The organism is Domibacillus sp. F004, assembly GCF_057814295.1.
The window spans coordinates 260249-317919 of the sequence record NZ_JBVATB010000002.1; the positions used below are offsets into that span (position 1 = coordinate 260249).

At 43.2% G+C, this 57671-nt stretch carries 56 protein-coding genes and 1 pseudogene (1 of these 57 cut by a window edge); 48 read left to right on the top strand and 9 right to left on the bottom strand.

Annotated elements, in window-relative coordinates:
- A partial coding sequence (locus tag ACZYRN_RS06790; protein WP_488910773.1) for a hypothetical protein occupies window positions 1-189 on the top strand: 189 nt, incomplete at its 5' end.
- A 36-nt stretch (window positions 190-225) separates the two neighbouring features.
- Here ACZYRN_RS06790 and tnpB read toward each other — a convergent pair.
- Together tnpB and ACZYRN_RS06800 are read right to left on the bottom strand one after the other, a co-directional pair.
- On the bottom strand, window positions 226-759 hold the full coding sequence (tnpB, locus tag ACZYRN_RS06795) for an IS66 family insertion sequence element accessory protein TnpB (RefSeq protein ID WP_488910774.1): 534 nt from the start codon (window positions 757-759) through the stop codon (window positions 226-228).
- Window positions 756-950, bottom strand: coding sequence for a hypothetical protein (locus ACZYRN_RS06800; RefSeq protein WP_488910775.1), 195 nt, complete (start codon window positions 948-950; stop codon window positions 756-758). Before ACZYRN_RS06800 ends, tnpB begins: the two co-directional genes overlap by 4 nt.
- A 59-nt stretch (window positions 951-1009) precedes the next feature.
- Between ACZYRN_RS06800 and ACZYRN_RS06805 the strand changes: the two genes are divergently transcribed.
- From ACZYRN_RS06805 to ACZYRN_RS06825, 5 genes are all read left to right on the top strand, one after another.
- A complete protein-coding gene (locus ACZYRN_RS06805; RefSeq protein WP_488910776.1) occupies window positions 1010-1219 on the top strand; it encodes a hypothetical protein in 210 nt (69 codons plus the stop codon).
- Between the two features lie 149 nt (window positions 1220-1368).
- A complete protein-coding gene (locus ACZYRN_RS06810) occupies window positions 1369-2259 on the top strand; it encodes a HipA domain-containing protein (RefSeq protein WP_488910777.1) in 891 nt (296 codons plus the stop codon).
- Window positions 2252-3004 (top strand): HIRAN domain-containing protein, encoded by a 753-nt coding sequence (locus ACZYRN_RS06815; RefSeq protein WP_488910778.1) that lies wholly within the window; start codon window positions 2252-2254, stop codon window positions 3002-3004. Before ACZYRN_RS06810 ends, ACZYRN_RS06815 begins: the two co-directional genes overlap by 8 nt.
- 282 nt (window positions 3005-3286) lie before the next feature.
- Window positions 3287-3526 (top strand): hypothetical protein, encoded by a 240-nt coding sequence (locus ACZYRN_RS06820; protein WP_488910779.1) that lies wholly within the window; start codon window positions 3287-3289, stop codon window positions 3524-3526.
- A gap of 22 nt (window positions 3527-3548) precedes the next feature.
- On the top strand, window positions 3549-3749 hold the full coding sequence (locus ACZYRN_RS06825) for a YjfB family protein (protein ID WP_488910780.1): 201 nt from the start codon (window positions 3549-3551) through the stop codon (window positions 3747-3749).
- Window positions 3750-3861: 112 nt separating this feature from the next.
- Here the strand turns inward: ACZYRN_RS06825 and ACZYRN_RS06830 are convergent, their stop codons facing one another.
- Window positions 3862-4089, bottom strand: a complete 228-nt coding sequence (locus ACZYRN_RS06830; protein ID WP_488910781.1) for a hypothetical protein — start codon at window positions 4087-4089, stop codon at window positions 3862-3864.
- Window positions 4090-4093: 4 nt separating this feature from the next.
- The gene (locus ACZYRN_RS06835; protein WP_488910782.1) at window positions 4094-4414 is read right to left on the bottom strand and encodes a YbjQ family protein; all 321 of its coding nucleotides are present in this window, start codon (window positions 4412-4414) and stop codon (window positions 4094-4096) included.
- Between the two features lie 306 nt (window positions 4415-4720).
- Between ACZYRN_RS06835 and ACZYRN_RS06840 the strand changes: the two genes are divergently transcribed.
- From ACZYRN_RS06840 to ACZYRN_RS06855, 4 genes are all read left to right on the top strand, one after another.
- Window positions 4721-6259: an alpha/beta fold hydrolase gene (locus ACZYRN_RS06840; RefSeq protein ID WP_488910783.1), complete on the top strand. Its 1539-nt coding sequence runs from the start codon at window positions 4721-4723 to the stop codon at window positions 6257-6259.
- A 138-nt stretch (window positions 6260-6397) separates the two neighbouring features.
- Complete coding sequence (locus ACZYRN_RS06845; RefSeq protein WP_488910784.1) at window positions 6398-7276, top strand: HNH endonuclease; 879 nt, start codon at window positions 6398-6400, stop codon at window positions 7274-7276.
- A 51-nt stretch (window positions 7277-7327) separates the two neighbouring features.
- Window positions 7328-8503 carry an S-layer homology domain-containing protein gene (locus tag ACZYRN_RS06850; RefSeq protein ID WP_488910785.1) on the top strand — a complete coding sequence of 392 codons (1176 nt, stop codon included), beginning with the start codon at window positions 7328-7330 and terminating at the stop codon, window positions 8501-8503.
- A 120-nt stretch (window positions 8504-8623) separates the two neighbouring features.
- Window positions 8624-9790, top strand: a complete 1167-nt coding sequence (locus ACZYRN_RS06855; RefSeq protein ID WP_488910786.1) for an S-layer homology domain-containing protein — start codon at window positions 8624-8626, stop codon at window positions 9788-9790.
- A 62-nt stretch (window positions 9791-9852) separates the two neighbouring features.
- Here ACZYRN_RS06855 and ACZYRN_RS06860 read toward each other — a convergent pair whose 3' ends face one another.
- Together ACZYRN_RS06860 and ACZYRN_RS06865 are read right to left on the bottom strand one after the other, a co-directional pair.
- The gene (locus ACZYRN_RS06860) at window positions 9853-9984 is read right to left on the bottom strand and encodes a hypothetical protein (RefSeq protein ID WP_488910787.1); all 132 of its coding nucleotides are present in this window, start codon (window positions 9982-9984) and stop codon (window positions 9853-9855) included.
- A gap of 165 nt (window positions 9985-10149) precedes the next feature.
- Window positions 10150-11487: a gluconate:H+ symporter gene (locus ACZYRN_RS06865; protein ID WP_488910788.1), complete on the bottom strand. Its 1338-nt coding sequence runs from the start codon at window positions 11485-11487 to the stop codon at window positions 10150-10152.
- A 334-nt stretch (window positions 11488-11821) separates the two neighbouring features.
- Here ACZYRN_RS06865 and ACZYRN_RS06870 point away from each other — a divergent pair, with 334 nt between their 5' ends.
- A complete protein-coding gene (locus ACZYRN_RS06870) occupies window positions 11822-13915 on the top strand; it encodes a methyl-accepting chemotaxis protein (RefSeq protein WP_488910789.1) in 2094 nt (697 codons plus the stop codon).
- A gap of 119 nt (window positions 13916-14034) precedes the next feature.
- Here ACZYRN_RS06870 and ACZYRN_RS06875 read toward each other — a convergent pair whose 3' ends face one another.
- Window positions 14035-14505: a low molecular weight protein-tyrosine-phosphatase gene (locus tag ACZYRN_RS06875; protein ID WP_488910790.1), complete on the bottom strand. Its 471-nt coding sequence runs from the start codon at window positions 14503-14505 to the stop codon at window positions 14035-14037.
- 146 nt (window positions 14506-14651) lie between these two features.
- Between ACZYRN_RS06875 and fdhF the strand changes: the two genes are divergently transcribed.
- The 9 genes and pseudogenes from fdhF (at window position 14652) to fliT (ending at window position 25346) form a co-directional block, all read left to right on the top strand.
- Window positions 14652-17609 (top strand): formate dehydrogenase subunit alpha, encoded by a 2958-nt coding sequence (gene fdhF, locus ACZYRN_RS06880; RefSeq protein WP_488910791.1) that lies wholly within the window; start codon window positions 14652-14654, stop codon window positions 17607-17609.
- Window positions 17602-18150 (top strand): annotated as a pseudogene (locus ACZYRN_RS06885) (helical membrane plugin domain-containing protein); the annotation flags it as partial. The gene fdhF and the pseudogene ACZYRN_RS06885, both read left to right, overlap by 8 nt.
- Window positions 18151-18370: 220 nt before the next feature.
- A complete protein-coding gene (recQ, locus tag ACZYRN_RS06890) occupies window positions 18371-20503 on the top strand; it encodes a DNA helicase RecQ (RefSeq protein ID WP_488910792.1) in 2133 nt (710 codons plus the stop codon).
- A 21-nt stretch (window positions 20504-20524) separates the two neighbouring features.
- The gene (locus ACZYRN_RS06895) at window positions 20525-21463 is read left to right on the top strand and encodes a PD-(D/E)XK nuclease family protein (RefSeq protein WP_488910793.1); all 939 of its coding nucleotides are present in this window, start codon (window positions 20525-20527) and stop codon (window positions 21461-21463) included.
- Window positions 21464-21540: 77 nt separating this feature from the next.
- The gene (locus ACZYRN_RS06900; protein ID WP_488910794.1) at window positions 21541-22047 is read left to right on the top strand and encodes a TspO/MBR family protein; all 507 of its coding nucleotides are present in this window, start codon (window positions 21541-21543) and stop codon (window positions 22045-22047) included.
- A gap of 278 nt (window positions 22048-22325) precedes the next feature.
- Window positions 22326-22676: a flagellar protein FlaG gene (flaG, locus tag ACZYRN_RS06905; protein ID WP_488910795.1), complete on the top strand. Its 351-nt coding sequence runs from the start codon at window positions 22326-22328 to the stop codon at window positions 22674-22676.
- A 16-nt stretch (window positions 22677-22692) separates the two neighbouring features.
- The gene (locus tag ACZYRN_RS06910; RefSeq protein ID WP_488910796.1) at window positions 22693-24573 is read left to right on the top strand and encodes a flagellar hook-associated protein 2; all 1881 of its coding nucleotides are present in this window, start codon (window positions 22693-22695) and stop codon (window positions 24571-24573) included.
- Window positions 24574-24606: 33 nt separating this feature from the next.
- On the top strand, window positions 24607-25002 hold the full coding sequence (gene fliS / locus ACZYRN_RS06915; RefSeq protein WP_488911125.1) for a flagellar export chaperone FliS: 396 nt from the start codon (window positions 24607-24609) through the stop codon (window positions 25000-25002).
- The gene (gene fliT / locus ACZYRN_RS06920; RefSeq protein ID WP_488910797.1) at window positions 24939-25346 is read left to right on the top strand and encodes a flagellar protein FliT; all 408 of its coding nucleotides are present in this window, start codon (window positions 24939-24941) and stop codon (window positions 25344-25346) included. Before fliS (ACZYRN_RS06915) ends, fliT begins: the two co-directional genes overlap by 64 nt.
- Window positions 25347-25380: 34 nt before the next feature.
- On the opposite strand, the gene ACZYRN_RS06925 is transcribed toward fliT, so the two are convergent.
- Complete coding sequence (locus ACZYRN_RS06925; RefSeq protein WP_488910798.1) at window positions 25381-26178, bottom strand: flagellin; 798 nt, start codon at window positions 26176-26178, stop codon at window positions 25381-25383.
- Between the two features lie 106 nt (window positions 26179-26284).
- On the opposite strand from ACZYRN_RS06925, the gene fliS (ACZYRN_RS06930) reads away from it, so the two are divergent.
- The 26 genes from fliS (ACZYRN_RS06930) (at window position 26285) to ACZYRN_RS07055 (ending at window position 55774) form a co-directional block, all read left to right on the top strand.
- Complete coding sequence (gene fliS / locus ACZYRN_RS06930; RefSeq protein WP_488910799.1) at window positions 26285-26653, top strand: flagellar export chaperone FliS; 369 nt, start codon at window positions 26285-26287, stop codon at window positions 26651-26653.
- Between the two features lie 112 nt (window positions 26654-26765).
- Window positions 26766-27317, top strand: a complete 552-nt coding sequence (gene hpf, locus ACZYRN_RS06935; protein ID WP_488910800.1) for a ribosome hibernation-promoting factor, HPF/YfiA family — start codon at window positions 26766-26768, stop codon at window positions 27315-27317.
- Between the two features lie 101 nt (window positions 27318-27418).
- Entirely contained in the window at window positions 27419-28480 is a 1062-nt protein-coding gene (locus ACZYRN_RS06940) for an SEC-C metal-binding domain-containing protein (RefSeq protein WP_488910801.1), read from the top strand.
- 96 nt (window positions 28481-28576) lie between these two features.
- Window positions 28577-31087: a preprotein translocase subunit SecA gene (gene secA / locus ACZYRN_RS06945; RefSeq protein ID WP_488910802.1), complete on the top strand. Its 2511-nt coding sequence runs from the start codon at window positions 28577-28579 to the stop codon at window positions 31085-31087.
- Between the two features lie 91 nt (window positions 31088-31178).
- A protein-coding gene (gene prfB / locus ACZYRN_RS06950; protein ID WP_488910803.1) for a peptide chain release factor 2 occupies window positions 31179-32277 on the top strand; the annotation gives its coding sequence in 2 pieces (ribosomal slippage) (window positions 31179-31250 and window positions 31252-32277; 1098 coding nt in all).
- A gap of 180 nt (window positions 32278-32457) precedes the next feature.
- Window positions 32458-32922, top strand: coding sequence for a cytochrome c551 (gene cccB / locus ACZYRN_RS06955; RefSeq protein ID WP_488910804.1), 465 nt, complete (start codon window positions 32458-32460; stop codon window positions 32920-32922).
- A 109-nt stretch (window positions 32923-33031) separates the two neighbouring features.
- Window positions 33032-34564, top strand: a complete 1533-nt coding sequence (locus ACZYRN_RS06960) for a spore germination protein (RefSeq protein WP_488910805.1) — start codon at window positions 33032-33034, stop codon at window positions 34562-34564.
- Window positions 34561-35649 (top strand): GerAB/ArcD/ProY family transporter, encoded by a 1089-nt coding sequence (locus tag ACZYRN_RS06965; RefSeq protein ID WP_488910806.1) that lies wholly within the window; start codon window positions 34561-34563, stop codon window positions 35647-35649. The genes ACZYRN_RS06960 and ACZYRN_RS06965 overlap by 4 nt, the downstream gene beginning before the upstream one ends.
- The gene (locus ACZYRN_RS06970) at window positions 35646-36743 is read left to right on the top strand and encodes a Ger(x)C family spore germination protein (RefSeq protein WP_488910807.1); all 1098 of its coding nucleotides are present in this window, start codon (window positions 35646-35648) and stop codon (window positions 36741-36743) included. Before ACZYRN_RS06965 ends, ACZYRN_RS06970 begins: the two co-directional genes overlap by 4 nt.
- 217 nt (window positions 36744-36960) lie before the next feature.
- Entirely contained in the window at window positions 36961-38052 is a 1092-nt protein-coding gene (locus tag ACZYRN_RS06975; RefSeq protein ID WP_488910808.1) for a GerAB/ArcD/ProY family transporter, read from the top strand.
- On the top strand, window positions 38049-39149 hold the full coding sequence (locus ACZYRN_RS06980) for a Ger(x)C family spore germination protein (RefSeq protein ID WP_488910809.1): 1101 nt from the start codon (window positions 38049-38051) through the stop codon (window positions 39147-39149). Before ACZYRN_RS06975 ends, ACZYRN_RS06980 begins: the two co-directional genes overlap by 4 nt.
- Window positions 39150-39390: 241 nt before the next feature.
- Window positions 39391-40077 (top strand): cell division ATP-binding protein FtsE, encoded by a 687-nt coding sequence (ftsE, locus tag ACZYRN_RS06985; protein WP_488910810.1) that lies wholly within the window; start codon window positions 39391-39393, stop codon window positions 40075-40077.
- Window positions 40067-40951, top strand: coding sequence for a permease-like cell division protein FtsX (gene ftsX / locus ACZYRN_RS06990; protein WP_488910811.1), 885 nt, complete (start codon window positions 40067-40069; stop codon window positions 40949-40951). The genes ftsE and ftsX overlap by 11 nt, the downstream gene beginning before the upstream one ends.
- A 35-nt stretch (window positions 40952-40986) precedes the next feature.
- Window positions 40987-42306, top strand: coding sequence for a murein hydrolase activator EnvC family protein (locus ACZYRN_RS06995; protein WP_488910812.1), 1320 nt, complete (start codon window positions 40987-40989; stop codon window positions 42304-42306).
- Between the two features lie 175 nt (window positions 42307-42481).
- A complete protein-coding gene (locus tag ACZYRN_RS07000) occupies window positions 42482-43912 on the top strand; it encodes an FMN-binding glutamate synthase family protein (protein WP_488911126.1) in 1431 nt (476 codons plus the stop codon).
- A 90-nt stretch (window positions 43913-44002) separates the two neighbouring features.
- Entirely contained in the window at window positions 44003-44110 is a 108-nt protein-coding gene (locus ACZYRN_RS07005) for a YjcZ family sporulation protein (RefSeq protein WP_488910813.1), read from the top strand.
- Window positions 44111-44216: 106 nt separating this feature from the next.
- The gene (locus tag ACZYRN_RS07010) at window positions 44217-44786 is read left to right on the top strand and encodes a hypothetical protein (RefSeq protein WP_488910814.1); all 570 of its coding nucleotides are present in this window, start codon (window positions 44217-44219) and stop codon (window positions 44784-44786) included.
- A complete protein-coding gene (locus tag ACZYRN_RS07015) occupies window positions 44783-45325 on the top strand; it encodes a redoxin domain-containing protein (protein ID WP_488910815.1) in 543 nt (180 codons plus the stop codon). Before ACZYRN_RS07010 ends, ACZYRN_RS07015 begins: the two co-directional genes overlap by 4 nt.
- A 74-nt stretch (window positions 45326-45399) precedes the next feature.
- Window positions 45400-46530: a trans-sulfuration enzyme family protein gene (locus ACZYRN_RS07020; protein ID WP_488910816.1), complete on the top strand. Its 1131-nt coding sequence runs from the start codon at window positions 45400-45402 to the stop codon at window positions 46528-46530.
- An 88-nt stretch (window positions 46531-46618) separates the two neighbouring features.
- Entirely contained in the window at window positions 46619-47812 is a 1194-nt protein-coding gene (locus ACZYRN_RS07025; RefSeq protein WP_488910817.1) for a PDZ domain-containing protein, read from the top strand.
- Between the two features lie 245 nt (window positions 47813-48057).
- Window positions 48058-48696: a YfbR-like 5'-deoxynucleotidase gene (locus tag ACZYRN_RS07030; RefSeq protein WP_488910818.1), complete on the top strand. Its 639-nt coding sequence runs from the start codon at window positions 48058-48060 to the stop codon at window positions 48694-48696.
- A 64-nt stretch (window positions 48697-48760) separates the two neighbouring features.
- The gene (locus ACZYRN_RS07035) at window positions 48761-48997 is read left to right on the top strand and encodes a CsbA family protein (protein WP_034286601.1); all 237 of its coding nucleotides are present in this window, start codon (window positions 48761-48763) and stop codon (window positions 48995-48997) included.
- Window positions 48998-49255: 258 nt separating this feature from the next.
- Window positions 49256-51289 (top strand): excinuclease ABC subunit UvrB, encoded by a 2034-nt coding sequence (gene uvrB / locus ACZYRN_RS07040; RefSeq protein ID WP_488910819.1) that lies wholly within the window; start codon window positions 49256-49258, stop codon window positions 51287-51289.
- A 12-nt stretch (window positions 51290-51301) separates the two neighbouring features.
- Entirely contained in the window at window positions 51302-54154 is a 2853-nt protein-coding gene (uvrA, locus tag ACZYRN_RS07045) for an excinuclease ABC subunit UvrA (RefSeq protein WP_488910820.1), read from the top strand.
- Window positions 54155-54224: 70 nt separating this feature from the next.
- Window positions 54225-55400 carry a DUF4097 family beta strand repeat-containing protein gene (locus tag ACZYRN_RS07050; protein WP_488910821.1) on the top strand — a complete coding sequence of 392 codons (1176 nt, stop codon included), beginning with the start codon at window positions 54225-54227 and terminating at the stop codon, window positions 55398-55400.
- Between the two features lie 26 nt (window positions 55401-55426).
- Entirely contained in the window at window positions 55427-55774 is a 348-nt protein-coding gene (locus tag ACZYRN_RS07055) for a phage holin family protein (protein WP_488910822.1), read from the top strand.
- A gap of 90 nt (window positions 55775-55864) precedes the next feature.
- On the opposite strand, the gene ACZYRN_RS07060 is transcribed toward ACZYRN_RS07055, so the two are convergent.
- Window positions 55865-56395, bottom strand: coding sequence for an N-acetylmuramoyl-L-alanine amidase family protein (locus tag ACZYRN_RS07060; protein WP_488910823.1), 531 nt, complete (start codon window positions 56393-56395; stop codon window positions 55865-55867).
- A gap of 142 nt (window positions 56396-56537) precedes the next feature.
- Between ACZYRN_RS07060 and hprK the strand changes: the two genes are divergently transcribed.
- Window positions 56538-57476, top strand: a complete 939-nt coding sequence (gene hprK / locus ACZYRN_RS07065) for an HPr(Ser) kinase/phosphatase (protein WP_488910824.1) — start codon at window positions 56538-56540, stop codon at window positions 57474-57476.
- 11 nt (window positions 57477-57487) lie between these two features.
- Window positions 57488-57671, top strand: partial view of a prolipoprotein diacylglyceryl transferase gene (gene lgt, locus ACZYRN_RS07070; RefSeq protein WP_488910825.1) — the beginning only. The gene runs 644 nt beyond the window's last position; the window shows 184 of its 828 coding nt (coding positions 1-184); it begins with the start codon at window positions 57488-57490; its stop codon lies beyond the right edge, outside the window.

The following is a 57671-nucleotide window of genomic DNA, read 5'->3' on the forward strand; positions in this document are numbered from 1 at the left end:
GATGGAAGTACAAAAGATGTGACATCTGGAACGGATGGAACGAAGTATGTAAGTAGTTCAACAGGATTAGCCACAGTAGATGGGAATGGATTGATTTCCATCCCATCAACAGCGACAAGTGGAGCAGGTGTGAGAATTACAGTGACAAATGGTGGTTTGAGTAAGAGTGTACTCATTACAATTCTATAACAATTCAAAAAATACAAATGACCCAATAGTTCAGTTCTATATATAATAATTGGGTTCTGTTCGCTGTGACGACCCGAAAAATCTTGTTTCACAAAATGTTTGACAGAATGGCTGCTTGAAGTTTTTGTGTCTATTTATTGAAGGGCGTCTAGCTTGGTAATGAGCTAGAGTATAACTGGATGAATTGCTGGAACTTCCTAAAGCTTCATCAACCACAACGTAACTGGAAACGGTAGGCGTGAAGATGTGAAAATGATGAAGATGAAACAATAGATAATCAGCAGCCAAGCTCCTGTCCCGAAAGAGTGGAGAAGGTTCAACTTCATCTTTGGGCCATTGAAGCTTTCCGCTATCTAAACGCTTATAAAGCATGGCGAATCCATCTCCATCAAAATACAAACATTTATATCGATCTTTACTCCACCCTGAAAATAAGAAAATGGAATCGCCATATGGATCAAGTTCGAAAGAATCTTGAATCAGTGTTGCCAGCCCATCAATTCCTTTTCTCATATCTGTTTTACCGCAAATGATGTAAATATTTTTTACACTTGTATAGTCGTGTTTCATAGATTTTTTAACTCCCTCATGACCGTTTGGATAATGTGCTCATCTACGCCGTTGAAGAAGGAAAGTTCAGCGTTTGCCGTCTTAATCGTGCGAGTAGGATTTGAGGAAAGCACTGCTGGATTTGTGGAAGAAGTATATTCGTCTTCGGTATGTAATGTAACGGGGACAATGGTTAGTTTTTGTTGTGGCAAATGAAAGGCACCTCCTTAAATTACTACGTTTATCGTAGCAGGAGGTGCTGCTCTTTTATATGCGTTATTTGAATACGGGCTTACAGTATTTCGGGTTGTACGGATCTGATTTATATAGAGGGTATACAGAGAAGACGGATCGAAAAGTGAAGTTTTATAAAGGACTGACAGAGTATCGTTTTGTGGCGGTGTATCCGGTTTTGTTAAAGAGTGGTGGGTTTGGTGTTCTCATGACTTTACTGGAAGGCGCAGGGCTGGAAGTTACATAAATGATGAACTATTCGGTTTCTGACAGTTAGCATAAGTCAGAAACTATTTTTTTAGGATAAAGGAACATATGATCTTTTTTTATGTTATGATTACAGGGAAACTATCGGTTTAGTTTATTAAAAATCCGGCAGATAGAGGTGGTATCCAATTGTTAAGAGATGTATCTGACTGGACATTTGTGAGCTATGGAGAGCGAAGCACATTGAGTAAGGAAGAGTTGAGTTCACCTGATGGGGGAAAGTATTTAATAAAATATCCACGTGATTTTCAGAATCGAGTCAATTGGGAAGACGTGAATGAAATTGTGGCAGCGAAAGTGGCGGAGCTCCTATCCATAAAGACAATCAAGGCTGAGATTGCGTATCGGCATGGAGAAAGGGGTTGTCTTATGCAACATTTTGTTTATCAATTTGAAGCGGATTTTGGAGAGCCAGGAGCAACGTTTTTAGCATCCGAATTTGATTCAGATTATGATGGATTGCAGAATAGTGAGTTAAGCAGCAAGAAATTGTCATTCAAGTGTTTTCAATTAATAAAAAACTTTTCATATTTTCCTCTTGTTCAACAAGAATTTGTTACGATGCAACTTTTTGATACTTTAATTGGTAATCAAGATCGTCACCCTTTTAATTGGCAGATTCTTTTTAAGAATGGCTATCCTTTTTTCGGCCCCCTTTTTGATAATGGTGCCTCTTTAGGATGGCAGTTATCGGAGGAACAAATAAGCGATTTATGTTTGTTAGACGCAAAAATGAATAAATATTTTAAGAACACTAAATTGAAAGCCGGTATTCTCGAAGATACTCAGGCCCGCCTAAAAGTTCAAGACGTACTTAGTGTTTGCAAAAGATTATTTCCTATGGAGACTAAACATTCGACTTTTTTGCTTGAGGAGATGAATTTGGAAGAATATAATCAATTTATAGACGAATTGCCGCTTATTTCAGAAGTAAGAAAACAATTTTTGAAACGGTTTATTGAATTTCGTCGTGAAAAGGTATTGGCTTTCCTTGAGAAGGAGGAAAATAAACATGATTAAATCATTATTGGTTGTCTGGCAAAACAAGCAGACACTTTCTTATTATCATATTGGAACATTAACATTTGATGGCTCTATGTATACATTTCTTTATACGCATCACAAGGATGCACTGCGTAAAATTCAAGATGCTCTACGAAACGGGTATTATTTGCATCCTGCTTTTCCAGATATGAAGAAAACCTATACGTCAAAACGATTGTTTCCTACATTTGACCGACGCGTTCCGTCTGAAGATCGGGAAGATTACAAGAGAATTTTGTTAGATCTTGGATTGGACGATTCAGCTGATCGTATGGATTTATTGAAAGCGACTCGTGGGAAGTTGTCTGGCGATCAATATTCGTTTGAACAGCCGATTCGCCTGCTGGATAATCGAACGTTACGATCGGAGTTTTACATCAATGGTATGCGCCATCAGGATTTACCAGGGAAATGGCATCATATAATTAAAAAAGGTGAACGACTTCGTTTAGTTCCGGAACCGGAGAATGATCACGATACACAAGCTATTCGTATTGAAAGTGCTCATGGCCTTCATTTAGGGTATGTTCCGGCTTTTTATGTTGAAGCCATTCATTCATTGAGCGCTCATCATGCGGAGCCGGTATTAAAGGTAAAAGATATTCGTCCGTTGTCTTCGCCGCAGTGGTGGGTTCAAATTGACTTTTCGGGCGAGCTTGTGAACAATCACGAAGGGCTTTTGCAAAAAGTAGATCCAACCGGTATTATCATAGCGGCTTAAATAAGAAGATGAATTAAAATGAGAAGCGGAAACCGTTTAATAAAAGGCGTTTAAGTAAAGAAGTAACTATCCTGCATTCTTGGTCGGAAGGCAGAGGGGGTTACTTCTTTTTATTGAGGAGGTAAGACTGGAAGTTACACGAATGAAGAGCTACTGATCCGAGGAGTTTTTTGGTGAATAGTTATAAATTCGTATATAATATAAGAAAGTACTAGTTAGTATGCTAGAGTCTCAATTTCCGCTTTTATATGATCAAAAGCTTGTTAACTAGGAGGAGACAAGATGAATAAAGACACCCACGATCAGAAAAGATTCCTGGAAAAACAGCTTCAATGGAGCAAAGAACAAGCGCTTATTTTAGATGAAATTGATGTGCACCTTCATGAGATGAAAGAAATAGCGGAGTATGTGGTTAACCATGAGTTGACTCTAGATGAAGTGAAGAAGCTAAATGGTCAGTTAGATACATTGAAAGATGTGATCCATTCGCTGGAACAGCAGTTGCAGCCGGTTATCCATTAAAAATCGAAAGGTGGTATTATCCATGGACATTGCACTTATGTCAATGGCGTTAAGCCAGGGCAATATTCAGCAGCAAGCGTCTCTATCAGTTATGAAGAAAGCGATGGATCAAGCAGAAGGAAATGCGGCTTTTCTTAATAAGATGATGGGGGAGGCAAATGTGCAGGCACTGCAGCATGCGGCTCAACCGCACTTAGGCGGGAACATCGATCTAAAAGGATAACTGTTGCCTATACACGTGCTATTTTTTCTTTTTCGCCTTTCCGAAAAAACCAAGTGTTGCAGCAAGGGGAAACGACAAAAAGGCTGATAAGACAGCCTTTTTGTTGTTTTGATTATTCTTCTTCTTTGTAAAACCGTTCCCCGGTTTCTGGATGAAAATAGACGACGAGTTTTTTCTTTGTGGTCGGGTCAATGGAGACTTCTTTCGTTCTCACAAACCCGGGAGGAACGTTTTGTCCGTGTTTCTTTTTAAAGCGCCGGTCCCATATGAGCCAGGAGCCTATAATTAAGACAATGAGGATCAGCAATTGTGCACCGTAAAAGCCAATAATCCATTCCATTTGTTTATTCCTGTTCCGCGATGACAGCTGTTCCGTAGGCGACGATTTCGCTCATGCTTTGACCGATTTCACCGGAGTCAAATCGCATCATGACGATCGCATTGGCGCCCATGGCTTTCGCATTTTGCACCATCCGGTCCATCGCCTGCTTTCGTGCATCTTCCAGCATTTCTGTATATTGATTAATTTCTCCGCCGACAAGCCCTTTTAATGAAGCGACAATGTCTTTTCCAATGCCCCGCGCCCGCACGGTTAAACCGAAAACCGGTCCTTTTACTTCGGTGATTTTGTAGTTGGCAATGTTTTCTGTTGTGACAATGATCATATGAACGTGCACCCCATTTAAGAAATTTTTTTTGTCTCCTTATTTCTTATTCTCTATCATCTTGCCTATACCTGTTATTTGCCAGACATATGTAGCGGGAAAGTGCTTTCTATTCGGTTTTTTTATTATTTCTAGGTGGTTGTTTTCAATGAATTCTAAATTTATAGGCTAGATGATGGATATACTGCCATCGTTCGTCAAAATGTCCCACTTTCCGTTTTCTACAAAAGTAAGTATAATATGGATATGTAGTTGTATTTGACTGGAAAATACGTTCGCCAAAGGGACGTATAGAAGGAGGGTGCCGTGCCATTTCTTCAATTTAACCGTGACCGGTTGTTTTATAGACTAGATTCTTCTATAGAAAAAAAGAAGGAAACGATTGTGATGATCCATACGAATGTAACGGATCATACGTTATTTGATGCGGTTGTTCCTTTTCTGAAAGAGCGGTATAATGTGCTACGCTATGATTTACGAGGGTTTGGCCAGAGTGATGGCCGTAATAGGCTGTTCACGTACGAACATTATATAAACGATTTATTGTTTCTGATAAGAGAGCTCAATTTGACGAATGTGCATTTAGTAGGGTTTGGATTAGGCGCATTGATTGCGGCCCGTTTTACAGCGCTTTACAGTGAATGGGTGCAAAAAGTAGTGCTCATTGCGATGCCGTGTAATCCGCCGCATTTAATTGAAAAGGTGAGAATGCATCGAAGAGAAATAAGCCAATTCGGCACGGTTGTTCCGGTTGATTATATTATCGAGATGTCGACGGTTTTACCGAAAGAGGATGAACGTGTCGTAAAGCTGCGTGAGACGATAGCCAAGACACCTGTGTCTACTTATGCGTGGTTAATGGATTTGTCGGTTAGTGCGACGCCGCTTACGGATTTGCGCCAAATTCACAAGCCGGTGCTGACGTTATCGGGGGATAAAGATCTTGTTTTCCCGCCTCACTTTTTAGAAGCGAGCACGATGCATTTGCCTAACTTTCGGCATATGACGATTACCCATTCTTCCACGTTTACGGTGATCGATCAACCGGAAGTAACTGCCCAATTGATTCTTCATTTTTTACGAGAATCAGAAGTGGAGATAAAAGGAGCGGATGACTTTTTAACCTCCATGTATGAAGACATTCGGCTGTATACGAAACAAGTATATGACACGGGAATTGAACAAGTAGAGGAGTCTCATCATAATGAGATTCACATTGACTTTTTATCTTCTTTTCATGTGCAAATTAATGGGAAAGCGGTGATGAACGGCTGGAATAAGCGGTTTGCGAAACAGCTGTTTCTGTATTTGATTTTTCATCCATCCACGACGAGGGAAGCGATGTGTGACGCGATATGGCCGGATATACCGATTCAGCAGGCGCGAAAAAACTTGCGTGTCTATTTATCTTATTTAAAAGGTTTAATTCAAGTCGATGCCAATAAAGAGCCCATTTTATTAATGGACCGGGAGCATGTGTACGTCAAGGCGAACCTGTCAGGTGATGGGATGGAATTGAACGAAGCACTGCAGCGTGCTCATCATGAATCCGATCTGCTTAAGCGGTTTAAAGCATGCAAGAAAGTGCTGGATCTCGTGCAAAACGTCATGCCGATACGTCCGGTTCTGTATGATGACTGGTTTCTTGAAATTCATGATCGAATAGAGCAGCAAATTACAGACGTTATCATTTGGATGGCAGACTGGCTGTTTGAACAAGAAAAAGAGGCAGCGGTCCAACACATTCAAACGTATTTGCCGCTCGTTCAAGATGAGCTGGCTTTACAGGATAAATTAGAAGAGTTTCACATTCGGTCTGCCCATGAAAAGAGTATAAGAAAATAGGAGAGCTGTCCAAAAGAAGAAACCATTCTGGATAGCTCTTTTTTTGCATGAAAAAAGGTCTATGAAATAAAGAATATAAGGAATAGTTATGTTACTATTTTAGTTGTATTGTATCCAGGATAAGAAGGCGGTGGAAATATGGGAATTGGAAGAGTCGCAGGTAAAGGCATCGGGCTCGTAGGAGGAACGGTGCTTGGCGGTGCTGTGAAACTAGCAGGAAAAGCGGTGAAGCAAGACTGGCTGGAGGAAGCCGGAGACAATGTGAGGAATGCTTCGGTTTCAGCGCTTGAGACAGCGGGACAGTTCGTTGATGGAGGTGTTGGACTAACGACGGGTGCGATTCGAAAAGATGAGGGTCAAAAAGAACGGGCGATAAAAGATGTAAAAGAATCGGCGGGTCGTACGGTAAAAGGGATTGCGGGAACAGTGAAGTATTCGGCGGTCAATGCGGCCAATGTGGTGAAAGGTGCTGCAGCAGGCGATAAAGAGCAGGCCATCCTGGGCTTAAAGAATCTCGGAAAAGTGGTCGTGACGGCGACGGTCGCCATCGGTGTCATTGATCTTTTAGATGGAGCAGATATAGCAGAAGCAGAAACGATTGAAACACGGAACGATCATTTGATTGGGGCCGAGCATTCAGACACGGGTGTACCGTTCGTGGAAAAAACGGTTGAATTACCGAGTGGGGAAGTGCGTGAAGGTACATTTCCGGTCTTTTCTCCTGTATTTGAAGTGCAAATAGCAGAAGAATCCTATTTGCAAAGTGATGCGGCCCATTTTGGTGCTGCCAATGATACTTTATATGCAGAGATCGCTTCAAATCCGGTATTGGCCGTACAAATGGGCTTTAGTCCAGCTGACGTAAACATGCTTGCAGCAGGGGAAACGCCGGAAGGATATACATGGCATCATAATGAAGAACCGGGCGTGCTGCAGCTGGTAGAAGAAAACATTCACCATGAAACAGGACATACGGGCGGCCGTGAACTGTGGGGTGGCGGAGAAGAACACCGGTAAAGTGAAATGTTATGTAAGGGTATTTGAAAGAGAGAAAGAGAGGCAGTAAGAATGAAAAAATTTTTATTTATATTAATGACAGCAGGTCTTTTATTTGGTTTAGCGGCACCCGGGACAGAAGCAGCGGCGTATAAGGATGTCCCGCCTGGGCACTGGGCGGCGAAAGAAATTTCCTATTTAAGCGACCTTGGTATTTTAAAGGGCGGTTCAAACGGCAAGTTTAATAAAGATGCATCGGTCACGAAAGCACAGGCAGCGGCCATTTTAGTGCGGGCAAAAAAACTATCGTTAGCGAATGTCCCAAATCCAAAGTTTTCAGATGTACCGGTGACGCATCCGTTCTATAAAGAAATTGCGGCCGCTGTGAATGCGGGCTGGTTTTCAAAAGGAACATCGTTTCAGCCAGACAATCAGCTGAAGCGTGTGGAAATGGCGAAAATTACCCAGCTGGCTTTTGGCATTAAAGGATCGGTTCCCGTGGAGTGGGAAGACATGAGCCGTACGTATTCCGGTCATACATATATTACGCCGCTCGTTACCAACGGAATTACGTCGGGCTATACAGCGACGAAGTTTAATCCGATGGCGAAAGTGACGCGTGCCCAGTTTGCGGTCTTTACAGCGCGGGCGATGAATCCAGCATACCGGATGAAAGTGGTGACATATCCAAAAAAAGCGGCGGAAGCAACTTATTACCCGCAGTTTATTGACACAACGGGTGTAAATGATTTTACGTATTTGAATGCGTTTTATCGGGAAGAAGGACAGTCTTTCGTTGACTATAGAAAGGAAATAATGGAGCTGGCACGAGAAGATTATAGTCTTGGAGAGTACTATAGTTATGATGTTTCCTATAAAGTCACGCGTGCGGATGCCAATTTTATTAGTGTTGTCTTTGAAAGTTACGAATACACGGGTGGAGCGCACGGATACGAGCAGCTTTTTTCTTATAACTATGATGTGAAGAATGACACGCTTATGTCGCTTGATGACCTAGCTACAAAATACAATTATGAATGGTCAGTCATTAACCGAATTAATGCCCAGGCCTATGCTCTTCATCATCGCGGTTATATTTCGTGGGATGGACTTGAACGTTTAGATGAACATCAATATCAATTTTATATGACCGCAAATGGATTTACGATGTATTTTAATCCGTATGAATACGGCCCGTATGCGGACAGCATTCGAGAATTTACAATGCCTTATTCATTAATTCGTTAACAAAGTGCCGGAAGCGACATTGGCTTTAAACGCCCTGGTCAATAAAAGAAGTCATATTGGGTTCATTTTGCCGTATATAATCAAAGGATGTTTTGACTAACCGAAAAAGAGGTGTAAACGTTGAAAAAGGTTTCGTTTCTTTTCATGGTTCTTGTTCTTTTACTAGGGTTGACAGCACCGCCGCAAACGGAAGCAGCGACGTATAGGGATGTGCCGCCTGGGCACTGGGCGGCGAAAGAGATTTCCTATTTGAGTGATCTGGGCATATTAAAGGGCGGTTCAAACGGCAAGTTCAATAAAGATGCGCCCGTAACGAAGGCGCAGGCAGCAGCGATTTTAGCAAGGGCGAAGAAGTTATCTTTAGCGGGTGCCCCAAATCCCGGGTTTTCAGATGTGCCAGTGACGCATCCGTTTTATAAAGAAATTGCGGCCGCTGTAAATGCGGGCTGGTTTTCAAAAGGTGCTTCTTTTCAGCCAAACAATCAGCTGAAGCGTATTGAGATGGCGAAGATTACCCAGCTGGCATTTGGGGTGAGGGGATCGGTTCCTGTGGAGTGGGAAGATATGAGCCCCGCGTATCCTGGTTATCCGTATGTCACACCGCTTCTTGCGAATGGAATTACGTCCGGTTATACAGCGACGAAATTTAATCCGACGGCGAAAGTGACACGTGCCCAGTTTGCCGTCTTTATAGCGCGGGCGATGAATCCAACGTTTCGGATGAAAGTCGTAACATATCCAAAAAAAGCCGCGGCTGATCTATTCTATCCGCAGTTTGTGGACACAACACGTGCCCATGATTTTACGTATTTGAATGCGTTTTATCGGGAAGAAGGACAGTCTCTCGTCAATAAGCGAAATGAAATAATGGAACTGGCACGGGAAGATGATCAATATGGTGAATATTACAGCTATGGCGCCTCTTATAAAGTGACACGTGCTGATTTGCGTTTTATCAGTGTCGTGTTTGACAGCTATGAATACACAGGCGGAGCGCATGGCTATGGACAGCTGTTCTCCTATAATTATGATGTAAGCAGCAACCGCTTCATTTCACTTGATGATCTCGCTACAAAAGCGAATTACGAGCGGGCGGTTATCAATCGAATCAATGCGATGAATGCTGCCTACTATCCATACTTTGGCGGTCCGGAAAGCTTGGATGAACTGCAGCATCAATTTTATATGACGTCTGCCGGATTTGTGATGTATTTAAATCCGTATGAATATGCCCCATACGCAGCAGGTATTCGGGAGTACGAGATGCCGTATTCCATGATTCGTTAAATTCGTTAAATAGAAAAGAGCCCCGCTAGTTTTATGCCGGGGCTCTTTCCTATCGGGCTTTTTTATGCTCTGTTCTTTGCGCCCATTCCTTTAAATTGACTCATTAATTTTGTACGGGATTTTTCGTTTCTAAGCAGATAAGCGGCGCCTGCGCCCAGTGCCAGTGTAGTCATCATTGTCTTATTGTTTCTCATCGGTTGCACGCTCCTTTTCTAGTTTTGATTCCTTCTTACTGTACCCTTTTCGTTTGAAGAATAAACAAGGAAAGGATTATCAAAGGAAAGCAGTGCCTGTTGAAAAACACATATCATAAAATGAGCCGCCCTCTACTGTTTTAGAGGACGGCTCGTTTTTATTTATTAGATAAACAAGCTAAGGATCAAGACAACACCAAGACCGACAATCGAGTTCGTAAACAAGAGAAGGCCCCACGTTTTGAATGTTTCTTTAATGGATAAGTTAAAGTATTCTTTAAACAACCAGAAAGAGGCATCATTTACGTGCGTGATGGTGTTACTTCCGGCTGCTGTTGCTAATACCATTAAGACAGGGTTTACATCGAACGTGTCGATGAGGGGACCAACAATACCGGCTGCTGTAATGGCTGATACAACCCCTGTGCCTGTTGCGATACGGAGCATCGCTGTAATGACCCAGGCCATAATTAATGGCGAAACGCTTGTGCTTTGCATCAACGTTGCGATGGTGTCGCCAACACCAGAGTCTAAAATAATTTGTTTGAAAGCACCACCGGCACCAACGATAAAGACAATCATGGCAATACTTTCAATGGCTCCTGAGAACGAACCCATAATTTCCGGCATTGTCCGGCCTACGCGGAGACCAAATACGTAAATGGCGACTAATACAGCGATGATTAAACTAATTTCCGCACTTCCGAAAAAGTTGACGATTTGATGAACAGTTGAACCTTCTTCAATAAAGTAATTAATAATGGTTGCTGCTGTAATGATAAGGGCTGGAATTAATGGAACGAGCAAACTAGCCGCAAACCCAGGCATTTCTTCATCTGTAAATTCTTTTGATTTTTTCAATAGCGGTGGAACGGGACGATCCAGGTTGCGCAATAATCTTGGTAAAATAATACCGGCACAAATAACAGAAGGGATGACAACAACAAGACCTAAAATATACACCATACCCATGTCCGCACCGTACGCATCTACAAGGGCTACAGGACCTGGCTGCGGCGGGAAAATACTATGTGCCATCGTAGCGGAAGCCACCATTGTAATACCGAGACGCAAATATGGAATTTTGGCTTCAATCGCAATACTGATCACAAGTGGAGCTAAAATGATAAAGGCTACTTCATAAAAGACCGAAATACCGAAGATGGCACCGACAATTAAGATGGCCCATTCCACATTTTTTACACCAAATTTGGTTAAGAGTGTCGTGGCTACACGTTGAGCCGCACCCGAATCCACCATCAATTTACCAAGAACGGCACCGAACCCGATAATGATGGCTAAGCTTCCAAGAGTTCCCCCAAAGCCTGCTTTTAAAGAAGCAATGACATCAGGTAATGTCAGGCCATTTAAAATACCTACAAAAATGGCTGAGATTAAAAGGGCAAGAACACTGTTGAGCTTCACTTTCATATTTAAGAATAGAAGCAAAGCAACCCCAAGTGCTACCCAGATAATCGGTAAATAATTTGTTATTCCATCCATGCTTATTTCCTCCTCTAGTCTAGATAGAATAAAAGTAAATTAATAAAGCGCTTACTTCGTCCACCTAATGATGTATGCCCGTGACGTATTTTCTGCATATCTTTTATATAATTTACAGAAAAAGATTAAATAAACCAGCTTAATTGATTTGTTTGTTTACTAAATAAACGAAAACCAACAAAAAACATCTTAATCGATTTGACGGGTATAGTCAATCAAATAATATGAATTATAAGTATTAAGAAAAGAAAGAAAACAGTGCCAATTTTAAATTGTCGTTCCATCCTGATAATGGTAGTATAAAAGTATGGGTACGAAGGGGTGGGTTTATAAGATGAAAAAAACAAAAAGCATTGCAAGGAAGCTATCAGTCCTTATTATTGGTCTATTTTTACTACTGTTTGCGGTGTATGCCATTGTTACAAATGTCATGCTTTATAACAAAAGCATGAACGATGCAGAATCCTATGCAATTAAAAATACACAGCTGTCAGCCGCGAAAATTGGTGACCGTTTTGAAGAAACGGCAGAAATGCTGCGAACGATCAAAGTGATCACGGAATCGATGCAGGCAGATGGAAAGTTAACTGCTGCATCGGCACTCCATACGCTGCAGAAGACTTTTGAGGGAAATGAGCATTTATTCGGTTTAGGGATCGTGTTAGAAAGTGGAACCGTGCCGATTGAGCCAGGCATAGATACAGCGCTTATTGACCCGGAAAAGCGGTTTCTTCCTTATGTGTATAAAGGAGAAAGCGGGACAGAGGTTGAAGGGCTGACCGGTTACGGAAAAGAAGGGGACTGGAACCTGATTCCTAAAAATGAAAACCGGCCAGTATTAACGGAAGCATATGAGTATGAGCTAGATGGTAAAGTGATCAACATGTCGTCCATTGCTATGCCGTTAAATGCTTCAGATGGAACATTTTTAGGTGTTGTTGTCGCAGACTTTTCGATTGATTTTATGGATGAACTCGTGAAAAGCGGGGCGCCGGAAGACGGTTATGGCCGCATTATTACCGATCAAGGTGTCATTGTGGCGGACAGTATGGATAGGAATCAGGTAGGGACGAATATTGATGAAACAAGGGACTGGGGCAGCATTAAGCCGGTCATTGATGAAGGAAAAGAGTTGGCGCTTTATGCAGATTCACAGACTATGGGTGAAAGTTCGTATAATGTTTTTGCGCCGGTATGGGTAAACGGTATTGACGAGGAATGGGCTGTGCAGACGGCGGTCCCAAAATCAAGCATTCTGGCGGCGTTTAAACAGACGATTGTCGTGACGGTTATTGCGGCGATTGTGATGATTATAATGATGGCTTCAGCAACGCTCTGGTTTATTCATCGCCAGTTGAAGCCGCTTCAGTTTTTACGGTCATCTATTGAAACGGCCGCAACCGGTAACTTAACAGAAAAAGTAGATACTGGGCATCTGCAAAACGATGAAATTGGGGCAGTCGCCTATGCCTTTAATGATATGCTGGATAAAGTGAGTGGAGTCGTTCAAACGGTGCGTGATTCGACTTTGAATTTGAATCGGTCTTCGAAAGATGTCCAGCATGTTTTTGAAGAAATCGTTGCATCGAATGAGGAAGTAACAGCGGCGGTGGATGAGATTGCACAAGGGGCGTCGACTCAGTCAGAGGACACAGAAGACACAGGGAATCAAATGGCTGGTTTGTCGGACCGGATTGATTCGTTGTCCGTTTTATCGAGCGAGATGAATGAACTGTCGAAACAGGCAGGGGATTCCACGGCTCAAGGCTTGTCGCAAGTGGCACTGCTTCGTGAGCATAATGTGGCGGTGAATGCGATGAACGTGCGTGTGAAGGATCAAATGCAAGGCTTGTCTTCAAATATTAGTGAAATTGAGGCGGTCATTGAGTCTATTAACGGCATTACGGCACAAACGAATTTACTGGCACTGAATGCGTCGATTGAAGCGGCGCGCGCAGGTGAACATGGGCGAGGATTTGCGGTTGTGGCAGCAGAAGTTCGGAAGTTGGCCGAGCAGTCACGTAAAGAGACAGAGATGATTCAAAAGACGGTCCAAGATATTTTAGAAGCATCGAAGCAGACGTCTACGGTCATTGACGAAAATATGCTGCTAATGGACGGACAAAATGAGTCGGTGACTCATACAGAATCATCCTTTGCGAAGCAGGCTGAAATCGCGGAACGGATTGGCCATTCGGTCGATGAGCTGACAGTGAAGCTGGAGGAAATGGTTGGACAGAAAGAGCAGGCACTGCTGTCGATTCAAAATGTCTCGGCCATTTCTGAAGAGACAGCCGCTTCTGCCGAGCAGGTAAGTGCGTCAGCCGCTGCTCAGCAAGTGGAGTTGGAACGTGTCGCAAGAGCGACGGATGAAATGAATAAAATTGCTGGTGAGCTAAAAGAAGCGGTTGACCGGTTTAAAGTGTAAAACGAAAAAAAGGCTGTCCCTATTCATTTAATGGGGACAGCCTTCTTTTTGTTTTTAAAAAATGCTGTCGGATTGGTTGCCGTAAATTTGTTGAAGCAGTTTATGACACCATCCCGATCTTATGTAGTCAAATGATGTTCTGCTCGAATTTTCTCAAGCAGCGCCCGGCAGCCGTCTGAGACGAGTTCATATGTTTCGTGGAAATCGCCTGTGTAATACGGATCGGGTACATCTTTTTGATGATCCGTTAAATCAAGCATTCGAATAATTTTCGGATGATCCGGCTGGCCGGTCATGTCGTAAATGTTGCGAATATTGCTTTGATCCATGCCAACAATGTAATCGAACTTGTCGAAGTCTTCTTTTGTTAACTGTCGGCCGGCTAATCCTGCTGCAGACACATTGTACTCTTTTAAAATGGCAAGTGTTCCTTTATGCGGAGGCGAACCGATATGCCATGAACTTGTGGCGGCGGAATCAACGGTAATGGCATCATTTAAGTTCTCTTTTTCGAGTAAGTCGCGAAATAAAGCTTCTGCCATCGGGGAACGGCAAATGTTTCCAAGGCAGACGAAAAGTACGTGAATCACATTTTTCAGCTCCTTTTATTTCTAATTATACCATAATTGAACAGGATGCATCCATTCTCCTGTGTAACAAACCGTTTGAAGAAGTGAAAAGAAGGGAATGGCAGGGAAAAAACAGAATTTTCTTAAAAAGGGGAGGGGAAACCATTTTGTCACAACACATACGAGTCACGATGAATGGGGAAGAAGTGAGCCTGCAAAATGATCAAACCATTTTACAAGCCTTAACGGAGCATTCGTTTCCGATTCCAAGTGTTTGTTATCATCCGAGCCTTGGGCCTATTGAAACGTGTGATACGTGTATTGTACGAGTGAATGGTGAATTTGTCCGGTCTTGTTCCACGGTCCTTCAAGAAGGAGATGTGATTGATTCTCTTTCACCTGAAGTTAAAGAAGCACAACTCATCGGCATGGATCGAATTCTTCACAATCATGAGCTTTATTGTACCGTTTGTGACTATAACAATGGAACGTGTGAGATCCATAATACGGTAAAAGAAATGAAGGTCAACCATCAGAGCGTTCCATTTGCAAAGAAACCGTATGAGGTAGACAATTCAAATCCTTTTTACCGGTATGATCCAGATCAATGTATTTTATGCGGACGATGCGTAGAAGCTTGCCAGGATGTACAGGTGACAGAAACATTATCAATCGATTGGAGCTTAAAAAAACCGCGTGTTATTTGGGATAAAAACACAGCCATTAATGAATCGTCCTGCGTATCGTGCGGGCATTGCTCGACCGTCTGTCCTTGTAATGCGATGCTGGAAAAAGGAATGGAAGGAGAAGCGGGGTTTTTAACAGGTATAGCGAAAACAACGCTCCGTCCTATGATCGAGCTTACGAAAAATGTGGAAACGGGCTACGGCTCCATTTTAGCGATTTCGGATATGGAAGCAGCGATGCGGGAAGAAAATATTAAGAAAACAAAAACGGTTTGTACATACTGCGGTGTCGGCTGCAGCTTTGATGTATGGACGAAGGACCGGAAAATTTTAAAAGTGGAACCGCAAATCCAAGCGCCAGCAAATGGTATTTCAACATGTATAAAAGGAAAATTTGGCTGGGATTACGTGAACAGTGAGGAAAGATTGACGAAACCGCTTATTCGGGAAGGCGATGCGTTCCGTGAAGCAGAGTGGGAAGAAGCACTTGAGCTGATTGCAAGTAAATTCACAGAAGCAAAGAAAACATATGGACCGCACTCCATGGCCTTTATCAGCTCTTCAAAATGCACCAATGAAGAATCGTATTTAATGCAGAAACTGGCTCGCGGCGTGGTTGGCACGAATAATATTGACAACTGTTCACGGTATTGTCAGACGCCGGCAACGATGGGGCTTTTTAGAACGGTCGGCTATGGCGGCGATTCAGGTTCCATTACAGATATTGAGCAGTCAGAGCTCGTTTTGATTATTGGCTCGAATACGTCAGAATCCCATCCTGTCTTGGCGACGAGAGTAAAACGGTCCCATAAGCTGAAAGGACAGAAATTAATTGTCGCTGATTTACGCAAGCATGAAATGGCGGATCGCGCCGATCTCTTTATTCGGCCTAAACCAGGAACGGATTTGATTTGGCTGTCTGCTGTCACAAAATACATGGTCGATCAAGGATGGGAAGATAAACATTTTTTGAAAAACCGTGTGAATGGGCTGGATGAATATAAAAAAAGTTTAGCACCGTTTACGATGGAATATGCGGCTCGTATGACAGGTGTTCAAAAAGAAATCCTTATTCAAATGGCGGAACACATTCATCAGGCGAAAACGGTGTGCGTATTATGGGCGATGGGTGTTACGCAGCATATGGGTGGAAGTGATACGAGTACAGCGATCTCTAATTTACTCTTAATAACAGGAAACTATGGAAAACCAGGCGCAGGAAGCTACCCGCTCCGAGGTCATAATAATGTGCAGGGAGCCAGTGATTTCGGCAGCATGCCAGATCGTTTGCCAGGTTATGAAAAAGTAGCAGACGACTATGTGCGTTCAAAATATGAAAAAAGCTGGGGCGTTAAAATCCCGTCTGAACCTGGATTAAATAATCATGAAATGGTCACAGGCATTCATGAGGGGAAAGTGAAAATGATGTATTTAAAAGGGGAAGACATGGGTCTTGTTGATTCGAATATAAACTACGTCCATTCAGCATTTGAAAAACTGGATTTCTTCGTGGTGCAAGACATCTTTTTATCGAAAACGGCTGAATTTGCGGACGTTGTTTTACCAGCAAGCCCGAGTCTTGAAAAAGAAGGAACTTTTACGAATACAGAACGCCGGATTCAGCGTCTTTATCAGGCACTGGAGCCGCTTGGTGACTCAAAACCGGATTGGGAAATTATTATGAACATTGCAAACCGCCTTGGTGCAGACTGGCAATACGATCATCCAGGAGACATTATGGCAGAAGCGGCAAGTCTCTCTCCGCTTTATGCCGGTGTTTCGTACGAGCGTTTAGAAGGATATAAAAGTTTGCAGTGGCCTGTCACAAAAGAGGGTGTGGACTCACCGCTTCTTTTTATCGATGAGTTCCCATTCCCGGACGGAAAAGCGCAGTTATTTCCTGTTGAGTGGACAAAACCGCTTGAATTTGACGAAGAATATGATCTGCACGTGAACAATGGCCGGCTGCTTGAGCATTTTCATGAAGGCAACATGACTTATAAATCAAAAGGCATTACGTCTAAAACGCCAGAAGTGTTTCTTGAAGTGTCACCGGAGCTTGCAGATGAACGTGAACTTCAAGATGGGACACTCGTACGGCTTACGTCTCCTTATGGCAGTGTGAAAGTGAAGTGCCTCGTAACAGACAGGGTCAAAGGGAAAGAAGTGTATTTGCCGATGAATGATTCAGGTGAAGGAGCGATTAACTATTTAACGGGCAGTCACGCCGATAAAGATACAGATACACCTGCCTACAAAGAAATTAGGGCGACGATGGACATTTTAAAAGAAAAAGGAGAGAGCCCAGTGCCGCGCGTGAATTACAGGAATGGAAACCCGCAGCCGCAAATCGGCGTACAAGTGGAGAAAAAGTGGGCGCGTCCGGATTATATCTTCCCGGGTGATGTAGTGAAAAAAGGGGGAATGACGCGTGGCTAAGCCGATAACGACAATCCATCGTATCGAATTAACGGAAGAGGAAAAGCGGAAGCAGGACTTGCTGGAAATTGAGCAAATGCTTGCGGATAACAAAGAGGTTATCAAGGATTTATTGAGCATTCTCAATAAGATGAATGACCGCAAGATGTTAACGATGGTGAACAGTCTGTTCGGACAAGGTGACCGCGTACTCGATATTGTTGTAAAGGCGGCGGACAAGCCGGAAACCGCTAATACGATTAAAAATCTTCTTCTCCTGCTTGGCATGCTTGGAACGTTAAATGTTCAGCAGCTGGAGCCGGTTATTTTAAAAGTCAATAATGGAATTGCCCGTATGGCACAAGCCGATAAGGAAGAGGATGCAGGGTATGGAGCAATGATCGGCTCACTTGCAAACCCGGAAGTAAAAAGAGCGATTCGCTTGTTGCTGACGTTTTTAAAAGGAATGGGTGAAAACAAAAAAGAGTTTGAACGAACGACACAGATGCCGGAAGATCAGACAGGAATGATCATGCAGGCTGAAAAAATAGACATGCAACGAGACGCTAGTCATGCACAAAAACAGCCGGGAGTATCAAAAGGATGGGTGATGGCAGCAACCGGTGTATCATTGATCGGAATCGCCCTGGCGAAAAAATCCAAAAAACAATAACATTGCTTCACAACAGGGCTGCCTCCATCCGTTATTCGTTAACTTTTGGGTCAGTCCTTTCCTGCTTCGCTATGCTACAATGAAAGAAAACGAGTAAAGGAGTAGTTGAATGATTCAGCGTGCACGTGAATTTTTGCAGTCGCATTTCGGATATGATTCGTTCCGGAGTGGGCAGGAGCAGGCGATTGGCCAAGTATTGGACGGTGAAAATACGATTTGTGTCATGCCGACAGGCGGTGGGAAGTCGATTTGTTATCAAATTCCGGCACTTGTGCTGCCGGGAACCACTATTGTCGTATCGCCGCTTATTTCCTTAATGAAAGATCAGGTGGATACGCTCCTTGAAGCAGGCATTCCCGCTGCCTATATAAACAGTTCGCTTGGCAATGCAGCGTTTCGGGAAACGATGAATGCAGCGCGGAACGGGGAGTATAAGCTTCTCTATATTGCGCCGGAGCGGCTTGAATCGCAGTCATTTGTCGAACAGTTAAAACAGCTGCAAGTACCGCTCGTTGCCGTTGATGAAGCACACTGTATTTCACAGTGGGGACATGATTTTCGCCCGAGCTATCGCCATATTCAGCGGATGGCGGACATGCTGCCAGGTAACCCGGTTGTGCTGGCATTGACCGCGACCGCGACGCCAAACGTGCGTGAAGACATTTGCCGGCTTCTTTCGATAAAAGAAGAAAACACGGTCATTACGGGATTTGAACGGAAAAATCTATCATTTTCAGTGATCCAAGGCCAGGATCGAAATGGCTTTTTGAAAGAGTATTTGAAAAAAAATGAAAAAGAAGCAGGCATTATTTATGCGGCAACACGTAAAACGGTTGATCAGCTGTACGAACGATTGAAAAAAAACGGCATAGACGCAGCGCGTTATCATGCAGGAATGAGCGATGCCGCGCGCAATGCTGAACAGGAGCGGTTTTTGACCGATGAAGCAGCGGTCATGGTCGCAACAAACGCATTTGGAATGGGGATCGACAAGTCGAATATTCGTTATGTGATCCATTATCAGCTGCCGAAAAACATGGAAAGCTACTATCAGGAAGCAGGCCGTGCTGGACGTGACGGACTGGACAGTGAATGTGTTGTGCTCTATTCATCTCAGGATGTGCAGACACAGCGCTTTTTAATTGACCAAACGCTTGAACGGGAGCGCATTCCGCAAGAGCTTGATAAACTGCAGCTGATGGTCGACTACTGCCATACGGAAAAGTGTTTGCAACAGTTCATCGTCGCTTATTTCGGTGAAGAATACTTGGAACCGTGCGGACGGTGCGGCAACTGCACCGATTCACGTGAAAGCGTTGATGCGACGAAAGAAGCGCAGATGGTGCTGTCATGTGTGATACGGATGGGACAGCGCTTTGGTAAAGCGATGACGGCCCAAGTACTGACTGGATCGAAAAACAAAAAAATACAAGATTTTGGCTTTGATCAGCTGTCTACATACGGTATTTTGAAACATCAAAGTGTGAAAGAGGTGACGAATTTCATCGAGTTTCTCATTTCACAGGAGCTGATCGGCGTTGAGCAAAAACAGTATCCAACGATCTTCGTGACAGAAAACGGGAAAAATGTACTGATTGGAAAAGAAGCAGTGAAACGAAAAGAAGCCGTTCAAACGAAGAAAATCGCAAAAGATGACCCGCTCTTTGAAGAACTGCGCTCATTGCGAAAAGAACTGGCTGACGAAGCAGGTGTACCGCCGTTCGTTATTTTTTCGGATAAAACACTGCAAGATATGTGCACAAAAATGCCGCAAACAGAAGAAGAATTTCTCTCCGTCAGCGGCGTCGGTCAAAGTAAGCTTGAAAAGTACGGCGATTCATTTTTGCGTGCGATTCAACTATTTTCTGCCGATCACCCGGGGCGTGAAAGGGAGGTAAATGTAACGTATGCAGCGAAAGCCCCGAAGAAAAAAACAGTGAACGGTTCTCATCTGGAAACGTTTGATTTGCATCAAAACGGGTTAACAACGGCTAAAATTGCTGCGGAGCGGGAGCTGACTGTGAGTACGGTTGAAAATCATTTAATCCAGTGTATAAATGAAGGGCTTGCGGTTGATCTGAATTTAATGGTGCCTGAGCCACACCGGGAGTCTATCGAAAAAGCGATTGAAGAAGCGGGGGCAGAGCGGCTAAAGCCGATTAAAGAGCTTGTGTCCGATGAGATAACGTATGGGATGATTAGAGTGTTTTTAGAAATGAGAAAAATAGAATCTGGTCGTTAAATCGGTGGAGGGGGATGCGATATGGCGTTTGAAGTGCGCGAGTTTCCGGAGTTTTCATGGTCATTTTCCCGTCATAAAACGATGCTGACATGTGCACGCAAATATGGGTATGAGTATTATAGAAGTCATAACGGCTGGCTTTATGATGCAGATGAATCAGTCAAACACGCCTATAGGCTGAAGAAGTTGACCAATTTGCCCATGGCGTTCGGACAGATTGTACATGAACTGGCAGAAAGAGCAGTGAGGCTGTTTTTAAAACACGGGCATGTGATGACACAAGTGGATTTGATCGAAGAAGGGCGGACGATGCTTAACCGGGCGTATATAGATTCACGAGACCGTAAACAGCTGTGGATGCAAAAGCCGGCCCGCTATAAAATGCTGTATGACATGTATTATGAAGGGGAATTAAACCGGATGGAGGCAGAAGAGTACCGGAGCCGTCTTCCCATTGTGTTCGCCAATTTGCTGGCGAGCCGTTCCTTTCAAGATATAACGGAACGTCCACAGACGATGCAGTTTCAACAGGCGGAAGAATTCCGGTTTATGACGATCGACGGCGTAAAAATTTTCATTGTGATGGATTTAGTGTACCGTGATAGAGAGGCTGGGAAATGGGTCATTGTCGACTGGAAAACAGGAAAAGAAGCAGAAGACGACCGAAGCCAGCTTGCGTTGTATGCGTATTACATCATGCAAAAATACAAGGCAGGAATAGACGAAATTGAGATTCGGAATGAATATGTTCTGACTGGAGTGCAGCGTGTGTACCAGTTGAAGGAAACGGATATTGAACGGATGCTTTCCAAAATGAAGCAAAGTGTCCACGTGATGCACCGCTACCAGCTCGATATCATTTCGAACGAACCGGTCGACCTTGACGACTTTCCCCGGACGAAATACGAGCAGCGTTGTGAGAAGTGTAACCATAAAGAAATATGTTTGGCACAGCTATGAAGCTGTGTCTATTCTTGTTTGAAAACGACGGAATAAGGCAAAATAAACAGTAGGGTGCATTGAGGGAGGTTATACATGTGGAAATCGTAAAAGTAAACGGTACGGTCAATATGAAAAAGCTGATGATAAGCGTTTTAGTACCGGTTGTTGGCGGTTCCATTATTGGAGCAATCGCCAATCAACATACACGTGAAAAGTATCGGAAATTGAAGAAACCATCCTTTTCACCTCCAGGTTGGGTATTTCCTCTCGTGTGGACGGGCCTTTATAAAACGATGGGTATTGCCGAGTACCGAGTTTTAGCAAAAGCAAAGAATAAAGCAGAAAAGGAAAAAATGCTCATTCCATACGACATTCAACTCGGTTTTAATTTTTTATGGTCATTTTTGTTTTTTAAATGGGGACTGCGGGGGACTGCGTTTATCGAAATGGCGGCAATGCTAGGGGTCATCACATGGACAACATATGAATTTTATCAAGTTGATCAGCTCGCGGGTCATTTAATGATGCCTTATATTGCCTGGGTCATGTTTGCGCTCGGCTTAAACTATTCTATCTGGAAGCAGAATAAGTCTTACTCTTAAAAAAGAGTAAGACTTTTTTTTTATAAAAGTGGTCACGAATAAGGCGTAAACGGTCAAAAATAGAAGAAAGCCCCTTTTCCAGGATCCTGGAAAAGGGACTTGTTCGCTATTTTACTGCAGATTCAATTTTTCTTTTTAGCCTAGTTCTTTTATTTAGCACTAGTATAAACACAGTGTTAGTACTGTGTAAAATCAGATTAAGTCATAATTTCCTATAAAGAAATGAAGAGATATGTCGATATAAAAAGGAGAAGAATGTACGGCAGGGGTGAAAAAGGATGATTGAACGAACGGGAGACGGTGTTTCGCAGACGGTCATGAACGTGAGTCAGGCGAAAGAAACAAAACCGGACGTGCCAATGCAGCAAGGGGCAGAAAACGTAGTGGAGCAGCCTGTTCCGATAAGAGAAGAAGAGTTTGCAAAGTTTGCGGAGCAAGTTAACACGTTTTTGCAGCCGACGCGGACGCATGTTCAATTTGAATATCATGATGATTTAAAAGAATATTATGTTGTGGTTGTGGATGATATGTCCAAGGAAGTTGTTCGGGAAATCCCACCGAAAAAGATGCTCGATATGTATGCGGCGATGACGGAGTTTATCGGACTGCTTGTCGACAAAAAGGTATAAGGAGAGGGCGATTCGAATGGTTATGCGTGTTGGTGGATTGGCAAGCGGGATGGACATAGATTCCATTGTTAAAAACTTAATGACAGCGGAACGGATGCCGCTTGATAAATTAAAACAGAAGAAACAAGTGCTCGAATGGCAGCGTGATGACTACCGCTCGATGAATACACTTTTGCTTGATTTTCGGACAGAACTGACACAGATGAAACTCACAACAAAATATCGAGCGCGTACGACTACATCATCAGATGAAACGAAAGTGAGCGCGACAGCTACAAGTGCAGCATCGCAGGCGTCTTATTCGATTTCAGAAGTAAAAGCTCTTGCAAAAGCGGAAAACTGGGTGACAAACTCGATTGGTAGTGTCGATGGAACGAAAGAACTTGCGGCTCAAATGCCAGATTTTACGAAATGGTTAGGTGGTGCTGTTGGCAGTAAAACATTAACCCAAAAGGGAACGGACCCGCTAAGTTTAGGAGTAGATGCTGGGACGGTTCAAGAAGCCGAGTTTGCTAAAATGTCGGTAAAAGTAAATGGTGTTTCTTATCAAATGGTGGGGCTTGGAGATACGTTTGATTCAACTAAAAATCAAGCGAAAATTGACAAAGATGGGAATATAACATTTAGTCATACAATTGAACCAAATTCTACGGTGAAAGTTGATTACATTTCAGTCGCTCAAAATGGTGAAAAGTATGCTGATTTTTCAATTACAGCTAAATCCTCAAAAGGCGATGTGAAAGAAAAATTCCTTATCAGTTCTACAGAGACATTGAACCAAGTAGTCAATAAAGTAAACAGTTCTAATGCAGGCGTATCAATGTTTTATGATACGGTAACGAATAAAATTTCGTTAATGCAAAAAGAGACAGGTGATTTTAATAACGGTGCCGGTAATATCACTATAAGCAGTGCTGCTATTGATGCTGCTATTGCTACTGTTATCGATCCTGATAACCCTACTCCGGCTGAAACTGACGCGATTAATACAGCTAGAGCTGAATCTTTTATTACATCAGCATTGAAGCTGGATAAAACAGCCACTCCGAGTATTGTTACAGCAGGAGCAAATGCAGTATTTACGATCAACGGTCTTGAAACAAATCGTTCAACGAACACGTTCGACATGAACGGTGTCACGATTACATTAAAAAAAGAATTCACTGATGGAGTTTCGGCTAACTTATCTATCAACAACGATGGCAACGCGGTCTATGACAATATTAAGTCATTCGTTGATAAATACAATACGCTGATTGGTGCGATCAGCTCCAAAACGTCTGAAGAAAAGTATCGTTCATACACGCCGCTGACAGATGAGCAGCGTGAGCAGTTAAGTGATAAGCAGCAGGAGCAGTGGGAAGAGAAAGCGAAGAGCGGTTTGCTTCGCCGTGATTCAATATTGACCGGCGTGCTTTCGAATATGCGCAGCAATTTCTCACAGCCTGTTTCAAATGACCTGATCGACCCGATGTTCAAGCAGTTAGCGTCGATCGGCATTGCAACAACAGCAAACTACCTTGAGGGCGGGAAACTGGAAATTAATGAAGCAAAGTTGAAAGAAGCGATTAATAACAATCCAGATGCAGTTGAATCATTGTTTCGCGGCGGCGGTGATTCATCGGCTGCTTCGGAAAAAGGGATTGTGCACAGGCTGTATGATACGGTGAATGCCACGATGGATAAACTGAAAGAGCGTGCGGGAAATTCATTCTCGACGAATCAGCAGTTTGCGCTTGGCCGTCAGCTGTCAAACATCGACAGCAGTATTACACGGTTTGAGAGCCGTTTGATTCAAGTAGAAGATCGGTATTGGAGACAATTTACGGCAATGGAAAAAGCCATTCAACAAGCAAACTCACAATCAAACTATTTAATGCAACAATTTAGTATGTAATTATTCAGATAAAAGGAGTCGTTACAATTGGCGATGAACCCACAACAGGCATATGCAAATAACTCGGTTACGACAGCTTCTCCGGGTGAACTCACATTAATGCTTTATAATGGCTGTATTAAATTTATCCGCCTTGCCGAACGGGCGATGGCGGACAAGAATATTGAACAAAAAAACGTGAACATTCAAAAAGCACAGGCCATTGTGCGCGAACTGAGCATTACGCTCAAAACGGATACAGAGGTAGCGAAAAATATGCTCGCGCTTTACGAATATTTATATACACGCCTTATTGAAGCGAACGTTCAAAATGATCCGGCTATTTTGAAAGAAGTGGAAGGATTTGTGACGGAGTTTCGCGATACATGGAAGCAAGTCATTCAAGAAAACCGCCGCATTCAGCAAGTTGGTGCGGGCGGACGTGTGTAATGACGCCGGTTCAAGACTGTCATAAAATGACCAAGCGGCTTCTTGATTTATTGGAAGTGGTTGAAAGTAACCGTGACAGTCAAATTGAAGAGACAGAAGGGCTGCTTGATCAGCGGGCGGCCATCTTGCCTTCCATTAAACCGCCGTTTACAGCAGAAGAGCAGGTACTCGGGCGTGAAATTATACAGATGAATAAAGAGATTGAAGCACGGCTGAACCGATTGAATCATGCGGTGAAAGAGGATCTAAAAGAAGTCAGTATGAAAAAGCAGTCGATGAGTAAATACTCAAATCCGTATGAGTCACTGCAAACAGATGGTGTTTTTTACGATAAGCGCAATTAAAAATCCGGTGCTGCATAAGCCCGGATTTTTCTGATCATTTAAAAATAGCAAGAACACCTTTCGCGATCTCGCTCGTGTCGCCGATTAAAATCTGATCCGCTTGCTGACGAATACTTGAAACAGCGAGTTGAATCACTTCTTTTGATACATCCGTATCACTCATTAAAGATAATCCCTTTTTCAAATTATCTTCAAGTACATTAGCATTTGTTAGCTCATGTTCAATGGCTTCGTAGTAGCTGCCGACTTTTGTCAATTGACCGGTGACCTGTGTGACAGCATTTTGGATTTTGGGGAATAGTTTACGCGCTTCCTCAACAGGGTCCAGTTTGGCATTTTTTAATCCAAGTGTTTCCGTATTTGTTTTCTGAAGTTCAATTTCCATCGTTACACCGGAAGAACCGCCGGCAATTTGAATTTTCTTATCGCTGCCAAACAAATTAATCGTATTAAATTCCAGTTGATTGGCTGTATCATCAATCGTATCGAGAATTTGATCAAGCTCCATCTGAGCAGCTTTTCGATCTTCATCGTTCAGCGTGTCATTCGAACTCAGGACAGCTAGCTCATATCCCCGATGAAGCTGTTTTGTCACATGATTCAAACCTTCATCAGCAGCACTAAGGAGCGATAGTCCATCTTGCATATTGCGCTGTCCTCGTTCAAGGCCGCGTACTTGCGCTTTAATCGTTTCAGAGATGGCGACACCCGTCGGATTTTGGCTGGCTTTGCTAATCTGGGAACCGCTTGAGATTTTTTCCATTGATTTCTTCGCTTGAAGATTATTTTTTTCATAACGTGACATGGAGTAGGTAAAACTCTGCAATCTCATGTTTATATTCACCCTCTATTTATTAGGATATTCATTACATTGTATATCGGTCAAAAGATAGAATTATTAACAGCATTCTAAAAAATATAAGCGGGATGTGAGTAAGTTGAATAGAAAACGGGCAAGGGATATGTATATTCAAAACACTATTGCGACAGCTTCACCGGCTGAAATGGCTTCTCTCCTTTTAAAGGAAGGCATAACGTGTATGAAAAAAGCGAAAGCTTCAATAGAAGATTCGAACCGTTTCGAACAAAATTTGCATTTGAAGCGGGCACAGCAATGCCTATTAGAGATCGTTCCCTTTTTAAATGAAAAGACAGAAGAAGGGAGGTCTGTATCGGTTGTCTATCGGCATATCAATTCGATGCTGGTGGAGGCGAATGTAAAGAGTGATGTGGTGCTTATTGATGAAGCAGAAAGAATGGTGTCGTCTTTATATGGAGCATGGCAAGACAGCCGAAAGCCACAATAAAATAGTTTGAAAATTCGACAAATTAATTTAAGGATTAGGAAGGATTATAAAGGGTATATAAAGAATAGTAAGAGTATAGCAAGACAGCAATTAGTTGAAGGAGGAGTTCTGTATGAAGAACTATAACATTCGCGGTGAAAATATTGAAGTGACTCCGGCAATCCGAGAGCACGTAGAAAAGAAAATCAGCAAGCTGGAGCGTTATTTCACCGAAACTCCTAATGCGAATGTGCATGTGAATTTAAAATTATATAATGATAAAAATGCAAAAGTGGAAGTAACAATTCCAATGAAAGAGCTTGTTCTTCGCGCTGAAGAACGCAATCCAGACTTATATGCAGCGGTTGATTTGATTATAGATAAACTGGAGCGTCAAATCCGCAAACATAAAACGAAAGTAAACCGTAAATTCCGTGAAAAAGGCGAGCCGCAAGATTACTTTGCTATCCTTTCAGACAATGCGTCTGCCGAGGAGCAGGATGATGATCTTCAAGTTGTCCGCACAAAACAATTTGAACTAAAACCGATGGATGAGGAAGAAGCTGTATTGCAAATGAACTTACTCGGCCACAATTTCTTTATTTATACAGATGCTCAATCTGATAGTACCAACATCGTATACAAGCGAAAAGATGGCAAATACGGTTTAATCGAAACAACTTAAGGAAAAGAAGTCAGGGAAGTCCGCTATAGCGGACTTCTTTTTTATAGAGGCCATTCGTGGTATGATTAGTTTCGTGATTTTGCAAGAGGGGGAAATGATGAATGTCAATTGGACGAAATGATCTATGCCTATGTGGCAGCGGAAAGAAATATAAAAAATGCTGTGGGAAAATAGAAGGGGCTGCGATCCTGAGTGTATTAGTAGAAGAGTGCAGCGATATACAGCGTGAACTGATCGATTATGCGATGGAAAAACATTCCGCGGTGCTCAAAAAACAATTCCAGCCGCTTCTAGAAGAATCTGAGACACTGCGTAAAAATGAGCAGGTGTTTCTCGTAACCTTTGAAATTTGGGCTATTTTAACACAGGTATTGAAAGGGAATGAAACCATTTTAACGGAGTTTGTGAAGCGCCGCGTTCCGTCTATTACACGGAAGCGGACAGCGGAAATTGTGGCATCGTGGACGGATTACCGGTTTATGACTGGTGTGATTGAATCAAGTGAAGGCAAAGTGTATCATGTTCGCGATCTATTAACGGATGATATGTATACCATTCGGGCGCTTAAAAGTGTATCACTTGAAGGAGCCTTTGTGACCGGTGCGCTTTTGCCGCATGAATCGGACTATACGTTTTTTATGACTGATTTTCATTTTGAGCCTGCGCGTGTCGATGCGATGACGAAAGCTGTTCGAGAATTGTACGAAGCTTCTCCGTATGAGGATACACAGTCGTTCTTTACAAACATGTTCATGGTGGTAATGGATCGCCTATTCACTATATATGAAGAACAGCAAAATGCAGTGGATATAGAGGCATTAACGTGGCTGAAAGACGCTCATCGTGCGACTGCGGACCATATTGCCGAATCGTTTGAACAAGAAAAAATTGAGCAGCCGATTGTGCAAACGGCGGTATTGCTTTGGAATTATTACTGCAGCCAAGAAGATCCAACTGTCCGCAAACCGGAAGTCTTTACAGCCGCTCTTCTCTCACTGATGCAATCGCATGGTATTGTGGATAAGGAAGAATCGAAAGCAGCCATTGCCGGCCGATATTCGATTTCTGTTTCGACCCTATCAAAACGGTTGAAAGAAATGGAAGCTGTACTTGAAGAAAAGCTAAAACCTGCGGCAGAAGTAGAGCAGGCGGGGCAGCAGTAGACCATATAAGTGTACGCATCCTTTTAGAAGTGGTAATATTAAATAGGAAAATTGTAAAGGTTTTACCCTGTTGAACCTGAAAAGGAGCGTTTATAAATGGGTTTATTAGAAAAAGTATTTGATGCGAATAAAAAAGAAGTCAAAAAACTTGAAAAAATGGCAGACAAAGTAGAAGCGCTTGCTGATAAGATGGCGGCGCTTTCGGATATTGAGCTAAAAGCAAAAACAGCTGAATTTAAAGAACGTTACCAAAAAGGCGAGTCACTCGACGCTATGCTGTCAGAAGCTTTTGCTGTTGTGCGGGAAGCAGCGAAGCGTGTACTGGGACTTTATCCATACAAGGTGCAGTTAATGGGGGGGATCGCTCTTCATGAAGGCAACATTTCTGAGATGAAAACGGGGGAAGGGAAGACGCTGACGGCAACGATGCCGGTGTATTTAAATGCGCTTTCCGGTAAAGGGGTTCATGTTATTACAGTCAATGAATACTTGGCGTCCCGCGATGCAGAAGAGATGGGGCATCTGTATGAATTTCTTGGCTTAACGGTTGGATTGAACTTAAATAGCTTGTCAAAAGAGCAGAAAAAAGAAGCGTACGCGACAGATATTACGTACGGAACGAACAATGAGTTCGGTTTCGATTATTTGCGTGACAATATGGTGCTGTACAAGGAACATAAAGTGCAGCGGCCGCTTCACTTTTCCGTTATTGATGAAGTGGACTCTATTCTCATTGATGAGGCGCGGACTCCTCTTATCATTTCCGGCCAGGCCGCAAAGTCAGCACAGCTGTACATCCACGCTTTTTCATTCGTTCGCACGTTGAAAGAAGACGAAGATTTTACAGTTGATATTAAAACGAAAAGTGTTCTTTTAACAGAAGATGGGATGACGAAAGCGGAGAAAGCATTTGGCATTGAAAACTTATTTGATTTAAAGCATGTTGGGCTGAATCATCATATTGTGCAAGCGTTAAAAGCACGTGTGACGATGCACCGCGATGTTGATTACGTTGTGCAGGATGACGAGGTCGTCATTGTAGACCAATTCACCGGCCGTTTAATGAAAGGACGGCGTTATTCCGACGGGCTTCATCAGGCGATTGAGGCAAAGGAAGGCGTCAACATTCAAAATGAAAGCATGACGATGGCGACGATTACGTTCCAAAACTATTTCCGTATGTATGAAAAGCTATCCGGTATGACAGGGACGGCGAAAACGGAAGAAGAAGAGTTCCGCAATATATATAACATGCGTGTTGTGGCCATTCCGACGAACCGTGACATTCTCCGTGATGACCGCGCAGATTTAATATACGCGTCGATGAACGGAAAATTTATGGCGGTTGTAGAAGATATTTATGAACGCTATCAATTAAAACAGCCTGTTCTTGTCGGAACGGTAGCCATTGAAACGTCTGAACTAATTTCCGCTCATTTGAAGAAAAAAGGTGTTCCGCATAATGTATTGAATGCCAAAAACCATGAAAGTGAAGCGGAAATTATTTTAAATGCCGGTCAGCCCGGAGCGGTGACAATTGCAACGAATATGGCTGGACGGGGGACGGATATTAAGCTGGGCGAAGGTGTAAAAGAGCTCGGAGGTCTTGCCGTTATTGGCACAGAACGCCATGAATCCCGCCGGATTGATAATCAGCTGCGCGGACGTTCAGGTCGTCAAGGAGACCCGGGTGTGACACAATTTTATTTATCGATGGAAGATGAATTAATGCGCCGCTTCGGTTCGGACAATATGAAGACGATGATGGAAAAGCTGGGCATGGATGATTCACAGCCAATTCAAAGTAAAATGGTGTCACGCGCAGTTGAATCTGCTCAAAAACGTGTGGAAGGCAACAACTTTGATGCACGGAAACGTCTTCTTGAATACGATGATGTGCTTCGTCAGCAACGCGAAATCATTTACAAACAGCGCGATGAAGTATTAGATTCAGAAAACTTGCGCACGATTATGGAAGAAATGGTTAGAAAAGAAATCGCTTCAACGATTGCTGTGCATGCGAACGATGGGGATGAGGCAGAACCATTTGATGTATCAGGCATTACAGATACGATAAATGCGAATTTGCTTGAAGAAGAGGCCCTTACAGAAGAAGAATTACGAGGCAAAGATTTAGATGCAATCAGCGGGATTATCTGGGATAAAGTTGCCGCACGTTACAATGCGCGTGAAGAGCAGCTTGGTTTTGAGCAAATGCGTGAGTTTGAAAAAGTCGTTCTTCTTCGTGCCGTTGACTCTAAATGGATTAATCATATCGATGCAATGGATCAGCTTCGTCAAGGGATTCATTTGCGGGCTTACGGACAAATCGATCCGCTCCGTGAATATCAAAATGAAGGCTTTGCCATGTTTGAAGCGATGATTGAAGCAATCAACGCAGAAGCGTCGAAATACGTCATGAAAGCGGAAATCCGCAGCAACCTTGAACGTCAAGAAGTGGTGAAAGGCCAAGCGGTTAATCCGAAAGAGGATGAGGGCGCAAAAAAGAAAACGCCACTTCGGAAAGCACCGGAAATTGGCCGAAACGAACCATGCCCATGCGGAAGCGGCAAGAAATATAAAAACTGTCACGGGCTGCAAGAATAATCCGCCTATCCGCATATAGCGGGTTGGATTCGCATGAAATGATGGTGCATGCACGCGCTAATCAAACTAAAAATTAACAGAGGTGTATCGTATGGAATTATTTGAAATTCGTAATGAGCTAGACAATTCAGCTGGAAAATTGGCGGACTTTAGGGGGTCTCTTTGACTTAGAAAACAAAGAGGCAAGAATGGCGGAATTAGAAGAGCGGATGACAGATCCGGAATTTTGGAATGATCAGCAAAGCGCTCAAACCGTTATTAATGAATTAAACGGATTGAAAGAACTCGTAGTGGAATACAAAGATATGGTCGAAACACATGAAAATCTTGAAATGACCCATGAGTTATTAAAAGAAGAAAACGATGAAGACTTGCACAAGGAACTTTCCAGTGAAATGAAGGAGTTTATGAAGCGTCTCGCGGATTATGAACTTCAGATCCTTCTCAGCGAACCGCATGATAAAAACAATGCGATCTTGGAGCTTCATTCAGGCGCAGGCGGCACGGAGTCGCAGGATTGGGCGTCTATGTTACTGCGCATGTATACACGCTGGGCGGAAAAACGCGGATTTAAAGTTGAAACGCTTGATTATTTGCCAGGGGATGAAGCGGGTGTTAAAAGTGTGACGCTGCTTATAAAAGGTCATAATGCGTATGGCTATTTAAAAGCAGAAAAAGGGGTGCATCGCCTCGTCCGTATTTCACCATTTGATTCATCAGGCCGGCGTCACACCTCTTTTTCATCATGTGAAGTCGTGCCGGAATTTAACGATGAAATTGAAATCGAGATTCGGACAGAAGATTTAAAAATCGATACGTACCGTGCGAGCGGTGCCGGCGGTCAGCATATCAATACAACAGATTCTGCTGTTCGGATTACCCATCTTCCTACAAACGTTGTTGTGACGTGTCAAACGGAACGTTCACAAATTAAAAACCGGGACCGTGCGATGAACATGCTGAAAGCAAAATTGTATCAGCGCAGACTGGATGAGCAGGCAGCGGAAATGCTAGAAATTCGCGGTGAACAAAAAGAAATTGGATGGGGGAGTCAGATTCGTTCGTACGTCTTCCACCCTTATTCAATGGTAAAAGACCATCGTACAAGTGAAGAAACAGGGAACATTCAAGCGGTGATGGACGGCGATCTTGATAGCTTCATCAACGCATATCTTCGTTCTCGTATCTAAAAAAATCCAAGTGCTGCTATAGGAGGCAGTACTTGTTTCCATAATGGTTTTTTTTTTTGAAAAGAGGGAAAAGTGAAATCGTGCCAGTTTTGCCATTTTACCAAATGTTTTAAATCTGGTGAAATTGGTATACTAATGAAGGCACGAAAAAAACCATTTTCGAAGAGGGGGCTTTTTAGAATGGAATTGAAAAAATCATTGCTTGCGCTTATTCTCGGTTCATCCGTAGCACTTGCAGCATGTGGCGGCGGAGATGACGCAGCACAAGACGCAGAAAATGCGGTTGATGAGGCAGAACAAAACACGGAAGAGGCTGTGGATGAAGCACAGCAAAACACAGAAGAGGCCGTTGATGAAGCGGAGCAAGGCACAGAAGACGCTGTTGATGAAGCGACACCGGAAGAAGGTGCCGATGACGCAACGACAGCAGCAGCCGGTGAAGAAGTGTACAAGCAAAGCTGCCTAAGCTGTCATGGCGGTAATCTTGAAGGCGGATTTGGACCGGCGCTTGACAAAGCGGGTGCAAATTACAGCAAAGATGAAATTTTAGACATTATCCATAATGGTAAAGGCCAAATGCCAGCAAATGTCGTGGAAGGCGAAAATGCGGAAGCAGTTGCCGCATGGCTCGCAGAGAAAAAATAATAGAAAAAAAGGGTTTATCTTAATCGTCATGCGATTGGGATAACCCCTTTTTTTTATGTATAAAAACCGGCACCTTTGCCACCCTATGGAAAGGGGAGGTGTAGTTTATATGGCAATTTGGCAAAGCGGTAAAGACGATCCGTTTGCTTTTGCAAAGTCGGAGAACACGAAGCAACAAAGCAATGATAGTAGTCCATTTTCTCTTTCTGCGGCTGAAAACACAAAGCATCTTCAGGATTTGCTCGGCCGGCCGGCCGATTTAAAAGAGCGAACCTTTTTATATGAAAAAGTGGAAGGCCGGCTTTTGTATTTAGAAAATATTGTGAGTTCTCTACGGATCGAGGAAGCTATTCTCCGACCCCTTTCGGAAACCTCTATGCCAAATGCGGAAGATTCGCTGACGGTGCTGGAACGGGAGGAAAAAGCAAATCCAGATGAAGCCATCGCCGCGTTATTGCAGGGAAAAGTGCTTCTTTTCTTTGAAGGACGTTCGGTATGCATCGCGTGTGGTGTGGAAACCTTTCTTTTACGCGCTATTACAGAGCCAGCGAATGAAAAAGTGATCCGCGGGGCCCACGATGGCTTCGTTGAAAATTTAAACACGAATATATCCTTAATAAGAGAGCGGATTAAAAGTCCGGGACTCATGATTGAATATGTACAAGTCGGGAAAAAAACCAATACGCGTGTGGCCATTATTTACGAAAAAGAAATCGCGAATCCGGAGCTGGTCAAGGAAGTTAAGCGGCGTGTAGACAGCATTGACACGGACGAACTCTTTACCCCCGGGTTTCTAGAAGACATGGTCGAAGATTCAACGATTTCTCCCTTTCCGCAATTTTTGAATACAGAACGTCCGGACCGGGCGATGGCCAATATAATGGAGGGCAGAATTTTGTTATTTGGAGACGGGAGCCCGACAGGTCTTATCATGCCAGTCACTTTTTTTGCTCTGTATCAGTCTCCAGATGATTACAATGCCCGCACGTTACCAGGCTCTTTTTACCGGCTGCTCCGGTTTTGGTCCTTTTTAATCGCGATCCTGCTGCCCGGTTTTTATATCGCCATCGTTGGCTTTCACTTTGAAGTGCTGCCAGCCGATCTGATCTTAACGATGAAAGGGGGCGTTCAGACCATTCCGTTTCCGCCGATCATTGAAGTACTGGCAATGGAAGTAGCCATTGAAATTATCCGGGAAGCCGGTGTGAGGCTTCCAACCCCAATCGGACAGACCATCGGGATTGTGGGCGGTATCATTATCAGTGAAGCCATTGTCGGCGCCGGGTTTGCCTCGCGTACGACTGTGATTGTCGTAGCGCTCACGGCGATTTCATCTTTTGTCGCGCCATCATCGGAAATGAGTACAGCGACCCGGCTTATTCGTTTCCCCTTAATGATCTTGGCTTCTTTACTTGGCTTTTACGGACTGATGTTTGGCATCGTGCTCCTTGTGATGCACTTATGTAAACTTGAATCACTCGGCAAACCTTATTTTGCACCAATGGCTCCTTTTAATTTAAAAGATATGCTGAGGGATACGTTTATTAAACAGCCTGCCTGGAAGAAGAAAAAACGGCCGCTCGACAGCGCTCCAGTAAAAGAAGGTCTCGATTTCGGTTCACGAGAGTGGGTGAAAAAGTGAAATCGCCCGCTACGATTTCGCCTGTTCAGTTGTTTTGTATCATCTTGCAGACGCAAATAGGCATTGGCCTTTTATCCTTACCTTACGACGTGCAAGAAAAGGCGGGGAAAGAGGCATGGCTTTCTATTTTGCTTGCGGGTCTTCTCATACAAGGAATGATTGCGGTCATGTGGCTGCTTTCGTCACGTTTTCCGGGGCTCACCATCTATGAGTTTGTCCCGCTTCTTGTTGGAAAAATAATCGGTACGGTCATAAAGAGCCTATATGTTCTTTTCTTTTTTGTGATCTTGGCCCAGCAGCTGGCTCTTTTTTTGGCGATATCATCCAACTGGGCCTTTCCGCGAACACCGCATATCGTCATTGCAGTATTGATGCTCGCCGTATCGGTTTACCTCGCAAAAGAAAATATCAGGATCATTGCCCGATTTTACGTTCTGGCTTCTTTTTTACTCGTGTTTGTTTTACTGGTGCTCCTTCCGGTCATTCCACACTTTGACATACAATACTTGCTTCCGTTTGGTTCAAATGGAGTGAAGGACATTGTGATGGGCCTGGAGAAAACCGTTAATTCATTTATCGGATTTGAGCTTTTGCTTTTTTTGTTCCCTTTTACAGAAGGATCCAGCAAAGTGAAATGGAAAGCCGTTGCCGGGGCACATGCGCTCTCCACCATCATCTATGCCTTACTTGCTTTCTGTGCTGCTGCTATATTCAGTCCAAAAGAACTAAAAACCGTGCCGGAACCGGTTCTCTATGTATTGAAAGAAGTGGAACTGATTGTCATTGAACGGATTGATCTTCTCTTTTTAACCATATGGGGCGTGTTGGTGATTACCACGCTTATCAGTTATTTGTATATCGCCTCGACCGGACTGACACATCTCTTCAAGTTGAAAGAGCACAAGAAACCGCTCTATGTATTAGCCGTTCTCGTGATTCCACTGGCGATTTCGAGTGAAGATCGATTGGAGATTACAAGGATCGGGGATAAAATCGCTACCGCATATATCGTTCTTTTCGTTGTCATCCCGATCATTCTGCTCATGGTTGCGTGGATCCGAAAAAAAAAGGAGGCGTCGGTGTGAGAAAATGGGTTGGATTAGGGCTGTCCTGCCTGCTGCTGGCTGGCTGCTGGGATGAACGTCAGTTAAAAGAGAGAAATATTATCTTCGGAGCCGCCATCGATGCGCCGTCAAAAGAAGACATCACGTTTACCGTTGACGTTCCAGAACCCGGCAACGAGCAAACGCCGGCCTCTACAGTACAAGTGATATCGGCGAAGGGAAAAACAGTTCAAAAGGGTGCGCGTGAAATCGATCGTAACATAGGTTACGGGATGGAAATAGGAAAAATACGTGTTGTACTTATTAGCAAAGAATCGGTGCAGCAAGATGACATTTATCGGCTGCTTGATGCCTTCTATCGGAATGCGGAAAGCCCGCTGAATGCCTATATTATCATTACAGAAGGGAAGGCGGAGTCTTTTTTCAGAAAGGAACTAGAAGGAGCGCCGCTGTACAGTACCTATTATCACAACCTGATTGAAAGTGCGGAAAGCTTGACCATCGTACCAAAGACGAATCTGCAGCGATTTGCTTCACCGCTTTTTGATGAAGCCGAAGAAGATACGATGGCCCCGCTGCTTACTTTTAACGAAGAAAAGAAGATGGCGGAAGTAAAAGGAACAGCCCTTTTTAATGGTCAGCGTATGAGCGGTGAATTGTCTACAGCAGAAACGACCATCTTGCTTTTAATGAAAGATGAAATAGGGAAAGTGGCCTCGCTCACATTCCCGGTGGAAAAAGAACAGAGTATTACGTTTCGGATTGAAAAAATGAAACGGAAAATAAACGTCCACGTGCCGAAGGACGGGCCGGCATCGGTTGATTTATCGTATGAATTTAGCTACCGCGTGACCGACTATCCGCCAGATCATTTAGAGGAACAAAAGACAGTGAAAAAAATCAATAAAACAATCTCCGGCGAAATCGAACAGTCGATGGAAAAAACGATGGATAAAATCAAAGAAGCCGAATCCGACGTGCTAGGCCTCGGACTGAGGATCAATGCAAAGGATCCGGAGCGGTTTAAACAATTAAAATGGGAAACTGCCTATCCCGAAGTGGAAGTCAACATTAACGTGAAAGCAGAGATCATCGAAAGCGGAATTACGTTCTAATGTCCCGCAGATCATGAAACCAGGAAAAGAAAAAGACGATGAGAAAGCAAGTTGAATCACTCGGCAGGCCTTATTTTGCGCCACTGGCGCTATTTCGTCTAAAAAAGATATGTTTTCATGTTTTCAAACAGCCTGCCTGGAAAAGGACCAAACGGCTGTTGGACAGTCCTCCAATAAAAGGAAACACCGAGTTCGGTTCAAGAAAGTGGGTGGAAAAATGAAATCGCCCGCCACGATTTCGCCTGTTCAGCTGTTTTGTATTATCTTGCAAGCACAAATAGGGATTAGCCTTTTATCCCTTCCTTACACCGTTCAAGAGGAAGCGGGAAAAGATGCATGGATGTCCATTTTGCTTGCTGGTCTTTTCGTACAAGGAGGTATTACGGTGATCTGGCTGCTTTCGTCGCGTTTTCCGGGCCTCACATTATTTGATTTTGCACCCCTTCTTGTCGGAAGAATCATCGGTACCTTGTTGACGATGATGTATATTCTTTTCTTTTTTGCGATGATTTGGTATGAGTTGTCTTTATTTCTGGCTGTATCATCCAACTGGGCGTTTCCACGAACACCGCATGTCGTCTTTGCGGTGTTGATGGTGGCGGTATCAGTTTACCTTGCCAAAGAAAATATAAGGATCATTGCACGATTTCACGTTTTGGCTTCTTTTTTACTCGTATTTATTTTACTCGTGCTCCTTCCGCTCCTTCCACACTTTGAGATGCGATACTTGCTTCCATTTGGTTCAAATGGAGTGGGGGACATGATGAGAGGCCTGACTACACAAGCTGCTACTTCGTTTGCAGGATTTGAGCTTTTGCTTTTTTTATACCCTTTTACGGAAGGATCCAAAACAGCGAAATGGAAAGCCGTTGCCGGGGCAAATGCGGTCACCACCATCATCTATGCATTACTCGCTTTCTGTGCTTCTGCTATATTCAGCCCAGAGGAAATAAAGGTCGTACCGGAGCCGGTTCTCTATATATTGAAAGAAGTCGAACTGATTATCATTGAACGGATTGATTTACTCTTTTTGACGATCTGGGCTGTGTTTGTTTTGACATCGATTATCAGTTACTTGTATGTGGCCTCCATTGGACTGACGCACTTTTTAAAGACGAAAGAGCACAGGAAACCGCTCTATGTGTTGGCTGTTCTCGTGATTCCACTGGTGATTGCGAATGAAGATCGGTTGAAGATCATGAAGATCGGGGATAAATTGAATAGCGTCTCCCCAGTTGTTCTCTTTGTCATCCCGATTATTCTGCTCATGGTTGCATGGATCCGAAAAAAAAGGGAGGAGTCAGTGTGAAAAAATGGGCTGGATTGGGGCTGTCCTGTCTGCTGCTGGCCGGCTGCTGGGATGAACGTCAAGTAAAAGAGACAAACATTATCTTTGGAGCCGCCATCGATGCGCCGTCAAAAGAAGACATAACGTTTACCGTTAGCGTTCCAGAACCGGGCAGCGAGCAAAAGCCGGCCTCCACAAAACAAGTAGTTTCGGCGACAGCAAAAACAGTTCGAGAGAGTGCGCATGAAATCGATCGTAAACTCGGTGACAGGATGGAAATGGGAAAAATGCGTGTTTTACTTATTAGTAAAGAATCGGTGCAGCATGATGATATTTATCCGCTGCTTGATGCTCTCTATCGGAATGCATCAAGCCCGTTGAATGCCAAAATCATTATTACAGAAGGGAAGGCAGAATCTTTTTTCAGAAATGAACTAGAAGGAGAGCCGCTGTACAGTACCTATTATCACAACTTGATTGAAAGTGCGGAAAGCTTGACCATCGTACCAAAGACGAATCTGCAGTTATTTGCTTCGCCACTTTTTGATGAAGACGACGGCGAAGCGGCGATGGCCCCGCTCCTCGCATTTAATGAAGAAAAGAAGCTGGCGGAAGTAAAAGGAACAGCCCTTTTTAATGATCAGCGTGTGACCGGTGAATTGTCTCCAGCAGAAACGACCATATTGCTTTTAATGAAAGATGAAATGGGGCAAGACGCTTCGCTGACATTCCCGGTGGAAAAAGAACAGAGTATTTCGTTTCGGATTGAAAAAATGAAACGGAAAATGAACCTCCACATACCGAAGGACGGACCGGCAACGGTTGATTTATCATATGAATTTAGTTACCGGGTGACCGACTATCCGCCGGGTCATTTAGAGGTACAAAAGACAACGAAAAAACTCAATAAAAAAATCACTGATGAAATCAAACAGTCGATGGAAAAAACGATGGATAAACTAAAAGAAGCCGAATCGGATGTCTTAGGCATCGGGCTTAGTATAAATGCAAAGGATCCGAAGCGGTTTAAACAGTTGAAATGGGAAAAAGCCTATCCGGAACTGAACGTTAACATTAACGTGAAAGCAGAGATCATCGAAAGCGGAATTACGTTCTAAATTTTCAATGTGAAATAGGAAAATACGGCACTACAGGTGGAACAAAGTAATCATCCTGAAGAGCCTATTTGAAAACGTCCATCTGGGCGTTTTTTTTGTTGAAATAAGGAAGGATTTGTTACAGTTTGAAATGAATCTGTAACATATTCTTTTTAATGTGACAAATGAAAGAATGCTATAATGTTTTGGGAGTCGAAAACAGGGTAAATATGTCGGCTAAATAAAAAAACAAGGTGATCCAATGATTGAGATGCAAGATGTGACAAAAAAATATCCAAACGGGGTCACGGCGCTCTCAAATGTGGATGTTACGATTAGGCAAGGCGAGTTTGTGTATATCGTTGGTCCGAGCGGTGCCGGAAAATCGACCTTTATTAAATTAATGTATCGTGAAGAAAAGCCGTCAAAAGGCACTGTCATTGTGGGCGGCATTAATACGGCTGCACTTAGACAGCGGTCCATTCCAATGTTGCGCCGTCAAGTCGGTGTTGTCTTTCAAGATTTCAAATTGCTGCCGCTCTTAAATGTGTATGAAAATGTGGCATTTGCCCTTGAAGTCATTGAAGAAGAGCCGTCGGTTATTTACAAACGGGTAATGGAAGTACTTGATCTTGTCGGATTGAAACATAAAGCGCGCATGCTGCCGACGGAATTATCAGGCGGGGAACAGCAGCGGATCGCGATTGCGAGATCGATTGTGAACAATCCGAAAGTCGTAATTGCGGATGAACCGACCGGAAATCTTGATCCAGATACATCGTGGGACATTATGAGCTTGTTTGAAATGATTAACGAACGCGGGACGACGATTGTAATGGCTACGCATAATAAGGAAATTGTCAACACCATTCGACGGCGTGTTATTGCGATCGAAAACGGACGGATTGCCCGGGATGAACAGCGGGGGGATTACGGTTATGAAGCCTAGAACAGTCCGTCGCCATTTTAGAGAAAGCTTTAAAAGTTTACGCCGTAACGGCTGGATGACATTTGCTTCAGTATCAGCTGTGACCGTGACATTGCTTTTGACCGGTGTTTTTCTTGTGATCATGCTGAATTTAAACAAAGTTGCGACAGACATTGAAAATGATGTAGAAGTGCGCGTTCATATTAAACTACTTGCTGAAGAAACAGATAAAGAGCAGCTCCGCAGGCAAATAGAATCGATACCAGAAGTAGAAAGCATCGACTATTCTTCAAAAGAAGAAGAACTGCAAAACATGATTAAAGACATGGGCAGTGATTTTTCTTTATTCGAACAGAGCAACCCGCTTTACGACGTCTTTATTGTGAAAACAGCGCGTCCGCAAGATACACCGGATGCGGCACGGAAAATCGAACAGTTTGAATACACAGAAACCGCTGTTTACGGTGAAGAAAAAGTAGAGAGTTTGTTCAATTTTATGAAAACAGCCCGGAACGTAGGAGCTATACTCGTAGTTGGATTATTGTTCACAGCAATGTTTTTAATTTCCAATACCATTAAAATAACCATTTTTGCCCGTCGAAAAGAGATTGAAATTATGAAACTTGTTGGGGCAACGAATGGATTTATCCGCTTTCCCTTTTTATTGGAAGGGTTATGGATTGGTCTGCTCGGTTCGCTCATTCCTATTGCGTCCGTTGCGATCGGTTATTATTATGCAGAACAGGCCCTTTCTGCCCGTATGTCTGCTCACTTTATTGAATTCATCGGCTACTTGCCGCTCGTACTGCCGGTAACAGGTTTGCTCTTACTCATTGCCATTTTTATCGGCAGCTGGGGCAGTTTCATTTCAGTTAGACGATTTTTAAATGTATGAGAGTAGTAGATACAGGAATGAGAGGGGAAAAGAAGTTGAAAAGACGTTCTTATATGACGCTTATGATTGCGGCGTCAATTGGATTTAGTTTTACAGGGGAGGCTTTTGCTGCGAATCTTTCTGATCTTGAACAACGCAAGCAGGAGATTCAGTCGCAAAAATCCGGTTTACAAAGCGATATTACAGAGAAAGAACAACAAATTTCAAAACTGCAGCAGCAGCAAGATCAAGTCACAGCGGAAATTCGTAAACTGGATCAAGCGATAGCAGAAACGGAATCGAAAATCCGTGCGAAAGAAACAGAAATAGCGAAAACGAAAGCGGAAATCAAACGCCTTCAAGCTGAAATTGAAGAGTTGAAAATCCGTATTGCTGAGCGGACAATCGTCCTAGAAGACCGTGCGCGTGCTATTCAACAAAGCGGCGGTTCTGCCAGTTACATAGATGTTTTGCTCGGTGCAGAAAGCTTCAGTGACTTTATTAACCGAGCTACGGCTGTCACAACGTTGGTAAACGCAGATAAAGAAATTTTGGAAGAGCAGGAGAAAGATAAAAAACAGCTTGAAGAAAATGAGCGCAAAGTAAAAGAGCAACTCGTAAATTTAGAAACGATGCTCAAAGAACTGGAAGCGATGAACGCCCAGCTTGCTGAAAAACGCACAGCGAAAAACAAGGTCATGAAAGGGCTTGTGGCGGATGAACATGAAGCACATAATACAAAACTGAGTCTTGAAGAAGAGCAGTCATTGCTTGAATCACAGGAAGCATCAATTCAAGCAGCGATCAAAGCAGAACAAGGACGTGTAGCTGAGCAAAACCGTCTTGCCAGAGAAGCGAAACAACGAGCAGCAAAAGAAACAGCGCAAAAAGCAGCTGCTCGATCTGTTGCTCAAACGCCCGCAGCTTCTGCCCCTTCTACAGCAGAAACAGCGCGTTCAACCGCTGCCCCGGTTCAGTCTGGCGGCATGTTTATGCGCCCGGCACAGGGAAGCTTTACATCTGGATTTGGCACACGTGACCTTGGCGATCATAAAGGTGTCGACATTGCTAACAGCGCAAGTGTCCCGATTGTAGCGGCAGCAGACGGTGTCGTTAGCCGTTCGTATTACTCCGATACGTATGGAAATGCTATCTTTATTTCGCATTCGATAAACGGTCAAGTATACACCACTGTGTATGGCCATATGTCAGAACGTATTGTCGAAGGCGGCAGTGTTCAAAAAGGCCAGACTATCGGCTACATGGGCAATACCGGTCGTTCATTCGGTCAGCACCTTCACTTTGAAATTCATAAAGGTCCATGGACACTAGGCAAAGAAAATGCCATCGATCCAGCTCAATATATTAATTTTTAAATGTTTACAGGGTTATCTCAAAAGAAATAGTTGAGATAACCCTTTTTTTTTTGCAATCGAATCCTATACGATAATTTTTCTCTTTTGGGGAATAATGAGAATCGTGAACAGTTTAATTTATTGAAACAGCAGAGAGGTGAATCGATTGTATGTCTTAAATTATGTGGCTTTTGCAATGATTGCTATCCTATTTTTCCTTTTCATATTCATGCTTTTTGGCTGGCGCTGGGTTGTTAAACGAATGGTTAAAAAAATGGGGAAAATTGCTTTAACGGACAGCTATCAAGAAAATATTATGGAATTAATGCCGGGCCTGCGGCATATGGGCGTTCAAAATGTACTTGAAAATAGCTTGCGTGCAGAAACAGGAGATCTCCTTCACCGTCCAATGGGCTCTTCCAAAAAATGGCCGCATTTTGATCCGATTACCTTTATCCCTGCCCAGACAACACCGTTTCCAATAGATAGTGAAGAAGATGTAGATACGAAGGTAACGATTGGCCCAAAAGCAAAAAAACCAATGGAAATAAAGATTCCGTTTATGATCAGCGGGATGGCTTACGGGATCGCCCTTAGTGAAGAAGTAAGGCTGGCTCTGGCTAAAGCAGCGAGCAATACGGGAACCGCTATTAATTCTGGTGAAGGGGGAGTCATGCCAGAAGAGCTGGAGACAGCAGATAAGTTTATTTTACAGTTTTCAAAAACAAAATGGGCAAAAGAAGAGGACGTTATTAAGCGGGCAGACATGATTGAAATTAAACTGGGACAAGGTGCGCTGGCTGGAACGGGCGGGAAAATATCGCCTAAAAATTTAACCGGCCGTGCCCGTGAAGTGATGGGCCTGAAGGAAAATGAGGATGCCGTCATTTTTGAAAATTTTTATGAAAATCAAACAATAGAAGATTTGCAAGGACTTGTTGAAAAGCTGCGGAATCTATCAGGCGGTGTCCCGATTGGTGTGAAAATAGGAGCTGGCGGTAAAATTGAAGAGGATATTGATCACATATTAAGCATGGGTGTTGATTATATTGCGATTGATGGCGGACAAGCGGCCACACTCGGTGCAGCGCCCATTTTATCCGATGACTTTGGCATACCAACCTTGCATGCGGTTGTCCGGGCCGTTAATCATCTGGAAAAGAGAAAAATGAAGGAACAAGTAAGTTTAATTGTCTCGGGAGGGCTTTTTAATCCCGGCCACTTTTTAAAAGTACTGGCGCTTGGTGCTGATGCTGTTTATTTAGGGTCTGTTATGTTATTCACTGTCGCACATGACCAAACCTTGAATGCATTGCCGTTTGAACCGCCTACGCAAGTTGTGTGGAATGAAGGGAAATTTAAGAACCAATTTAAGCCTGAAGAAGGAGCAAAAGCAGCAGAAAAATTTTTAACATCCTGTACCGAAGAAATAGAAACGGCATTAAGAGCAATGGGAAAACGATCTTTAAAAGAGCTGTCAAAAAAAGATTTAGTCTCTTATGATCAATTGACGGCGAAAATGGTTGGCATTCCCTTTTCATTTGAACCATTGGAGCCGACGGAAAAATCTTTTGAAAAGACAATTGATAAGAAAACTACACTATTTGAAAAATTAAGATTTAAATAAAGGATTGGCGACCCGGATAGGCTGACCGCCCTGCCGATGATTCTCTTCCTGCATATTCTGTAAGAGTAGAGAGCAGGGAGGTGGATTGGCATGAGTGGACAAAAAGAAAATAATTTCGGCGGCGGCTTCGCATTAATCGTTGTTCTGTTCATCTTGCTCATTATCGTCGGCGCAGCGTACATTGGCTGGGGAAGCTAACACATGAAAGCCGCTAGGTAAGCGGCTTTTTTTATTTTTCATCCGTCAATATATGAAATGATCATAAATGGATCATATGATAATATAGTAGGGAGAAGGAGACGATATGGAATTTATTCAAATCGCGAATGTCACCCTGCCTGTTCAACAGCCGGCTGTTATCATTGCTTTATTTGGTGCTTGGTTGTACGCGCGTATCCAATATGGAAAATCGTTTGCGGACCGCTTTGGCAATACTGTTTTTTTATTTATAATGGTTTGGAAATTCAGCATCATTCTTTTTCAATTCCCGCTCGTCATACAAGCACCAATGTCCATTCTCTACTTTAACGGGGGCATATACGGATTTTGGCTGGGACTAGCTGTCGCCCTTTTATATACATATATAAAAAAGATGCCTCCGTTTAAAACGGCAGGAATGTGGGCAGCAATCACTATCTTGTATCCGCTTGCTTTATCCGTCTTGGCTGAAACATGGACGGTTTGGACGATTGTGCAGGCAGCAGGAAGCATCCTTTTTTTCTTTGTGGCGAAAGAAGGACTAGAGCGTGCACTCACATTGCTCTTATTTTGGCAGCTGCTCTTTTTATCAGCAGAAGGCCGTCTTATTGGGATGCCATCACTCGTATACATAATCGTCACAGCTTATTTCATTATTTGGAGGAAGAAAAGATGAATAAAAAATGGTTGGGCGTCCTTTTACTAGCCTTTTTAATCGGAATGGCTGGGTTTAATTTGTACAGTGACCGGAAAGATGTCACCGAAATTGAAAACACTGGGATGGTCGTTAATGACGACGTAACAGGTATTGCACAAGGCGAGAAAGCACCTGATTTTACCGTAAAAACGATGGAGGGCAAAGAAGCAAAACTGTCTGACTATGAAGGGAAAAAAGTGTTTTTAAATTTCTGGGCAACATGGTGCCCGCCGTGTAAAGCGGAAATGCCGCACATGCAGTCGTTTTATGAAGAGAAGCCAGAAAACATTGAAATACTTGCGATTAATTTAGAAGAAAGCAATAAGAAAATCAGCGAATTCGTTGATCAGTATGGTTTAACGTTCCCAATTTTACGGGATGAAGACGGGAAGGTAGCTGAAACATTTGAAGTGTACACGATTCCGACAACGTATGTGTTAAATGAAGATGGCATCGTCCACCAAAAAATTGTCGGTCCGATGGATGAACCGATGATGAAAGAGTTAATAAAAGAGTAATCCGTCTATTACAGGCGGATTTGTTTTTGTACAAATTCAGGAATATAATGAAGAGGGAAAAGGAGTGAAAAAATGTGGATTCATTTAATACGAAAGCCATACATGGCAAAAAATTGCCATCATCGATTCGAAGTAAAGTAACACCTATATATCAAACATCGGTGTTTTCATTCGATAGTTTAGAAGAGATGGAAGGCTATTACAGTGGGGATTCCCCTTATTTATACACGCGTGTTGGCAATCCAAATGCGGATGAATTGGCACATATCACTGCCCGTCTTGAAGGAGCGCCTGCAGGCGTGGCTGCATCTTCTGGTCTTGGTGCTATTATGGCTGCTGTGCTTGCCGTGGCGAAAAGCGGTGATCATCTTGTCGCCGCGCACGATGTATATGGCGGCACCTTTTATATGTTAAAAGAAGAGCTAGCCCGAATGGGGATTGAGACGTCATTTGTGGATTTTGAAGATCAACAAGCGGTGGAAGCGGCGATTCGTCCGGAAACGGTTCTTTTATATACAGAATCGGTGACTAATCCATTTTTACGTGTTGAAAATTTGGAAGCAATGACGGCGGTTGCCAAAAAACATCAACTTGTTTTGATCGTTGATAATACGTTTGCCACCCCTTATCTCGTTCAGCCGTATGCGCTTGGTGCCGACCTTGTTGTTCATTCAGCGACGAAATACATTGGCGGGCATAGCGATGTATCGGCCGGCGTTTTATGCGGAAAAGAAGAATACGTTGAATCGGCTCGCAGCCGCATTGTGAACATCGGGTTAAATTTAAGTCCATTCGAATCATGGCTTGCGTGCCGCGGAGCGAAAACACTCGGCCTCCGGATGGAAAGACAATCGGCGAATGCACAAAAAGCAGCAGATTGGCTTGTCTCACATCCAAAAGTAAAAAAAGTATTTTATCCGACGACCGTATCTGACAAAGGAAACGGTGCGATTATCACGATTCATCTTGCAGATGATACCGATGAATCTGCTTTTTTTCGTTCACTAGGCTGGATTCAGCTTGTTCCATCACTTGCGGGAGTGGAAACGACCGTCTCATGGCCGTTCGGTACATCCCATCGTGCTTTGTCACCGGAAGAAAAGAAGGCAGTGGGTGTATCAGAAAAGACAGTCCGTATCTCGATCGGTATTGAAGAAGCAGCGGATATTATCGCCCAGCTTGAGAATGCACTAACCCGTGCTTGACGAAAAAGTGTCTTGACAGCTAACGTTCGTCCAAGCTTTCTGTTACAATAAAGGGAAGAATTGTATGCAACGTTTTGGAGGGACACTTATGGTTTTAGACTGGCTTTTGCAATTGGCTTCAGCAGCGTTAAAATTATTTATACATCCTATTTTTTATTTTTCATTCATTCTCGCATTTATCGTCGGGATGTTTCGCGTGACACGTGAACGAAAAGATTTCAGCACGCGCATCTATGATATCTATCAGGAAATCAGGTTTATTTTGCCGTCAAGTCTTGCGATCGGTGCTCTGTTATCTGTCATCACGATCGTGGCCGGACTGGCATTGCCAGCGGGACTGCTCAATTTTATAGCAGCGATTTTAATTATTTTCAGTATCGCAGGCTTTTTTCTTTTGTCACCGGCATGGACGATGGGGGCGGCATATGGCATATTCGTTTTATCGGAATGGTTTAACTACCCGTTCATTCCGTATGAAAATCTGAATGTACAAGCAATTTTGTCTGTGTTTTCGATTGTGACCGGGCTTCTTGTTATAGCAGAAGGCGTGCTGATCCGTAAGCGGGGTCACCAAGGCACATCACCGCGTATTGAAAAAAATAAGCGGGGCTTACTAACGGTTGTACATCTCGCACGCCGTCTCTGGCTCGTCCCGGTCTTTTTACCGGTTCCATCGAGTAAACCGCTTACTTCATTTGCGGAATGGTGGCCGGTTATTGATACAGGTGCTGTCTCCTATAGTTTTGTTTTGTTCCCCTTTTTAATCGGGTTTTCGATGATAGTAAGAAGTACATTGCCAGCGCTTGCCGTTAAATCAACTGGGAAAAGTATTATCAAAGCGGGTGTGCTTACACTCATCATTGCGTTCTTCTCTTACTGGATATGGCAATTATCTGCAGTCGCTGTTTTATTTGCGGTCCTTGCCCGTTTGGCGATTATGCTTCGTCATTACAATGATGAAAAACGTCGTTCTTATTTCTTTACGGCGCAATCGAAAGGCATCATTATTGTTGGTGTTCTTCCTGCATCACCTGCACGAAAAATGGGGATTGAGATAGGGGACATTATAACGAAAGTAAATGGTGTGCCAGTTAGCAGTGAACCCGAATTTTATACAGCACTTCAAAAAAATGCAGCGTACTGCAAAATGGAAGTGATCGGGACGAACAATCAGCTTCGTTTTGTACAAGGGTCCATTTATGCAAATGACCATCATGAACTTGGATTAATTTTTGTGCCTGAAGAAAAAGAATATATGGATGATTCGTTATTTATTGAGTAGACGCCCTTATTATTGGGCGTTTTTTTTATTGAAAAGGCTAGGTTAAACAATATTGTTTATCAAACGATTTTTGGCTCATTTCATCAAGCTAGAGCCAAAATGAGCCAAAAATCAACAATGTTCTGTAACAGAGCCTTATTGAAAAAAGCAATCTGCTCGTTTTCGGCCAAACGAAGCAGATTTTCTTTTTTTTATGTTCATTTGCCGGTACAATAGGCATAATAGACGGAAAGGGAGCGAATGACATGGGTGTACATACATACTTTAAAAGTTTGTCAGACCTTGAACATTTAGACCGGCTGCCGGGAAAATTTAAATTTCAGACACATACAGTTGCTGCCCACTCCTTTAAAGTGACGAAAATCGCCCAATTTTTAGGGACGGTAGAGGAGTTGGCTGGTGAGACAGTTAATTGGCGGTCGCTCTATGAAAAGGCGCTTAATCATGATTATGCAGAGCTTTTCACAGGGGATATTAAAACGCCAGTCAAATATGCGACTGTTGAATTGAAGGAATTGTTTTCACAGGTAGAAGAACAAATGTCACGTAAATTTATTGAGGAGGAATTTCCAAAAGAATTTCATGAAGTGTATTTGAGGCGATTGAAAGAAGGAAAAGATGGATCGCTTGAAGGGCGTATTTTATCCGTGGCCGATAAAATTGATCTGCTTTACGAAGCATACGGGGAAGTTTTAAAGCGCAACCCGGATCCGCTCTTTTTTGAAATTTATGAAGAAGCGCTAAATACGATTTTAAAATTCAAAGAGCTGCATTGTGTAAATTACTTCGTTGAATATATCATGCCCGATATGCTTGCGGAGAAGTTTATGCCGCATAGTGAATTGCGCGATTTAACGGAGCGTATTATTCAACGTCACGAGTAATCTACTCTTTTCACTTTCTTCCAAATAAGCTATGATAAAAGAAAATAATTTTAGGAGGAAGCAGATGGTCGATAAGATGATCTTGGCGTTGCTGTTGCCCGCTTTGCTTGTGGTCTTATTTTCACGCGTGACATACAATCAGTTTGTTGGTCTTGTGCTGACGGTCGCGCTTATTGCTGCATCTGCCTATAAAGGATATACCCATACATGGGAACTTATTATTATTGATGCTGCTTCGCTGACAGCTGGTTTATGGCTGTCCAACCGAATGATGAAGCAGTTGAAATTAAAATTAAACTAACACCGAAAAACTTTTTGGTGTTTTTTTTATTAGGCTCTGTTATAAAACGTTGTTGATTTTTGGCTCATTTAGCTGGAGCAACCCTCCAAGCCTGGGCTGAAAAGGCATGCCCGGAACCGCGTTTTAGACGAAATGAACCAAAAATCGTTCAATCAATCATAGTGTTTAACAGAGCTTTTCAGTAAGAATGGAGCAATAGCGCTAGATCCGAACGAGTGTGCGCTATTTGTTGGCGCTTTTTGTTTCGTTCATGTTAAAATGGGAAGTATCAATAGAGTAAAGAGCGTTAGAGGAAACAAAGGGGGGCTTGTTAGGGTGGAGCGGGAATTTAACTTAGTATCAAAATACAAACCAGAAGGTGATCAACCGGCAGCGATTGCTGAACTCGTCGCCGGAATTGAGAGCGGAAAAAAACATCAGACCCTGCTTGGTGCGACAGGAACAGGAAAAACCTTTACCATCTCTAATGTGATTAAAGAGGTAAAGAAGCCGACACTTGTGATTGCCCATAATAAAACACTTGCTGGCCAGCTATACAGTGAGTTTAAAGAGTTTTTTCCGGATAATGCAGTAGAATACTTTGTTAGTTTTTATGATTACTATCAGCCGGAAGCGTATATGCCGCACACCGATACGTTTATTGAAAAAGATGCGACCGTGAATGATGAAATCAATGAAATGCGTCACTCTGCAACATCGTCTTTATTTGAACGAAAAGATGTGATCATTATTGCATCCGTTTCGTGTATTTACGGTCTCGGTTCTCCTGAAGAATATAGTGAATTAGGGATATCACTGCGCAAAGGCATGGAAATTGGCCGAAATGAAATGCTAAGACGATTTGTGGACATCCAATATGAAAGAAATGATATTGATTTTAAGCGAGGTACGTTCCGTGTGCGTGGCGATGTGGTGGAAATTTTGCGAGCATCCCATGATAACTATTGTATCCGCATTGAGTTTTTCGGTGACGAAATTGACCGTATAAGGGAAGTAGACCCGCTTACAGGCGAAATATTGGGCGAACGTGATCACGTATTCATTTTTCCGGCTTCCCACTTCGTTACTCGTGAAGAAAAGCTGAACAAGGCGATCGAAAGTATTGAGGAAGAGCTGGAAACAAGGTTGACAGAGCTGCGTGCAGAGGGAAAATTACTCGAAGCTCAGCGGCTTGAACAGCGGACGCGTTACGATCTCGAAATGATGCGGGAAATGGGCTTTTGCTCGGGGATTGAAAACTATTCGCGTCATTTAACCCTTCGTCCGCCTGGTTCGACGCCGTACACGCTGCTTGACTATTTTCCGGATGACTTTTTAATGGTCATTGATGAATCGCATGTGACATTGCCTCAAGTGCGCGGGATGTTTAATGGTGACCAGGCCCGGAAGCAGGTACTTGTTGATCACGGTTTCCGTCTGCCTTCTGCGAAAGACAACCGGCCGCTGACATTTACTGAATTTGAAGAACACATTCGTCAAGTTGTATACGTATCGGCAACGCCAGGTCCGTATGAACTTGAACAAACACCGAACATGACCGAGCAAATTATTAGACCGACTGGACTGCTGGATCCAACGATTGAAATTAGGCCAATTGAAGGGCAGATTGATGATTTACTCGGCGAAATTAATGACCGCGTAGCGAAAAATGAACGTGTGCTTGTTACCACTTTAACGAAAAAAATGTCCGAAGATTTAACCGATTATTTAAAAGAAGTCGGCGTAAAAGTACAATATTTACATTCGGAAGTGAAAACGCTTGAACGAATTGAAATTATTCGCGATTTGCGTCTCGGAAAATATGATGTACTTGTTGGGATTAACTTGCTAAGAGAAGGACTTGATATTCCGGAAGTATCACTCGTGACCATTTTAGATGCAGATAAAGAAGGATTCCTTCGCTCAGAGCGGTCGCTTATTCAAACGATGGGTCGCGCTGCCCGTAATTCACAAGGGCATGTCATTATGTATGCCGACAAAATCACGGACTCCATGACAAAAGCAATAAATGAAACGAAACGTCGACGTGAAATTCAAGAAGCATATAATGTGAAGCATGGTGTAACACCGACCACGATTCAAAAAGATATTCGTGATGGAATTCGTGTAACACAAGTCGCTGAAGACAATGGAACGTATACATCGAAAACAACCGGGAAGAAAATGACAGCAAAAGAGCGCAATAAGCTGATTATAAGTCTTGAAACAGAAATGAAGCAAGCAGCTAAAGCACTTGATTTTGAACGGGCTGCTGATCTTCGTGATGCATTGTTTGAACTGAAATCAGAGTAGAGGTGAGTGTTGATGGCCATTGATCATATAGCAGTAAAAGGGGCGCGCGCCCATAATTTGAAAAACATCGATATTACGATTCCTCGAGACAAGCTTGTCGTATTAACCGGTCTATCCGGATCGGGGAAATCATCGCTTGCATTTGATACGATTTATGCAGAAGGACAGCGACGCTATGTAGAATCTCTGTCTGCCTATGCCCGTCAGTTTTTAGGGCAGATGGATAAACCGGATGTTGATTCGATTGAAGGACTCTCCCCGGCGATTTCCATTGATCAAAAGACAACGAGCCGCAACCCGCGCTCGACCGTCGGGACTGTAACAGAAATATATGATTATTTGCGTCTATTGTATGCAAGGATCGGCCGTCCATTTTGTCCCGTTCATGGGATTGAAATTTCATCGCAGACGATCGGCCAGATGGTTGACCGTCTGATGGAACTGGAAGACCGGACAAAAATACAAGTGCTGGCCCCGGTTATTTCGGGACGAAAAGGGACACACGCGAAAGTATTTGAAGACGTGAAACGGCAAGGTTACGTACGTGTCCGCGTTGATGGAAACATGCATGATATAGAGGAAGAAATTGAACTGGAGAAAAATAAAAAGCATTCCATTGAAGTGATTATTGATCGGATTGTCATGAAAGAAGGGATACAGGCACGTCTCGCCGATTCCCTTGAAACGGCACTTCGCCTCGGTGAAGGCAATGTTGTGATCGATGTCATGGAAAAAGAAGAATTGCTGTTTAGTGAACATCATGCCTGCCCGCACTGCGGTTTTTCAGTCGGTGAACTTGAACCACGTATGTTCTCATTTAATAGTCCGTTCGGTGCCTGTCCATCATGTGACGGCCTAGGTATGAAGAAAAAAGTGGATGTTGATCTCGTTATACCAAATCGGGAGCTGTCGCTTAATGAAAATGCTATCGCTCCATGGGAACCGGTTAGTTCCCAATATTATCCTCAGCTATTAAAAGCTGTTTGTCTACATTACGGTATTAATATGGATACGCCGGTGAAAGACCTGCCAGACGATCAAGTAGATAAGCTGTTAAATGGTTCAGGAAAAGATAAAATCCGTTTCCGTTACGAAAATGACTTCGGACAGATTCGGGATAACCAGATTATGTTTGAAGGCGTGCTGCACAATGTTGAGCGTCGGTATAAAGAAACAAGTTCTGATTATATACGCGATCAAATGGAGAAATACATGGGTGAATCAAAATGCCCCACATGTAAAGGACAGCGTCTGAAAAGAGAAAGTTTAGCGGTGAAAATGAATGGACTAACAATTTCAGAAGTGACTGATTTTTCTATTCAAGAAACAGAAGCCTTTTTTAAAGACATTGAATTAACGGAAAAAGAAATGCAGATTGCGCGGCTTGTTTTACAGGAAATTAGTGAAAGGCTTGGCTTTTTAAATAATGTGGGCCTGGATTATTTAACATTAGGCCGTGCTGCAGGTACATTATCAGGTGGTGAAGCACAGCGCATTCGGTTAGCGACACAAATTGGTTCGCGCTTAACAGGCGTATTATACATTCTCGATGAGCCGTCCATTGGGCTCCACCAGCGTGATAATGACCGTTTAATTCGCACGATGCAAAACATGCGTGACATTGGCAACACGCTGATTGTTGTCGAGCATGATGAAGATACAATGATGGCCGCTGATTATTTAATCGACATTGGGCCGGGTGCGGGTATCCATGGCGGTGAAGTCATTGCAGCCGGTACGCCGGAAGAAGTAATGAAAAATAACAAGTCGCTAACCGGGCGGTATTTATCCGGTGACAAGTTTATTCCGCTTCCGGATGAGCGCCGCAAACCGGATGGCCGCTGGATTGAAGTAACGGGTGCGAAAGAAAACAATTTGAAAAACGTTAAAGCGAAATTTCCGCTTGGCTTATTTATCGCCGTAACGGGCGTATCCGGATCAGGAAAAAGCACACTTATCAATGAAATTTTGTACAAATCGCTTGCACAAAAACTGAATCGGGCAAAAAGCCGTCCTGGTGCACATAAAGAAGTGAAGGGGATGGACCAGCTTGAAAAGGTCATTGACATTGATCAGTCACCAATTGGCCGGACACCAAGGTCGAATCCAGCCACGTACACTGGTGTATTTGATGATATTCGAGATGTATTTGCGCAAACAAATGAAGCGAAAGTGCGCGGTTATAAAAAAGGCCGCTTCAGCTTTAACGTAAAAGGCGGGCGCTGTGAAGCGTGCCGTGGTGATGGGATTATCAAAATTGAAATGCATTTTTTGCCCGACGTATATGTGCCATGTGAAGTATGTCATGGCAAGCGGTATAATCGAGAAACACTTGAAGTAAAATACAAAGGGAAAAATATTTCGGATGTGTTGGAAATGACGGTTGACGATGCACTTGTCTATTTTGAAAATATCCCGAAAATTAAACGAAAGCTGCAGACGATTGTGGATGTTGGACTCGGCTACATAACACTCGGACAGCCGGCAACGACCCTTTCCGGCGGGGAGGCCCAGCGTGTAAAGCTGGCATCTGAACTGCATCGACGTTCAAATGGCCGCTCTTTTTATATTTTGGATGAGCCGACGACGGGCCTTCATACAGATGATATTGCAAGGCTTCTGGATGTATTACAGCGGCTCGTTGAAAACGGTGATACTGTTCTTGTCATCGAGCACAATCTTGACATCATTAAAGCAGCGGACTACGTAGTCGATCTTGGTCCTGAAGGCGGCGATAAAGGAGGAACCATTGTAGCGTCCGGTTCGCCGGAAGAAATTGCGGATACAAAAGAATCGCATACGGGTTATTATTTGAAGAAAATTTTAGAACGTGATCGGGAACGGATGACTGTACATTCAAAATAAAGTGAAACTTTTCAATAGGTACTTGCGTATACGAGGGTAATAGACAAAAACAATGGAGGTTTCACAATTTATGAGTGAAGAAAAGATTCGTATTTTGAAAATGTTGGAAACGGGCATTATTTCGGCAGATGAAGCAGTAAAATTGATTGAAGCACTGGAAAAAAGCAATACAGCAACAAGTGCAACATCAAAATCAACTGAAAGCTCAAAAGGACTCGGTGGCTTTTTTGATGAGTTAGAGAAAATCGGTCAAAAAATTACCGGGCAGCGTCCGCATACAGATACGATTCCTCAGTCAAAAGATAAATTGTTTGAGTTTATGCAATCAGCTATGCAGCGTCTAAAAGACATTGAATTACCATTCCTTGGAAAAGGCACTGAATTTAGCCATGTGTTTCATGAAGAAGGTGTAACGCCGAGCCACATGAAAATCGAAACGGCAAATGGCGGTGTCACGATTCGTACATGGGAAGGGCCCGGTGTGAAAGCAGAATGCCGTGTGAAAGTCTATGGTGCCAGCACACAGGAAGAAGCACATGAATCATTTTTGAAGAACAGCACTTTTTATGCACGTGAAGATAAATTATCATTTTCTGTTGGCTTAAAATTAATGAAAACAGATGTAACGTTGTACGTTCCAGCGAAAACGTTAAGTAACCTTTCTATAAAATTGTTTAATGGTGCATTCGATATGCGGGACATTGATGCTGAAATGCTTGAAGTGCGCGCGGCGAACGGCAAGATTGAACTGAAAAACAGCAAAATAACGACGCTTGAAGCGGAAACAGGCAATGGGCCAATCCGTATTGTTGACTGCGAAGGCGAACGTGCCGAGTTGAACTCGTTTAATGGGGCCATCCATACAGTGGGTACCTTCCGCTTTGCCGATTTGAAATCATTTAACGGAAACATTTTATATGATACAAAATCGGACAAGGCAGAAGCCGTTAAAACAGAATCAATGACAGGCAATATTGAATTGTATGTCCCGCAGGAGCTGGCAGTAAAAGGTGAGATTCGCACGACAGCTGGCCGCCTGCAGCTTCCGGAAACCGGAATGGCGAATGTGACGGAGAAAGATGAACGTATTCAAAAGTCACTGAAGTTTGAAAGTGAAAACCCGCTTGCCGGACCTCAGCTTGTCATTGATGCGGAAACAAAAACAGGTTCTGTCACACTGCGGACCTCTTCGCTTCATCAAACGCCGCCGGCTAATCCGGATCAGTCATTTGGCGAAGGTATTTAATTTTAAGAAATAAGGGAGTTTTCTGCATGGGCTGGCTTATAAGTGTGCTCATTAATGCTGTATTGTTTGTGGCGCTTTCCGGGTATTTCCCGGGCCTATATGTGGACAGTTTCTTATCCGCGGTTATCGCAAGTCTTGTTCTGTCCATTTTGAACTTGCTTGTACGGCCGTTTATCATTATTTTAACACTGCCGATTACAATGCTAACACTCGGGCTTTTCTTGTTCATTATTAACGCGGTAACTTTATTAATGACAGATGGTATTATGGGCTATGCCTTTGAAATCGAAAGTTTTGGTCTCGCGATTATCATTGCAATTGTTATGGCACTCGTAAATATCGTTCTGCAAATGACCATATTACGAAAAAAATAAACGCGGAAAGCCTTTAGGCCTTCCGCGTTTATTTTTCATGTTTTTGTTTAAATGAAGAAAAGGAAAGGCATTAAGAAACGAGAACGATGCTTAACAAAAGACGCGTTTAATCCCGTCTGCGATGGCTAGGGCACATGTTTTACGATACTGAGTGGTTTTTAACAAGGCGGCTTCTTCCCGATTTGTCATAAAGCCGGCTTCAATTAAAATGGCAGGCATGTTTGTTTTACGCAATACATAAAAATTAGCTGTTTTAACACCACGATCCCGTCTGCCCGTAGCGGCTGTGAGCTCGTTTTGAACAGACTGTGCCATTTTCAATGCAACGGCAGGACGAGATGTGTACACATATGTTTCGATACCATGAGCATTTGTCCATCCTTCCCCATAGGCATTCGCATGAATCGAAACATACAGGTCAGCTCTGGCTTGATTAGCTTTTTGTACCCGTTTGACAAGTGGCATATCATGGCTGTCATGATGTACAAATAAAGTGTCAGCGTTTATGAATTCCCGCAAAAACAGTGCTGTTTCCCGATTGAATTCATATTCCCGCATTCCGTCTGGTGTTCTCTTGCCTGGCGTATCCCATCCGTGTCCTGCATCAATAGCTATTTTCATCTTCCATCCATCCTCCTTTCACTCTCTATATACAGTGAAATCGTGAAAATCGAAACGGAAAGAATCGGTTTTCTTAAAAACATGATACAATAATAACAAAATAACAATTCGTTTTTTGTGAAGAAGGAGGGGGAACCACGAAATGGTAAAAGTGCGTACAGTGGATATTTTAGAAAAGTTTGATTTAGAATTAATAAGCGGAGAAGAAGGACTCCACCGTCCCATAAAAATGAGCGATTTATCGCGTCCAGGTTTAGAAATTGCTGGTTTTTTTGATTATTATCCAGCGGATCGCATTCAGCTGATTGGCATGACTGAATTGTCTTTTTTTCAGCGGCTTAGTCCGCCGGAAAAAAAGGAGCGGATGGATAAGCTATGTGATTATGAAACTCCAGCTATTATTATTTCTCGTAATTTAAGTGTCCCGCTTGAATTAATTGAAGCATCCGAAATGTTTTCTGTACCCGTCATGCGCACGAAAATGACAACAACAAAATTTACGAGTCAATTGACAAATTATTTGGAATCGATGCTTGCACCGACAACGGCTATTCATGGTGTACTCGTTGATATTTATGGGATTGGCGTCCTTATTACCGGTCAAAGCGGCGTTGGGAAAAGTGAAACGGCACTCGAACTTATAAAACGGGGGCACCGTCTTGTCGCGGATGATTGTGTGGAAATTCGACAGGAAGACGTTGATACATTGATTGGCCAATCTCCGGAACTGATTGAGCATTTGTTGGAAATTCGTGGTCTCGGTATTATTAACGTCATGACATTGTTTGGTGCTGGAGCTGTTCTTTCCCATAAGCGTATTACGCTTAACGTGTACCTTGAGCAGTGGCATCCGAAAAAACAATATGACCGGCTCGGTATTGAAGATGATAAATTGAAAATTATTGATTCTGAAATTACGAAAATAACATTGCCGGTTCGTCCTGGACGAAATTTAGCTGTCATTATTGAAGTAGCTGCGATGAACTTCCGCCTGAAACGAATGGGTGTCAATGCAGCACAAGAATTCTCTGAAAAACTGGCAGGCGTTATTAGCGAAGCCGGCAGTGATGAAGAAAACTAAGGAGGGAACAGATGGAGGGGTATCCGTTAAATCCGATTGCGATTGATCTCGGGCCTATTCAAGTCCACTGGTATGGGATTATTATCGGTATCGGCATCGCGCTTGGTTTTTATTTGGCTTCAAAGGAAGCTGATCGACTAGGTCTTCAAAAAGACACATTCGCTGACTTGTTAATATGGGCGATTCCCATTGCTC

What these genes read in the sequence shown, in the direction of transcription:
- tnpB (WP_488910774.1), bottom strand. Translation starts at nt 759, where the DNA reads ATGAAACACGACTATACAAGTGTAAAAAATATTTACATCATTTGCGGT.
- ACZYRN_RS06805 (WP_488910776.1), top strand. Translation starts at nt 1,010, where the DNA reads ATGCGTTATTTGAATACGGGCTTACAGTATTTCGGGTTGTACGGATCT.
- ACZYRN_RS06815 (WP_488910778.1), top strand. Translation starts at nt 2,252, where the DNA reads ATGATTAAATCATTATTGGTTGTCTGGCAAAACAAGCAGACACTTTCT.
- ACZYRN_RS06820 (WP_488910779.1), top strand. Translation starts at nt 3,287, where the DNA reads ATGAATAAAGACACCCACGATCAGAAAAGATTCCTGGAAAAACAGCTT.
- ACZYRN_RS06825 (WP_488910780.1), top strand. Translation starts at nt 3,549, where the DNA reads ATGGACATTGCACTTATGTCAATGGCGTTAAGCCAGGGCAATATTCAG.
- ACZYRN_RS06830 (WP_488910781.1), bottom strand. Translation starts at nt 4,089, where the DNA reads ATGGAATGGATTATTGGCTTTTACGGTGCACAATTGCTGATCCTCATT.
- ACZYRN_RS06835 (WP_488910782.1), bottom strand. Translation starts at nt 4,414, where the DNA reads ATGATCATTGTCACAACAGAAAACATTGCCAACTACAAAATCACCGAA.
- ACZYRN_RS06845 (WP_488910784.1), top strand. Translation starts at nt 6,398, where the DNA reads ATGGGAATTGGAAGAGTCGCAGGTAAAGGCATCGGGCTCGTAGGAGGA.
- ACZYRN_RS06850 (WP_488910785.1), top strand. Translation starts at nt 7,328, where the DNA reads ATGAAAAAATTTTTATTTATATTAATGACAGCAGGTCTTTTATTTGGT.
- ACZYRN_RS06860 (WP_488910787.1), bottom strand. Translation starts at nt 9,984, where the DNA reads ATGAGAAACAATAAGACAATGATGACTACACTGGCACTGGGCGCAGGC.
- ACZYRN_RS06865 (WP_488910788.1), bottom strand. Translation starts at nt 11,487, where the DNA reads ATGGATGGAATAACAAATTATTTACCGATTATCTGGGTAGCACTTGGG.
- ACZYRN_RS06870 (WP_488910789.1), top strand. Translation starts at nt 11,822, where the DNA reads ATGAAAAAAACAAAAAGCATTGCAAGGAAGCTATCAGTCCTTATTATT.
- recQ (WP_488910792.1), top strand. Translation starts at nt 18,371, where the DNA reads ATGATTCAGCGTGCACGTGAATTTTTGCAGTCGCATTTCGGATATGAT.
- ACZYRN_RS06895 (WP_488910793.1), top strand. Translation starts at nt 20,525, where the DNA reads ATGGCGTTTGAAGTGCGCGAGTTTCCGGAGTTTTCATGGTCATTTTCC.
- flaG (WP_488910795.1), top strand. Translation starts at nt 22,326, where the DNA reads ATGATTGAACGAACGGGAGACGGTGTTTCGCAGACGGTCATGAACGTG.
- ACZYRN_RS06910 (WP_488910796.1), top strand. Translation starts at nt 22,693, where the DNA reads ATGGTTATGCGTGTTGGTGGATTGGCAAGCGGGATGGACATAGATTCC.
- fliS (WP_488911125.1), top strand. Translation starts at nt 24,607, where the DNA reads ATGAACCCACAACAGGCATATGCAAATAACTCGGTTACGACAGCTTCT.
- fliT (WP_488910797.1), top strand. Translation starts at nt 24,939, where the DNA reads ATGGAAGCAAGTCATTCAAGAAAACCGCCGCATTCAGCAAGTTGGTGC.
- ACZYRN_RS06925 (WP_488910798.1), bottom strand. Translation starts at nt 26,178, where the DNA reads ATGAGATTGCAGAGTTTTACCTACTCCATGTCACGTTATGAAAAAAAT.
- hpf (WP_488910800.1), top strand. Translation starts at nt 26,766, where the DNA reads ATGAAGAACTATAACATTCGCGGTGAAAATATTGAAGTGACTCCGGCA.
- ACZYRN_RS06940 (WP_488910801.1), top strand. Translation starts at nt 27,419, where the DNA reads ATGTCAATTGGACGAAATGATCTATGCCTATGTGGCAGCGGAAAGAAA.
- secA (WP_488910802.1), top strand. Translation starts at nt 28,577, where the DNA reads ATGGGTTTATTAGAAAAAGTATTTGATGCGAATAAAAAAGAAGTCAAA.
- cccB (WP_488910804.1), top strand. Translation starts at nt 32,458, where the DNA reads ATGGAATTGAAAAAATCATTGCTTGCGCTTATTCTCGGTTCATCCGTA.
- ACZYRN_RS06960 (WP_488910805.1), top strand. Translation starts at nt 33,032, where the DNA reads ATGGCAATTTGGCAAAGCGGTAAAGACGATCCGTTTGCTTTTGCAAAG.
- ACZYRN_RS06975 (WP_488910808.1), top strand. Translation starts at nt 36,961, where the DNA reads ATGAAATCGCCCGCCACGATTTCGCCTGTTCAGCTGTTTTGTATTATC.
- ftsE (WP_488910810.1), top strand. Translation starts at nt 39,391, where the DNA reads ATGATTGAGATGCAAGATGTGACAAAAAAATATCCAAACGGGGTCACG.
- ftsX (WP_488910811.1), top strand. Translation starts at nt 40,067, where the DNA reads ATGAAGCCTAGAACAGTCCGTCGCCATTTTAGAGAAAGCTTTAAAAGT.
- ACZYRN_RS07000 (WP_488911126.1), top strand. Translation starts at nt 42,482, where the DNA reads ATGATTGCTATCCTATTTTTCCTTTTCATATTCATGCTTTTTGGCTGG.
- ACZYRN_RS07005 (WP_488910813.1), top strand. Translation starts at nt 44,003, where the DNA reads ATGAGTGGACAAAAAGAAAATAATTTCGGCGGCGGCTTCGCATTAATC.
- ACZYRN_RS07010 (WP_488910814.1), top strand. Translation starts at nt 44,217, where the DNA reads ATGGAATTTATTCAAATCGCGAATGTCACCCTGCCTGTTCAACAGCCG.
- ACZYRN_RS07015 (WP_488910815.1), top strand. Translation starts at nt 44,783, where the DNA reads ATGAATAAAAAATGGTTGGGCGTCCTTTTACTAGCCTTTTTAATCGGA.
- ACZYRN_RS07025 (WP_488910817.1), top strand. Translation starts at nt 46,619, where the DNA reads ATGGTTTTAGACTGGCTTTTGCAATTGGCTTCAGCAGCGTTAAAATTA.
- ACZYRN_RS07030 (WP_488910818.1), top strand. Translation starts at nt 48,058, where the DNA reads ATGGGTGTACATACATACTTTAAAAGTTTGTCAGACCTTGAACATTTA.
- ACZYRN_RS07035 (WP_034286601.1), top strand. Translation starts at nt 48,761, where the DNA reads ATGGTCGATAAGATGATCTTGGCGTTGCTGTTGCCCGCTTTGCTTGTG.
- uvrB (WP_488910819.1), top strand. Translation starts at nt 49,256, where the DNA reads ATGGGAAGTATCAATAGAGTAAAGAGCGTTAGAGGAAACAAAGGGGGG.
- uvrA (WP_488910820.1), top strand. Translation starts at nt 51,302, where the DNA reads ATGGCCATTGATCATATAGCAGTAAAAGGGGCGCGCGCCCATAATTTG.
- ACZYRN_RS07050 (WP_488910821.1), top strand. Translation starts at nt 54,225, where the DNA reads ATGAGTGAAGAAAAGATTCGTATTTTGAAAATGTTGGAAACGGGCATT.
- ACZYRN_RS07055 (WP_488910822.1), top strand. Translation starts at nt 55,427, where the DNA reads ATGGGCTGGCTTATAAGTGTGCTCATTAATGCTGTATTGTTTGTGGCG.
- ACZYRN_RS07060 (WP_488910823.1), bottom strand. Translation starts at nt 56,395, where the DNA reads ATGAAAATAGCTATTGATGCAGGACACGGATGGGATACGCCAGGCAAG.
- hprK (WP_488910824.1), top strand. Translation starts at nt 56,538, where the DNA reads ATGGTAAAAGTGCGTACAGTGGATATTTTAGAAAAGTTTGATTTAGAA.